The 56,320-nt window shown below is 56.0% G+C and carries 54 protein-coding genes (2 of these 54 only partly in view); 35 read left to right on the top strand and 19 right to left on the bottom strand.

Features of this window, described 5'->3' with window-relative positions; all coding sequences use genetic code 11:
• Together ASD8599_RS13055 and secG are read right to left on the bottom strand one after the other, a co-directional pair.
• Nucleotides 1-31, bottom strand: the start of a protein-coding gene (locus ASD8599_RS13055; RefSeq protein WP_108828937.1) for a CTP synthase. The gene continues 1,616 nt to the left of window position 1, outside the view; 31 of the gene's 1,647 nt are visible here — the first part of the coding sequence; it begins with the start codon at nucleotides 29-31; the stop codon falls past the left edge of the window.
• Between the two features lie 174 nt (nucleotides 32-205).
• On the bottom strand, nucleotides 206-568 hold the full coding sequence (gene secG / locus ASD8599_RS13050) for a preprotein translocase subunit SecG (protein WP_108828936.1): 363 nt from the start codon (nucleotides 566-568) through the stop codon (nucleotides 206-208).
• A 140-nt stretch (nucleotides 569-708) separates the two neighbouring features.
• Here secG and nthA point away from each other — a divergent pair, with 140 nt between their 5' ends.
• Genes nthA through ASD8599_RS13035 form a run of 3 tightly spaced genes read left to right on the top strand, consistent with a single transcriptional unit; the run spans nucleotide 709 to nucleotide 2,317 of the window.
• Entirely contained in the window at nucleotides 709-1,326 is a 618-nt protein-coding gene (gene nthA / locus ASD8599_RS13045; RefSeq protein WP_108830177.1) for a nitrile hydratase subunit alpha, read from the top strand.
• Entirely contained in the window at nucleotides 1,323-2,000 is a 678-nt protein-coding gene (nthB, locus tag ASD8599_RS13040; RefSeq protein ID WP_108828935.1) for a nitrile hydratase subunit beta, read from the top strand. The genes nthA and nthB overlap by 4 nt, the downstream gene beginning before the upstream one ends.
• Entirely contained in the window at nucleotides 1,997-2,317 is a 321-nt protein-coding gene (locus ASD8599_RS13035; protein WP_108828934.1) for a nitrile hydratase accessory protein, read from the top strand. The genes nthB and ASD8599_RS13035 overlap by 4 nt, the downstream gene beginning before the upstream one ends.
• Before the next feature lie 278 nt (nucleotides 2,318-2,595).
• On the opposite strand, the gene ASD8599_RS13025 is transcribed toward ASD8599_RS13035, so the two are convergent.
• Entirely contained in the window at nucleotides 2,596-2,991 is a 396-nt protein-coding gene (locus ASD8599_RS13025) for a DUF6524 family protein (protein WP_108828932.1), read from the bottom strand.
• A 167-nt stretch (nucleotides 2,992-3,158) separates the two neighbouring features.
• Here ASD8599_RS13025 and ASD8599_RS13020 point away from each other — a divergent pair, with 167 nt between their 5' ends.
• Both ASD8599_RS13020 and ASD8599_RS13015 read left to right on the top strand, forming a co-directional pair.
• Nucleotides 3,159-4,454: an adenylosuccinate synthase gene (locus tag ASD8599_RS13020; protein ID WP_108830176.1), complete on the top strand. Its 1,296-nt coding sequence runs from the start codon at nucleotides 3,159-3,161 to the stop codon at nucleotides 4,452-4,454.
• A gap of 12 nt (nucleotides 4,455-4,466) precedes the next feature.
• Nucleotides 4,467-4,703 (top strand): DUF2842 domain-containing protein, encoded by a 237-nt coding sequence (locus ASD8599_RS13015; RefSeq protein ID WP_108828931.1) that lies wholly within the window; start codon nucleotides 4,467-4,469, stop codon nucleotides 4,701-4,703.
• Here the strand turns inward: ASD8599_RS13015 and ASD8599_RS13010 are convergent.
• Entirely contained in the window at nucleotides 4,663-5,970 is a 1,308-nt protein-coding gene (locus ASD8599_RS13010; RefSeq protein ID WP_108828930.1) for an MFS transporter, read from the bottom strand. The genes ASD8599_RS13015 and ASD8599_RS13010 overlap by 41 nt on opposite strands.
• Nucleotides 5,971-6,181: 211 nt before the next feature.
• Entirely contained in the window at nucleotides 6,182-8,500 is a 2,319-nt protein-coding gene (locus ASD8599_RS13005) for a hypothetical protein (RefSeq protein ID WP_108828929.1), read from the bottom strand.
• Nucleotides 8,501-8,675: 175 nt separating this feature from the next.
• On the opposite strand from ASD8599_RS13005, the gene ASD8599_RS13000 reads away from it, so the two are divergent.
• Nucleotides 8,676-9,359 (top strand): thiamine diphosphokinase, encoded by a 684-nt coding sequence (locus ASD8599_RS13000; protein ID WP_245926036.1) that lies wholly within the window; start codon nucleotides 8,676-8,678, stop codon nucleotides 9,357-9,359.
• On the opposite strand, the gene ASD8599_RS12995 is transcribed toward ASD8599_RS13000, so the two are convergent.
• The 4 genes from ASD8599_RS12995 to ASD8599_RS12980 form a co-directional block, all read right to left on the bottom strand.
• On the bottom strand, nucleotides 9,277-10,194 hold the full coding sequence (locus ASD8599_RS12995) for a DMT family transporter (RefSeq protein WP_108828927.1): 918 nt from the start codon (nucleotides 10,192-10,194) through the stop codon (nucleotides 9,277-9,279). The genes ASD8599_RS13000 and ASD8599_RS12995 overlap by 83 nt on opposite strands.
• Before the next feature lie 336 nt (nucleotides 10,195-10,530).
• Nucleotides 10,531-11,214 (bottom strand): FkbM family methyltransferase, encoded by a 684-nt coding sequence (locus ASD8599_RS12990; RefSeq protein ID WP_108828926.1) that lies wholly within the window; start codon nucleotides 11,212-11,214, stop codon nucleotides 10,531-10,533.
• A 126-nt stretch (nucleotides 11,215-11,340) separates the two neighbouring features.
• On the bottom strand, nucleotides 11,341-12,714 hold the full coding sequence (locus tag ASD8599_RS12985; RefSeq protein ID WP_108828925.1) for an L-serine ammonia-lyase: 1,374 nt from the start codon (nucleotides 12,712-12,714) through the stop codon (nucleotides 11,341-11,343).
• Nucleotide 12,715: 1 nt separating this feature from the next.
• On the bottom strand, nucleotides 12,716-13,414 hold the full coding sequence (locus ASD8599_RS12980) for a glutathione S-transferase family protein (RefSeq protein ID WP_108828924.1): 699 nt from the start codon (nucleotides 13,412-13,414) through the stop codon (nucleotides 12,716-12,718).
• A 223-nt stretch (nucleotides 13,415-13,637) separates the two neighbouring features.
• Between ASD8599_RS12980 and rpiA the strand changes: the two genes are divergently transcribed.
• The 6 genes from rpiA to ASD8599_RS12950 all read left to right on the top strand — a co-directional run bounded on the left by rpiA (nucleotide 13,638) and on the right by ASD8599_RS12950 (nucleotide 20,059).
• Nucleotides 13,638-14,426, top strand: a complete 789-nt coding sequence (gene rpiA, locus ASD8599_RS12975) for a ribose-5-phosphate isomerase RpiA (RefSeq protein ID WP_108828923.1) — start codon at nucleotides 13,638-13,640, stop codon at nucleotides 14,424-14,426.
• Nucleotides 14,427-14,515: 89 nt separating this feature from the next.
• Nucleotides 14,516-15,877, top strand: coding sequence for a glutathione-disulfide reductase (gene gor / locus ASD8599_RS12970; protein WP_108828922.1), 1,362 nt, complete (start codon nucleotides 14,516-14,518; stop codon nucleotides 15,875-15,877).
• A gap of 127 nt (nucleotides 15,878-16,004) precedes the next feature.
• Nucleotides 16,005-17,225, top strand: a complete 1,221-nt coding sequence (hflK, locus tag ASD8599_RS12965) for an FtsH protease activity modulator HflK (RefSeq protein ID WP_181364482.1) — start codon at nucleotides 16,005-16,007, stop codon at nucleotides 17,223-17,225.
• Nucleotides 17,225-18,109, top strand: a complete 885-nt coding sequence (gene hflC / locus ASD8599_RS12960) for a protease modulator HflC (protein WP_108828921.1) — start codon at nucleotides 17,225-17,227, stop codon at nucleotides 18,107-18,109. The genes hflK and hflC overlap by 1 nt, the downstream gene beginning before the upstream one ends.
• Complete coding sequence (locus ASD8599_RS12955) at nucleotides 18,106-18,309, top strand: DUF2065 family protein (protein ID WP_108828920.1); 204 nt, start codon at nucleotides 18,106-18,108, stop codon at nucleotides 18,307-18,309. Before hflC ends, ASD8599_RS12955 begins: the two co-directional genes overlap by 4 nt.
• A 274-nt stretch (nucleotides 18,310-18,583) precedes the next feature.
• The gene (locus ASD8599_RS12950; RefSeq protein ID WP_108828919.1) at nucleotides 18,584-20,059 is read left to right on the top strand and encodes a DegQ family serine endoprotease; all 1,476 of its coding nucleotides are present in this window, start codon (nucleotides 18,584-18,586) and stop codon (nucleotides 20,057-20,059) included.
• 114 nt (nucleotides 20,060-20,173) lie between these two features.
• On the opposite strand, the gene ASD8599_RS12945 is transcribed toward ASD8599_RS12950, so the two are convergent.
• Nucleotides 20,174-20,695, bottom strand: a complete 522-nt coding sequence (locus ASD8599_RS12945) for a peptidoglycan-binding domain-containing protein (RefSeq protein WP_245926034.1) — start codon at nucleotides 20,693-20,695, stop codon at nucleotides 20,174-20,176.
• Nucleotides 20,696-20,723: 28 nt separating this feature from the next.
• Entirely contained in the window at nucleotides 20,724-21,125 is a 402-nt protein-coding gene (locus tag ASD8599_RS12940) for an OB-fold nucleic acid binding domain-containing protein (protein WP_108828918.1), read from the bottom strand.
• Nucleotides 21,126-21,247: 122 nt separating this feature from the next.
• Between ASD8599_RS12940 and ASD8599_RS12935 the strand changes: the two genes are divergently transcribed.
• Together ASD8599_RS12935 and ASD8599_RS12930 are read left to right on the top strand one after the other, a co-directional pair.
• A complete protein-coding gene (locus ASD8599_RS12935) occupies nucleotides 21,248-21,571 on the top strand; it encodes a 2Fe-2S iron-sulfur cluster-binding protein (RefSeq protein ID WP_108830173.1) in 324 nt (107 codons plus the stop codon).
• On the top strand, nucleotides 21,571-22,314 hold the full coding sequence (locus ASD8599_RS12930; RefSeq protein WP_108828917.1) for an FG-GAP repeat domain-containing protein: 744 nt from the start codon (nucleotides 21,571-21,573) through the stop codon (nucleotides 22,312-22,314). Before ASD8599_RS12935 ends, ASD8599_RS12930 begins: the two co-directional genes overlap by 1 nt.
• Before the next feature lie 160 nt (nucleotides 22,315-22,474).
• Here ASD8599_RS12930 and purD read toward each other — a convergent pair whose 3' ends face one another.
• A complete protein-coding gene (gene purD, locus ASD8599_RS12925) occupies nucleotides 22,475-23,740 on the bottom strand; it encodes a phosphoribosylamine--glycine ligase (protein WP_108828916.1) in 1,266 nt (421 codons plus the stop codon).
• 106 nt (nucleotides 23,741-23,846) lie between these two features.
• Here purD and xseA point away from each other — a divergent pair, with 106 nt between their 5' ends.
• Nucleotides 23,847-25,391, top strand: coding sequence for an exodeoxyribonuclease VII large subunit (gene xseA, locus ASD8599_RS12920; protein ID WP_108828915.1), 1,545 nt, complete (start codon nucleotides 23,847-23,849; stop codon nucleotides 25,389-25,391).
• A gap of 120 nt (nucleotides 25,392-25,511) precedes the next feature.
• On the opposite strand, the gene ASD8599_RS12915 is transcribed toward xseA, so the two are convergent.
• The gene (locus ASD8599_RS12915; protein WP_306418882.1) at nucleotides 25,512-25,847 is read right to left on the bottom strand and encodes a hypothetical protein; all 336 of its coding nucleotides are present in this window, start codon (nucleotides 25,845-25,847) and stop codon (nucleotides 25,512-25,514) included.
• Nucleotides 25,834-27,036 (bottom strand): alkane 1-monooxygenase, encoded by a 1,203-nt coding sequence (locus ASD8599_RS12910; protein WP_108828913.1) that lies wholly within the window; start codon nucleotides 27,034-27,036, stop codon nucleotides 25,834-25,836. The genes ASD8599_RS12915 and ASD8599_RS12910 overlap by 14 nt, the downstream gene beginning before the upstream one ends.
• A gap of 217 nt (nucleotides 27,037-27,253) precedes the next feature.
• On the opposite strand from ASD8599_RS12910, the gene ASD8599_RS12905 reads away from it, so the two are divergent.
• Entirely contained in the window at nucleotides 27,254-28,945 is a 1,692-nt protein-coding gene (locus tag ASD8599_RS12905) for an NAD(P)H-dependent oxidoreductase subunit E (protein WP_108828912.1), read from the top strand.
• A 48-nt stretch (nucleotides 28,946-28,993) separates the two neighbouring features.
• On the opposite strand, the gene ASD8599_RS12900 is transcribed toward ASD8599_RS12905, so the two are convergent.
• A complete protein-coding gene (locus ASD8599_RS12900) occupies nucleotides 28,994-29,896 on the bottom strand; it encodes a lytic transglycosylase domain-containing protein (protein WP_108828911.1) in 903 nt (300 codons plus the stop codon).
• A 47-nt stretch (nucleotides 29,897-29,943) separates the two neighbouring features.
• On the opposite strand from ASD8599_RS12900, the gene ftsY reads away from it, so the two are divergent.
• The 3 genes from ftsY (at nucleotide 29,944) to ASD8599_RS12885 (ending at nucleotide 32,796) form a co-directional block, all read left to right on the top strand.
• Nucleotides 29,944-31,125 carry a signal recognition particle-docking protein FtsY gene (ftsY, locus tag ASD8599_RS12895; RefSeq protein WP_108828910.1) on the top strand — a complete coding sequence of 394 codons (1,182 nt, stop codon included), beginning with the start codon at nucleotides 29,944-29,946 and terminating at the stop codon, nucleotides 31,123-31,125.
• A 112-nt stretch (nucleotides 31,126-31,237) separates the two neighbouring features.
• Nucleotides 31,238-32,140, top strand: coding sequence for an EamA family transporter (locus ASD8599_RS12890; protein WP_108830172.1), 903 nt, complete (start codon nucleotides 31,238-31,240; stop codon nucleotides 32,138-32,140).
• Nucleotides 32,141-32,154: 14 nt separating this feature from the next.
• Nucleotides 32,155-32,796 carry an inner membrane-spanning protein YciB gene (locus tag ASD8599_RS12885; RefSeq protein WP_108828909.1) on the top strand — a complete coding sequence of 214 codons (642 nt, stop codon included), beginning with the start codon at nucleotides 32,155-32,157 and terminating at the stop codon, nucleotides 32,794-32,796.
• Nucleotides 32,797-33,042: 246 nt separating this feature from the next.
• On the opposite strand, the gene ASD8599_RS12880 is transcribed toward ASD8599_RS12885, so the two are convergent.
• Nucleotides 33,043-33,963, bottom strand: coding sequence for an alpha/beta hydrolase (locus tag ASD8599_RS12880; protein ID WP_108828908.1), 921 nt, complete (start codon nucleotides 33,961-33,963; stop codon nucleotides 33,043-33,045).
• A 293-nt stretch (nucleotides 33,964-34,256) separates the two neighbouring features.
• Between ASD8599_RS12880 and metZ the strand changes: the two genes are divergently transcribed.
• The 5 genes from metZ (at nucleotide 34,257) to ASD8599_RS12855 (ending at nucleotide 40,262) form a co-directional block, all read left to right on the top strand.
• Entirely contained in the window at nucleotides 34,257-35,444 is a 1,188-nt protein-coding gene (gene metZ / locus ASD8599_RS12875; protein WP_108830171.1) for an O-succinylhomoserine sulfhydrylase, read from the top strand.
• Nucleotides 35,445-35,597: 153 nt separating this feature from the next.
• The gene (folE2, locus tag ASD8599_RS12870) at nucleotides 35,598-36,701 is read left to right on the top strand and encodes a GTP cyclohydrolase FolE2 (protein WP_108828907.1); all 1,104 of its coding nucleotides are present in this window, start codon (nucleotides 35,598-35,600) and stop codon (nucleotides 36,699-36,701) included.
• A gap of 187 nt (nucleotides 36,702-36,888) precedes the next feature.
• Complete coding sequence (locus tag ASD8599_RS12865; protein WP_108828906.1) at nucleotides 36,889-37,116, top strand: hypothetical protein; 228 nt, start codon at nucleotides 36,889-36,891, stop codon at nucleotides 37,114-37,116.
• Between the two features lie 92 nt (nucleotides 37,117-37,208).
• The gene (locus ASD8599_RS12860; protein ID WP_108828905.1) at nucleotides 37,209-38,657 is read left to right on the top strand and encodes a TrkH family potassium uptake protein; all 1,449 of its coding nucleotides are present in this window, start codon (nucleotides 37,209-37,211) and stop codon (nucleotides 38,655-38,657) included.
• Nucleotides 38,658-40,262, top strand: coding sequence for a 5-guanidino-2-oxopentanoate decarboxylase (locus tag ASD8599_RS12855; protein ID WP_108828904.1), 1,605 nt, complete (start codon nucleotides 38,658-38,660; stop codon nucleotides 40,260-40,262).
• Between the two features lie 118 nt (nucleotides 40,263-40,380).
• Here ASD8599_RS12855 and ASD8599_RS12850 read toward each other — a convergent pair whose 3' ends face one another.
• Nucleotides 40,381-42,138: a serine protease gene (locus ASD8599_RS12850; protein ID WP_245926033.1), complete on the bottom strand. Its 1,758-nt coding sequence runs from the start codon at nucleotides 42,136-42,138 to the stop codon at nucleotides 40,381-40,383.
• 179 nt (nucleotides 42,139-42,317) lie between these two features.
• On the opposite strand from ASD8599_RS12850, the gene ASD8599_RS12845 reads away from it, so the two are divergent.
• From ASD8599_RS12845 to ASD8599_RS12805, 9 genes are all read left to right on the top strand, one after another.
• Entirely contained in the window at nucleotides 42,318-43,250 is a 933-nt protein-coding gene (locus ASD8599_RS12845) for a glycine--tRNA ligase subunit alpha (RefSeq protein ID WP_108828903.1), read from the top strand.
• The gene (locus ASD8599_RS12840) at nucleotides 43,247-43,762 is read left to right on the top strand and encodes a DUF6446 family protein (protein WP_108828902.1); all 516 of its coding nucleotides are present in this window, start codon (nucleotides 43,247-43,249) and stop codon (nucleotides 43,760-43,762) included. The genes ASD8599_RS12845 and ASD8599_RS12840 overlap by 4 nt, the downstream gene beginning before the upstream one ends.
• Nucleotides 43,762-46,053 (top strand): glycine--tRNA ligase subunit beta, encoded by a 2,292-nt coding sequence (gene glyS / locus ASD8599_RS12835; RefSeq protein ID WP_108828901.1) that lies wholly within the window; start codon nucleotides 43,762-43,764, stop codon nucleotides 46,051-46,053. Before ASD8599_RS12840 ends, glyS begins: the two co-directional genes overlap by 1 nt.
• Nucleotides 46,054-46,194: 141 nt before the next feature.
• Complete coding sequence (locus tag ASD8599_RS12830; RefSeq protein WP_108828900.1) at nucleotides 46,195-48,732, top strand: putative PEP-binding protein; 2,538 nt, start codon at nucleotides 46,195-46,197, stop codon at nucleotides 48,730-48,732.
• 151 nt (nucleotides 48,733-48,883) lie between these two features.
• Entirely contained in the window at nucleotides 48,884-49,513 is a 630-nt protein-coding gene (locus ASD8599_RS12825; protein WP_108828899.1) for a cell wall hydrolase, read from the top strand.
• Between the two features lie 135 nt (nucleotides 49,514-49,648).
• Nucleotides 49,649-50,575 (top strand): dihydroneopterin aldolase, encoded by a 927-nt coding sequence (locus tag ASD8599_RS12820; protein ID WP_108828898.1) that lies wholly within the window; start codon nucleotides 49,649-49,651, stop codon nucleotides 50,573-50,575.
• 5 nt (nucleotides 50,576-50,580) lie between these two features.
• Nucleotides 50,581-51,585: a dihydropteroate synthase gene (folP, locus tag ASD8599_RS12815; protein WP_108828897.1), complete on the top strand. Its 1,005-nt coding sequence runs from the start codon at nucleotides 50,581-50,583 to the stop codon at nucleotides 51,583-51,585.
• 1 nt (nucleotide 51,586) lies between these two features.
• Nucleotides 51,587-52,933 carry a phosphoglucosamine mutase gene (glmM, locus tag ASD8599_RS12810; RefSeq protein WP_108828896.1) on the top strand — a complete coding sequence of 449 codons (1,347 nt, stop codon included), beginning with the start codon at nucleotides 51,587-51,589 and terminating at the stop codon, nucleotides 52,931-52,933.
• 119 nt (nucleotides 52,934-53,052) lie between these two features.
• Entirely contained in the window at nucleotides 53,053-53,652 is a 600-nt protein-coding gene (locus ASD8599_RS12805) for a hypothetical protein (RefSeq protein WP_108828895.1), read from the top strand.
• Between the two features lie 58 nt (nucleotides 53,653-53,710).
• Here ASD8599_RS12805 and ASD8599_RS12800 read toward each other — a convergent pair whose 3' ends face one another.
• The gene (locus ASD8599_RS12800; protein WP_108828894.1) at nucleotides 53,711-54,625 is read right to left on the bottom strand and encodes a DMT family transporter; all 915 of its coding nucleotides are present in this window, start codon (nucleotides 54,623-54,625) and stop codon (nucleotides 53,711-53,713) included.
• Between the two features lie 126 nt (nucleotides 54,626-54,751).
• Here ASD8599_RS12800 and ASD8599_RS20295 point away from each other — a divergent pair, with 126 nt between their 5' ends.
• Entirely contained in the window at nucleotides 54,752-54,922 is a 171-nt protein-coding gene (locus ASD8599_RS20295; protein WP_181364481.1) for a hypothetical protein, read from the top strand.
• Nucleotides 54,923-55,010: 88 nt separating this feature from the next.
• Here ASD8599_RS20295 and ilvC read toward each other — a convergent pair whose 3' ends face one another.
• Nucleotides 55,011-56,033: a ketol-acid reductoisomerase gene (ilvC, locus tag ASD8599_RS12795; protein WP_108828893.1), complete on the bottom strand. Its 1,023-nt coding sequence runs from the start codon at nucleotides 56,031-56,033 to the stop codon at nucleotides 55,011-55,013.
• A 131-nt stretch (nucleotides 56,034-56,164) separates the two neighbouring features.
• Here ilvC and ASD8599_RS12790 point away from each other — a divergent pair, with 131 nt between their 5' ends.
• Nucleotides 56,165-56,320, top strand: partial view of an Lrp/AsnC family transcriptional regulator gene (locus tag ASD8599_RS12790; RefSeq protein ID WP_108830169.1) — the 5' end (the start) only. The gene runs 300 nt beyond the window's last position; only the first 156 of its 456 coding nucleotides appear in the window; it begins with the start codon at nucleotides 56,165-56,167; the stop codon falls past the right edge of the window.

Here is a 56,320-nt window from a genome sequence, read left to right as displayed (position 1 = left end):
CACCACCGGTGATGAAAATATATCGTGCCATATGCAGGGTCGCTCCCGTGTGCGTCAAACGTAAGATGTGGGCTGAATAGGCAGCCGCAATCCACTGCGAAATTCGCAGTATCACGGGATTTAAGCCTAACAGGATTCGGATGGGCGAGGCAAGGCAAACCGCAACATCGTGTTACAGGTTTTTGCCTGACCTCAAGGTATAGGTTTAGTCAGCGGATGGCACCAAAGGTGCGTTTTCGCCTTCTGAGGGTGGAAGCAGATCATCGACACCGGGAAGGGCGGGTGCTTCTGCACCGGCTTGTGAAGGTGTGACCCCCAAGCGGTCTACAACAGACGATCCAGACGCATTTTGCGCAGCAATGATCGTCAGGGTGACGGATGTGATAATAAATCCGACTGCCAAGATCCATGTGAACTTTGCCATCGGTGACGCAGGTGGGCGTCCCGACATATTGCCACCGCCGCCGCCGCCCATGCCAAGCCCGCCGCCTTCAGAGCGTTGAACCAGCACGATGCCGACCAACCCCAAGGATAGGATAAGATGGATGATAAGGACGACGTTTTCCATAAGGAACCTGACTTCGGTTAAGCGCTTCGCGGGGTATCTATGCAAGTTTGCGCGATGGGGCAAGTGGGCGATTGCCAAAGGGTGCTTCTTTTGTGTGGCTTGGGCTGGACAGCGTGCCCGCACCGCGCCATGGTCGCGGCATGCCACATGACCATTCTGACCACGATCACCCGCATGCATTGTTGCCCTCTGACCCCGCTTTGCGCGTTAAGGCACTGGAAACGATCTTGACTCAAAAGGGTCTGATTGATCCTGCGGCGCTGGATGAGATCATCGAAACCTACGAAACCAAGATCGGCCCGCGCAACGGTGCCGAAGTTGTGGCACGGGCTTGGACCGATCCCGCCTTTCGGGAAGCCTTGCTTGAAGATGCCACAAAAGTGGTTTCCGAATTGGGGTTTTACGGTCGGCAAGGTGAACACATGGTCGCTGTCGAGAACACCAAAGATGTGCATAATATGGTCGTTTGCACTTTGTGTTCTTGCTACCCGTGGCCGCTGCTGGGCATTCCGCCGGGGTGGTACAAATCAGACGCTTACCGCGCGCGCGCGGTGCGCGAACCGCGCAAGGTTCTGGCAGAATTCGGAGTTACCTTACCGGAAGACACATCCATACGTGTTTGGGATTCCACAGCCGAAGTCCGGTATCTGGTTGTTCCGATGCGTCCCACAAACACCGAAGATTTGACGCAATCAGAGCTTGTTGAGCTGATCAGTCGCGACAGCATGATCGGCACTGGATTGGCAGGCCAGCCATGACCCGTGTTCATGATATGGGGGGGCGCTTCGGGGATGGGGCCATTGTCCCAGAGACCGAGAACGCCCCAGTTTTCCACGAAGACTGGCATGCCCGTGCGTTGGCACTGACGCTGGCAGCGGGTGGATTGGGGCAATGGAATATCGACATCAGCAGACACGCCCGCGAATGTTTGCCACCCATAGATTATGCGCGGTTTTCCTACTATGAAAAGTGGATGGCCGGACTTGCAGGCTTGCTTGTCGATACAGGCGTCGTGACCCGGGCTGAACTCGCTGAAGGGATCGGCCAAGGCGAAAGCGTGCTGACTGACAAACGGCTGAAAGCGGAAAACGTGGCGGGTGTTCTTGCGTCTGGCGGGCCCGCCGACAGACCAAGCGACATTCCGGTGGCTTTCAAACCCGCGGACCAAGTGAGAACGCGCAAGATAACCGGCAACCGGCTTGTCGACGGCGGTCACACACGGTTGCCGCTGTATGCCGCTGGGGCAGTAGGGCGAATTGTGCGGATACATGGGACACATATCTTGCCTGACAGCAGCGCCCATCGCTTGGGCGACGGGGCAGAGTCGCTGTATGCCGTGGCCTTCGCCGCATCAGAGCTTTGGGCAAACCCCGAACACCCCAAAGATGAAGTGGTCTTGGATCTTTGGCAAAGCTATCTGGAGCCGGCATGACGCAACCGGAACCCGTATTTGAAACCCCATGGCATGCCCAGCTGTTTGCACTGACAGTGCATCTGAACGAAGCAGGGCATTTTGTCTGGGCCGATTGGGCAGACCGGTTCGGGGCCACGTTAAAACGGCATGGGGTGAACAAGAACCTGAACGGCGGGGATGACTATTTCAAAGCGTGGCTTGAAACGCTTGAAACATATCTCGACCAGACCGGGGCGGCAGCATCGGCTGAGGTGGAAACGACGCGGAACGCTTGGGCACAGGCCTATCAAACCACGGCCCACGGGGCGCCGGTCAAGTTACCCGCCGAGTCTTAGGGGACTAGGAACGGCCCCTTGTTCATCTCGCCAATAAAACCTCGGGGTTTGGGGCAGAGCCCCAATCGGGCAGTCATTCGCGCGAAAACAGACCCGCTTTAAACAAAAAACGTTGCCAAGCGCCCTTTTGTGGCCACAAGCGGCGCTTGCGCCGCGCCGTGCCCGCCAGCCTATTGAATTCATGTACGTCGATGATTTTTTCCGCGCACCCACAACCCTCGGCGTTCGCGACTTGGGTATAGTAAAATTTTGTGAAATCTTCAGGGCGTTTCGCAATTCTACTCATCGACGTCGTCCATATCAGCTTGACCAGACAGGGCGCGGCGCACATGGCTCCAACTCAGGCCGATTCCTAAAACCACGGACAGGGCAACCAGACCCAGCCAGGTGTTCAATCCCGGATTCTCCAGATTGAGCAGCCCAAAATCATAAAGCACCCATAAAATTGCACCAACCAGCGCCAGAACCAACCCCATGCCAAAAGCCCCGATCGATCGAAGTGTGGCGCGCAGGTATATGATGTAGCCGACCAACAAAAGCAGTCCGGCCAAGACGGCCACGGACAATTGGGCGCTGCCGTTCTCGGACACCCACGCAATATAGTTGTACGGGGTCGGGTTATATGTGGCAGCCAGCAACACAAAGGCGCAAACCCAACGCAAAAGAAAACCCATAAAACACTCCATTCGTCTGTCTGCTGAACCTGCCTGTTCTGGCGCCGTGTGTCCAGATGGTGCGACCAATGTGGGTTTCGGGCATATTTCTGGTTTCGCCCTGCGCCTTGCGTGGGTATACCGACGCGGGTTTGATCAAAGACTCAGCGAATGAAGGACGAAAAGCCATGGCGAATGTTGTTGTTGTCGGTGCCCAATGGGGTGACGAAGGAAAAGGCAAAATTGTCGATTGGCTGTCAGAGCGCGCCGATGTGATTGCGCGGTTCCAAGGGGGACACAACGCGGGTCACACGCTGGTCATTGATGGCAAGGTTTATAAGCTGAACGCGCTGCCGTCCGGTGTCGTGCGCGGTGGGAAACTGTCGGTCATCGGCAACGGCGTTGTCCTTGATCCGTGGCATTTGCTGAATGAAATCAAAACGATTCGCGAACAGGGCGTTGAAATTACGCCCCAAACTCTGATGATTGCGGAAAACACGCCATTGATCTTGCCGATCCACGGCGAATTGGACCGTGCCCGCGAAGAGGCGTCGTCGAAGGGCACCAAAATCGGCACGACAGGGCGCGGCATCGGGCCGGCCTATGAGGATAAAGTGGGCCGTCGGTCTGTGCGCGTCGCTGATCTTGCCGACGCAGCCACGCTGGAAGCCCGCGTGGACCGCGCTTTGCAGCACCATGACCCTCTGCGTAAGGGCCTTGGCATTGATCCTATCGACCGCGATGCGCTTGTGGCGCAGTTGAAAGAAATTGCACCAGCCATTTTGGAATATGCAGCACCGGTTTGGAAGGTTCTTGGCGAAAAGCGTAAAGCTGGAAAACGTATCTTGTTTGAAGGCGCACAAGGCGCATTGCTGGACATTGATTTCGGCACCTACCCGTTTGTGACATCGTCTAACGTCATCGCAGGTCAGGCCGCCACAGGCGTCGGTCTTGGACCAACATCAATCGATTTTGTTCTGGGTATCGTCAAAGCCTACACAACCCGCGTCGGTGAAGGCCCATTCCCAACAGAACTGGACGATGCCGATGGTCAACGTCTGGGCGAACGCGGACATGAATTTGGCACAGTGACAGGCCGCAAACGCCGGTGTGGCTGGTTCGATGCCTGCCTTGTGCGACAAACATGCGCGACGTCAGGTGTATCGGGTATCTCTCTGACCAAATTAGATGTTTTGGATGGCTTCGATACATTGAAAATCTGCACGGGCTACATGCTGGACGGCAAGGCATTGGATTACCTACCCACAGCCGCGGACGAACAGGCCCGTTGCACACCAGTCTATGAAGAAATCTCCGGCTGGTCGGAAAGCACCGAGGGTGCGCGGTCCTGGGCGGACCTGCCTGCGCAAGCTATCAAATATGTACGTCGCATCGAAGAGTTGATTGAATGTCCTGTGGCCCTAGTTTCCACTTCACCGGAACGCGAAGACACAATCCTTGTGACGGATCCGTTCGCCGATTGAAAAGGGAACTCTATGGCGTTGTCATATAAAGCACGCAGGCGCTGGGCGCTGGTCGTTCTGTTGGTTGGTCTGCCGGTTTACATCATTATGTGTACGGTCGTGATGGCATGGTTGACCGGTGAAGGCGACGCACCGTTGCCATTTTTGGTGCAATTGTTGATCTATATCGGGTTGGGTGTGGTCTGGGCTGTGCCTTTGCGCAAGATTTTCAAAGGCGTGGGGCAGGCGGACCCTGATCAGCAAGGCTGATCCTTCGGCTTTGCGAAAACCCGCGACCCAGCGCACGCCACCCCAAAATACCAACAAGGACTGCGCCTGAAGAGGCCGCGTAGAATGGCAAAACCAAAGCGGCATCGCGTGAAAAAACGGTTTCACCCCACCGCACGATCAAACCCGACAAGATCAGACCGACGGGCATCAAGCCCCACGCCAACATGCGGTACAAACTGTTGACCCGCCCCAGCAAAACATCCGGAATACTACGCTGGCGATAGCTGACAGAGACTGTGTTCCACGTTAGGCCGGAAAATTCGAATACCATGATCATCGCAGCAAGGCTCAGCCAATTTGGTGCAAATGCGAACCCAAAAAAGCAGGGCGCTGACACCACCAAACAGACCTGCGCAGTGCGCATCGGCCCGTACCGTTTTATGATGGTTTCTGCGACAAAACCCGCGGCAATGCCGCCAACAGCGCCAGCGGCCAACAAAAGACCGTAAGCTGTCGCGCCTAAATTCAGGTTTTCCTGAACATGTAGAACAAGCGCTATCGCAGACATCTGAAAAAGCAGGTTCCACGCCCCGGTGATCCACGCCATAGACCGCAACAACGGTGACCTCCGCAGAAAATCGAACCCTTCTTTCAGTTCTGATCGCCAGTTCGGGGCGGACTGCATTTCCGGCTTGAACGCGCCTTTTATCGGCCACACCAGCCACAACGCAGCCAGATAGGCCATTGTGTTCAAAGCAAATGGCATTGGGACAATCGTCGCAATCAAAAATGCACCCAAGGCCGGGCCGATCAGTGAATTCCCGACCAATTCGACACTCCACAGCCTGCCATTTGCAGCCTCTAGGCGTTCATGGGGAACAAGGCTTGGCAGCATGGTTTGGGCGGCATTGTCACGGAAAACTTCTGCGCTGCCCACCAAAACGGCCGACAACAAAAGCATGTAGAAAAGGCCGGGTTGCGCCAAACCGGTCTGAGGGGCAGTCGCTAGTGGCATCGCAAGAACCACCGCAACAGTGGCCGCTGCAAAGCCAAATGCGCGTAACACATCCATAGCTACAATCAGCCGGTGTCGATCCACGCGGTCGGTTATGACCCCTGCTGGCAATGCGAAAATGAACCACGGCAAGCGCAACGCGACTGGCATTAACGCGATCAGAAATGCATCGCGTGTCAGCAAAGTGGCCATCCAGGCCCAAACGACAGTGGCAACGCCGTCTGCCAGATTGGTTAATCCTGCAGCCGCGACAAATCGCGAAAACGGAGAAAGCGGGAGAATATGTTTCATACATGCCCAGTTGGGGGATGAAGCATGGTTGAGGTCAAGGGCAAACGTGTTTCTGCGTGTGCATCGTTTGATGGAACGGGTATGTGTCGCCCCTTCGTGCAACTGCACATTTGTGGCTTTGCATGAAAGGCGTCACACGCGTTCAGCATTAAAAAAGGGTGACGCCCGAGCAGAAGCGTCACCCTTTTGGGTCAGATGCTGATGGCCGGCGTTAGCCTGCCGCGCGCGCATCCGGTCGGTAGCCAATGTCGCCTGTCACAGCAAAGCGGCCACCTTTGATCTTTTCGATCTTACCGGCACGCAAAAGCTGGCCGAAAGAACGCAGACCGTCTTCGCGGCTGAACTCTTCCTTTTCCACCTGACGCACTTTGTTCATCAACTGCGGGCGCGAAAATTGGTCGCGGCCTTCGATGAAGGACATATAAGATGCCGCGGCTTCCAAAAGATCGGGCAGTTTCACAGCACCCAATTCGGAAGCGTAGTCAGCAAAGCTATCTGCATCACCGCTGGCGATTTCGGGAGTTGACGCAACCCGGCGTGGACGCACAGGCCCGCGCAGGTCGGTTTGCGGGGTGTCGACACGTTGCTCTGCCACCAGTTTCAAAGGGGCAGGGCGCGGTGTTGTGTCGGGACGTTCCGACCGGGACCCACCATTGGCAGAAGGGCGGCGCGGTTTGACGGCTTCGGCCAGATCAGTGCGATACGCCACTTCCTGTTTTTCGCTGTCTTCGGCCACAAGCCCGCCGTCAGCTTTTTGGGCGGCAACCGCAGCACGCAAATGCGCAAAGGCTTCGCGATTTTGTGCCCCTTCTGCATCGTCCATCTCGGCGTCTGTTTGGGCCATAAGGCGCGACACATCTTCGTCAGGATTGCTTTCTGCGGCGATGTCAGCCTGCGGTTCGACAGGTGCGTCCGGTGCAATGTCCAAGTCTGACACAACATCCTCGGACGGCGCAGTTTCCGCTTCGACCTGTGCCAGTTCACGCATCAGGTCGTCTTCGTCTTCGGGTGACAATGAACTTGGGCCAAGGTCCTCTTCGACTTCTTCCAGTTCACCTTCCGCAATTGCCTTTTCAAGATCGGCACGCTTTACCTTGATAACGCGGGCAACCCGGCGTGGTTGGGCGGCTTCATTCGGGGCTTGAACGATCTCATCTTGTGCCTGTGTGCCATCTTCAGACTCCGCGTCAAAGATGTTGTCGGATGCATCTGTAACCGCACCCATGGTGTCGTTAAGCATCGCATCCAGATCATCATCGTCATCCGCGTCGGTTTCGGCAACTTCGTTTGCGTCAAAGCTGCTTTCCAACCCGGCCAGAATGGCCGAAATGTCATCATCGCCGTCTAGATCATCGCTGGCTGTTTGCGTGGTTTCGGTTTTTGTTTCTGCAACCTGATCAAACGCGTCTTCCGCCTGTGTATCTGGCATCTGAGCGTCGGGCGCGCTTACCGCAGCCATTTCATCGGCAGCTAAAGCAGCTTCAATATCTGCCAATGCGTCACCTACGATGTCGTCATCTTCAGAGGCTGTCGCGTCTACCTGAATGTCATCATCGTCTGCCCCGTCATATTCCAAACCGCCATCCACGTCCGCGGCTTCGGGTGTATCCGACACAACGCCGGCTTCTGCGTGTTCATCTTCGGAATAGTCATCATCATCGTCAGAGCTGGTTTCCGCGCTAGAGACAACGGCGCGAATGCGTTCCAGTTTGGCCGCGATGCTGTCTGCGTGTGGCACGATGCCAGCGACAACCGGTGCTTTATCAATGCCCGCATCGCCCAGATCTTCAAAGTTCGCGTCATCAGCGTCTTCAACATTGCTTTGGGCGAAGAAGGCGTCTGCTTCAGGCAATTCCGCAGCGAGATCGCGGGCGGGAGGTGTGGTGTCGTCTTCAGCTTCATCGGCGGACACGTCGATTTGTGTCGCAGCCAGAACTTCAGCATCGTGAGCTGTGCGTGCAGCTTCATCATCAATCTGATCTTGTTCTGCCTGCCGCGCTACAGCTTCTGCTTCCACGCGTGCTGTTTCTGCATCCGCTTCAGCCTGTGCATCGGCGGCACGTTGTGCTTCTGCAGCGGCGCTTTCGTCAGCCAGACGTTTTGCTTCAATCTGTGCTTGAACTGCGTCGGCCTGTGCACGCATTTCTTGTGCACGCATTTCGTCGGCACGCAATTCCTGCGCCTGTTCTTCTGCGGCTTGCACTGCGTCTGCATCTGCTGTGCTATCGTGTGGTGCGTGCGTGGACGACGTATCGCTGTCTGCGATCGCTACGGGGTCCGTGGCGCTTAGAACAATCTTTCCCTTGTCCTCGCGGGCTTCCACCCGTCGCGAAATTTCTTTTTCGGCAATACGCGCCAGCATTTCTGCATCGGGAATTGGGGGTTCAGCCCCGAAATAGCGATCATCAGACGCCAGATCGCGAAAATACTCCGCGATTGCTTTCATAGTGCCAAATGAATCATCAAATCCTTCCAACGTGCACGAAAAGGTGCCGTAGGAAACTGTCAAAATTTTATTGTTACTCATCATAGGATGCTCGTCCTCTGCGGTGGTGCAGTCATTCGTTTACCCTGTTTGGTCGGGCGAAAGCGGCCCGAATCTGTGCCTAGGACGGTATCATTTCTAGGCGACAATGTGGCCAGTTTCCTAATTTGTGTTTAATACACTCCAAATGGATAGAATTGTTCACAGTTTAGAGCCAGTCATGCTGGTCGGAGGCGGTCCGGTCGGCGCAAGCGATCTTTCGCAGGTGTTAACCATTGCGCCTACGATTGTGGCCGCGGACGGCGGCGCGGTGCCGGTTATTAAGGCGGGATTGATGCCCTACGCTGTGACAGGTGACTTTGATTCTTTGCCAAAAACCCTGCGCGACACGCTGCCAGATGGGCTGTTACACCATACACCTGACCAGAACTACACCGATTTTGACAAGGCGCTTCGCTTGATTGACGCCCCTGTTGTTGTGGCGGTCGGTTGCATGGGCGGGCGCGTGGATCATCAGCTTGCGGCTTTTCACACCCTTGTGGCGCGCTGCAATCATCGCTGCGTTTTGGTGGGCCCAGAGGAAGTCGTTTTCCACTGCCCCAAACACATAGATCTTCCGACACAGGTGGGGGACGTGGTGTCGTTGTTTCCGATGGCTCGGGTCACGGGGCGTTCAGATGGATTGAAATGGCCGATTGAGGGGCTTGATTTCGCACCGGATGTTTTTGTGGGCACTTCTAACAGGGCTACAGGCCCAAGTGCACTGCATATGGACGTGCCGGGGATGTTGGTGATTTTGCCCCGCCGCATGTTAGCACAAGTCACACAGGGGCTGGCTGATTTGCCAAAGCCCGCGCAGTGGCCCGCTCGCGCAGCACAATATACAGACCCGCCCCAATCGTAATCACAATGCCGATGCTGGCGAGACTGTTGGGCAGGTCCTTGAACACCAGGAAACCGATCAAGGTCGCAATTGGAATTTCCAGATACTGCATCGGCGCCAGTGTGGCGGATGGCGCATAGCGTAAAGACCATGTCATCAACAGATGTGCCAAAGTGCCCAATGCACCGATCGCAAAAAGAAGGCTCGTTTCACGCGTGTCCGGCGAAATGAGCGACAACGCAGGCACATCAAAGGACTGCGTTAGAAACAACACTGGTCCCACTATGCAAACAGCCATCACACCGCTGACGGCTTGCAGTCCAATCGGGTCCGTCTGTTTGGCGATCTTTCGCGTAACCAACATGAAGACTGCGAAATTCACCGCAACCCCCATAGGCAAAAGCGCCGGCCATCCGACCTCTGCAAAGCTGGGCTGCACAACAAACAAAGTGCCTACAAAGCCCACAAGACATGCAATGACCCGACGGCGTCCGACTTCTTCGCCCAAGTAGTATTTACCCAAAAGCAGCATCAAAAAGGGCATAATGAATGCGATAGCCACCGCATCGGCCAAAGGCAGATAATGTAAGGCGCGAAACATCATACCTATGCCCGCAATGTGCAGTAAAGTGCGCAAGAATGTCAGTTTCAGGACCATTCCGGACATGCGCCACGCGCGTTTGGTCGCCAACACAAGCGGAATAAGAAGAACGGCCTGAACGGCAAATCGCACCAGAATAAGCTGCCCCAAAGGTACGGTTTCCCCCAATAGCTTCGCCACGGCGTCACCAACCGGTGCGACGATGCAAAAGCCGAGCATTAGGATCACGCCTAATAGGGGTTTGTCTTGGGTCATGCTGCGGACCCTAGTTCGCGGGTTTGGGTAAGGCAACGCAGCACTTGCAACGCACGGTGGTATGTTTTGGTGAGGGTGTGACGCTATATGGCGTCAATTTGCTATCGGCTTTGTCTGAATACGGGTGTGTGGACCCGCGCAGCGCGGTCCGCGCCTGTACCGGCTGAAGCGACAACAACTGACGATATGGGGGTTAAACATGGAAATATGCTATGCGAAAAGGCGATGGCGTTAGGGCTATACTTGACGCATCGCCCAGAACTTCCCGATTGCGGTCTGTCTTTTCCAACATCAATACAATCGGCTGCGCGTTGCGAAAACACACAGCCGCGTTGGTTAATCCTGTGGCAGGTAAAACCCGTTACGTTCCATTGCGCCCATAAGGGTGTAGTTCAAATCGGGAAACGTTTCGCGGAGCTTTTCTTCGTAAGCGCGGTGTTGCCAGTCTTTGGTGGCTTCCAGCACCAGCAAGGGCGTGTTTTTCGCGATAATGCGCTGCGCCCCCAAAACCGCTGGCCATTCATGTCCTTCTACATCCAGATGCAGCACGGACACTTTCCGGGTTTTTGGCACCAAATCATCCAATGGTGTCACCGCGACTTCGATTGTTTGGCCCTCGGCGGCTTCTTCAACGATTGTGGACATGCCACCCAGAATGCGCCCCTTAAACGAGGCAATCTGCAGGTGCAATGTGTCTGCTTTTTCGCCCACTGCAACTGGGTGCAGTTTAACATTCTGGATGTTGTTCATCTTCAGTGTCGTGGTCGAGGCGTCAAAGCTGTCGGGGTTTGGTTCAAACGAATGCACCTGACGCTTGCCTGCTGCTTGGGCTAACGCAGGCATGAAATCCCCGATAAAGCACCCGCCTGAAATGATGTCACCGTCGCCAGCGAACTTGCTGATCAGGGCGATCGTGTTGGGTTCATTCACTTCGCCCTTCAGCAAAATACGCGAAACTTCACGTTTTTTGTATTGCTCAGGAATACAGTAGAACCCGTATTGATTGACGGCTCTTAGCATGATGCTCTCCCACTCTGCCTTGGCTGTGCGCTTTTGGATGGTCTGCGCAGTTCTTTTGCGCAAACTCTAGGGCGTGTTTTCATCGCAAACCAGTGGGGACGTCACTTTAGAAGCGTGCGTTGCAAATCAGCAATTGGGGACGTTGACGGCAAGCCCCCCAAGGGAGGTTTCTTTGTACTTCTCTGACATGTCCATGCCGGTCTGGCGCATTGTTTCGATGCAGGCATCGAGCGGCACGAGGTGGGTGCCGTCGCCGCGCAGGGCCAAAGACGCCGCAGACACGGCTTTGATCGCACCCAGCCCGTTGCGTTCGATGCACGGCACTTGCACAAGGCCGCGCACCGGGTCGCACGTCATGCCCAGATGGTGTTCCAACGCGATCTCAGCTGCATTTTCCACTTGTTCGGGTGTGCCACCCATGGCCGCACACAGGCCAGCCGCGGACATTGCGGCTGCACTTCCCACTTCTGCCTGACAGCCCGCTTCTGCCCCAGAAATCGAGGCGTTGAACTTGACCAGCCCGCCAATCGCGGCAGCGGTTAACAAGAAGTCTTCCACATGGGCCTCGGATGCGCCGGGCACATGGTCAAGGTAGTAGCGCAATGTGGCGGGCAAAACGCCAGCGGCCCCATTTGTCGGGGCAGTGACCACTTGTCCACCCGCCGCGTTTTCTTCGTTCACGGCCATGGCGTAAACGCTCATCCAGTCGTTGATGGTGTGGGGGGCTTGTTGGTTCAGTCCGCGTTCAGCTTGCAAAGCGTCATGGATGCCTTTGGCGCGACGTTTGACCGACAGACCACCGGGCAGAATGCCATCGGTCTCCAACCCGCGATTGATGCAATCGTTCATCACTTGCCACAGACGGGCAGTGCCCTTTTTCAACGTGTCGGCGCCGCCCCGCGACACTTCGTTGGCGCGTTTCATTGCGGCGATGGATTTGCCGGACTGGGCCGCCATGTCCAGCATTTCTGCAGCGGATTTGAAAGGGAAGGGCACAGGCGATCCTTCGTCGGTGTCTTTGCCTGCTGCCAATTCGCTTTCGGTCATCACAAACCCGCCGCCAATGGAATAGAACACTTCGCGCAAGGTCACATCGCCTTGGGCGTCGGTGGCCATCAGGATCATGCCGTTGGCATGGCCATCAAGTTTGGTGTCGTAGTCAAAAATCATGTCTTTTGCCGGATCAAAAGCCAACGGCGGCAGATCAGGCGGGGTTAAAGTGTGGGTGTCGCCCAAAGCCGTCAGGGCAGCTTCGGCGCGGTCATTGTCATATGTGTCGGGCAAAAAGCCTGCCAGACCCAGGATCGTGGCGCGGTCAGTGGCGTGGCCCACACCTGTAAAGGCCAAGGATCCGTGCAGCGATGCGCGCACACCGGAGAACTCAAAGGGCGACGCCCGCATCATATCCAAAAACCGTGCGGCGGCGACCATCGGACCCATGGTATGTGACGAGGACGGGCCAATACCCACTTTGAACATCTCGAAGACAGATAGAAACATATTAAAGGGCGCTTCCGTGTTTTGGTGTGGCGGGACGAGGTGCAGTAAAGGGCTGAGACCCCAAACCTTCGGTGTCCTGCAGAATGCGCACTTCGGGTCGCTGTTCAAGGCGGGCGCACAGCGCGTTCAGGTTCGGATAGTCTGCCAGACGAAACCACGACCGGTCTGTGTCATTCGGATACAACGCAGGCCAGCGCAGCAGGGCGCCAAGATAGTAATCAAGTGCTCCGGGGGGGTCTTGTCCCAGCCAGTTGTGCGGCGTGTCCGCAACCGTATTTAACGTCTGGAACTGCGCCACAAGTGCCCTTTGCAGCCCGAGACGCAAAGCGGATTGGCCTGCCGCGCCCTCGATGTATTTTTCAGGGTAGAACGTCATGCGCAGGGCAGGGTGCACCGTGTTCGACAAATAGAACAGCCATTTCAGGAACGCGCCGCGCGCCGGATCATCGGGGGCGGGGCCGATGGTGCCGTGTGTGTCGGTCAACCACAACAAGATCGCACCCGTTTCAAAAATGGGCCCCTGCGGGGTTTCAAGCGTTGGAATAAGCCCGTTTGGGTTGATCTTCAGATAGGCATCACTGCGTTGCGCTGCTGTGCTGCGGTCCACCAATACGGTGTCGTAATCGACACCCAACCGTTCAAGGGCCATGCGGATGATCAGTGACGCATTGTCGGGGGCATAGTGTAAGATGTAGCTCATGAGGTATGCATAAAGTGATTGTGCCTGTGTTATTGGACGCTTTGCGACGGGGTGTGCCTTGATTAAGACGTTTGCAGCGCGTGTTAGGGTTCGTTTGAGTATTTGGGATTAGAAAGACGCATCTCGTCGCGCAAAGGCTGTGACGCGCAGGGTGGTCTTTACCCTCGCCAGCAGGGGCGCGGTTTTCTATAAGGTTTTCAAATACACTCAGGGGAGTCGGCACATGTCCGGAGAACTATCGCCCATCGACAAGGCCAAATTTGTCGCTGCCAAACGCGCGGCCGACTATGTTGAAGATGGTATGCGGGTGGGGCTTGGAACCGGATCAACAGCGGCCTGGCTGGTGCGTTGTCTGGGCGATCAGGTCAAAAACGATGGCCTCAAGATCAAAGGCGTACCCACCTCTACCCGTACCGCCCAATTGGCCCGTGAAGTTGGTATCGAGGTTATTTCGTTGGATGAAGCCAAATGGCTGGACCTGACCATTGATGGTGCGGATGAATTTGATGGCGACCTGAATTTGATCAAGGGCGGCGGCGGTGCGTTGCTGCAAGAGAAGATCGTAGCCACGGCATCCGATCAAATGGTCGTGATCGCCGACGTCGGAAAAGAAGTCGAAACTTTGGGGGCGTTTCCCCTGCCCATAGAGGTCATCCCGTTCGGCTGGCAGACCACGCAGGCCCTGATCGAAGAAACTCTTATTTCCATGGATGTTTTGGGCCGACAAGCGACCCTGCGAATGAACGGCGACAGGCCCTTTATCACCGACGAAGGCAACCACATTCTGGACCTGCATCTGAACCGCATTGGCAACGCCCGTCAGCTCTCTATGGTGATCAACCAGATGCCGGGGGTGGTTGAAAACGGATTGTTTATCGATATCTGTGACGCCGTTGTCATCGGCTATGGTGACGGACGCGTGGAAGTGCGCGACATCAATGAAGGTACTGTGGAAACGGATCGGCTCGACTTTGTAGAAAGCGACAATCTGTTTTCCGATTTGGCGGACTGATTTATGGAACGCAATCGTTTTGCTGGCACGCCGGATGCACCTAAACGCCTTCCGTCAGCTTGAATTTATCTAGAAGTAGGACCCTGAACATGAACTTTGATTTTGATCTTTTCGTCATTGGTGGCGGATCAGGGGGCGTGCGTGCGGCCCGTGTGGCGGCCGGAGAAAATGGCGCAAAAGTCGGATTGGCGGAAGAAAGCAGGTATGGCGGCACCTGTGTTATTCGCGGCTGTGTGCCCAAAAAGCTCATGGTGTTCGCGTCCGGCTATGCCGGGATCGAAGCGGAAGCAGGCGCTTATGGTTGGGATGTCACTTTGGGCGATTTCAACTGGGACCGATTCAAGGTCAAACTGCACGCGGAACTGGACCGTCTGGAAGGCATCTACCGCCGTTTGCTGGCCAATTCCGGCGTGGAAACGTTTGATCAACGCGCCACAGTCAAAGACGCGCATACTGTTGTACTGGCCGATGGAACCGAAAAAACTGCCAAACACATTCTGGTCGCAGTAGGTGGGCGCCCAACACGTCCCGATATGCCGGGTGCGGACCTTGGTATCGTGTCTGACGATTTGTTCGATCTTCCCGAATTGCCCAAGTCGATCCTGATTGTCGGCGGTGGATACATCGCATCCGAATTTGCAGGGGTGTTGAATGGGTTGGGCACAAAAGTGACCCAATTCTATCGTGGGGATCAGATTTTGCGCGGTTTTGACGATGAAGCCCGTGGGTTGGTTGCCGAGCAGATGATCGAAAAAGGCATTGATCTGCAAGTGAACACCAATGTCGCGGAAATGGAAAAGCGCGAGGGCGGCATTTGGGTCAAATCGACCAATGGTGACGAGGCTTTGTTTGACCAAGTGCTGTTTGCGACGGGCCGCGCACCCAACACGGATGGTCTGGGCCTAGAAGCGCTGGGCGTTGCTTTGGACAAAGGCGGTGCCGTTGAGGTGACGCCCTATTCACAAACGGCAGTGCCGTCGATCTACGCCATCGGTGACGTCACCAACCGCGTCAACCTGACGCCGGTTGCGATCCGCGAAGGCATGGCATTTGTCGAAACAGTCTTCAAAAGCAATCCGACCCCCGTTGACCATGATTTGATTCCGTCAGCCATCTTTACGCAGCCCGAAATGGGCACAGTTGGCATGGGCGAAGAAGAGGCCGCAGCCCTGGAACGTGTTGAAATCTATTCAACGACATTCAAGCCGATGCAATCGTCCTTTGCCGGACAACCGGACCGCGTGTTGATGAAACTGGTGGTGTCTCAGGCCACGCGTAAGGTCTTGGGTTGTCACATCGTCGCACCGGCGGCTGGTGAAATGATCCAACTGGCGGGGATCGCCGTCAAAATGGGCGCCACAAAAGAGGATTTTGACCGTACAGTGGCTGTTCACCCGACAATGTCGGAAGAAATTGTGACGATGAAGACCCCGACACGGGTTGTGGGATGAAAACCAAGGGGCGGGCGGCTTGATTTCTTGGCATGAAAGCACAGGTACTACGTAGCAATTCACTGGACGTCGGGGCCAGCGTGTATATCGTACGCAATCTCGGCAAAGTATGAGGGAAGAACAACATATGGCTGGCAATTCAGGCGGTCCTTGGGGCGGCGGCGGCAATTCAGGGGGCAACTCTGGCGGCAATCGCGGCAACAATGGTGGTGGTCGTAACAACGGCGGCAACAATGGCGGTGGCAACAACGGGGGCCGTGGGCCCGAAGGCGAGGGGCCGCAAATCCCTGAAATTGATGAGCTGATGAAAAAAGGCCAAGAACAGTTGCGCGTCCTGATGGGCGGCCGTGGCGGTGGCAATTCAGGTGGCGGTCGCGGTGCAGGTGGCGGCGGTGGTCCTGCTCTGACACGCGGCACGATTGGCCTTGGCGCTGTGGCAGCCGTCGTTCTTTGGGGGCTGTCCAGCTTCTATACTGTGCGTCCAGAACAGCAGTCGATCGAACTGTTTCTGGGTGAATTTTCCGCCATCGGCACAGAGGGTCTGAACTTTGCGCCTTGGCCACTGGTCAAAGCGGAAGTGTTCAATGTGACCACCAACCGCACCGAAACCATCGGCGTGGGCGGCAATCAGGGCTTGATGCTGACAACGGATGAAAACATCGTCGACATCGACTTTGAAGTTGTTTGGAACGTCAAGAACGCTAAAGATTTCAAATTCTCGTTGCGCGATCCGGAATCGTCGGTCGTCGCGATTGCCGAGGCCGCAATGCGCGAAGTGATTGCCCAATCCGAACTGGCGCCAATCCTGTCGCGTGATCGTGGTCAGGTGGAACAAAACGTTCAGGTTTTGATCCAAACGACCCTTGATAACCGCAAGACAGGCATCAACGTGCTGCGTGTGAACGTCAAAAAAGTCGACCCGCCAGAGCAATCGGTTCAGGTTCAGGACGTGGCAGGCAACACATCCGTGGTGTCCGTTGTGGACGCGTTCCGGGATGTTCAGGCCGCGGAACAGGAACGCGACCGTCTGGAACGTCAGGCGGATGCTTATGCAAACCGGCGCACCGCCGAAGCGCGTGGTGAATCCGCGCAGCTTTTGGAAGCCGCTGAAGGCTACCGCGCCCGTGTCGTCAACGACGCTGTGGGTGAAGCAAGCCGTTTTGTCGCTGTATTGCAGGAATACAAAGCCGCCCCCGAGGTCACACGCAAACGCTTGTACCTTGAAACCATGGAAAAAGTCCTTGGCGATGTGGACAAGATTATTCTTGAAGACACAGGTGGCGGCGGTGGCAGCGGGGTTGTGCCATACCTGCCATTGAATGAACTACGTCGTGGAGGGTCGAACTGATGCGCAACACTACATTTTTGCTACCGATTGTCGTGCTGATTGCTGTCGGTGTCTTGTCTTCCCTGTTCATCGTGGATGAACGCGAAAAAGTTCTGGTTTTGCGTTTTGGTCAAATCAAACAGGAAATCACCGAACCCGGTTTGGGCTTTAAAGTACCGCTTCTGGACGAAGTTGTACGCTACGAAGACCGAATTTTGTCCGTAGAAACGGATTTAATCGAAGTCACGCCTGCCGATGAACGCCGTTTGGAAGTTGACGCGTTTGTTTTGTACCGCATCGCCAACATTCGCCAGTTCCGCCAAGCTTTGGGTGCGGGTGGTGAACGCGAAGCCGCCGTTCAGTTGCAGGGTATTTTGAATTCGCAGATCCGGACCGTATTGGGTTCGCGTGGCGTGACATCCAATACAATCCTGTCTCCTGAGCGCTCTGCCTTGATGAACTTGATCCGAGATCAGGCCAACAGCCGTGCATCCGCTTTGGGTCTGAGCATTGTGGATGTGCGCTTGCGTCAAACAAACCTTCCTTTGCAGAACTTCGACGCGACGTTGCAGCGGATGATCGCGGAACGGGATCGCGAAGCCACGGACGAACGTGCCCGTGGACGTGAAGCGGCGCAGCGTGTGACGGCCCAAGCGGACCGGACCTACGAAGAAATTCTGTCCGAAGCCCGTCGTGATGCCCGCATCATCGAAGGTGAGGCCGATGCCGAACGGAACAGAATTTTTGCAGAAGCCTATGGCCAAGACGCTGAGTTCTTTGAATTCTACCGGTCTTTGACGGCTTATGAAAATTCTCTGAAAGGGGCCAATTCCACTATGGTCATGTCCCCTGACAGCGAGTTTTTCAACTACTTGCAAAGCGACACGGGCCGCGCCTCCGAATGATCGGGGTGGTTCTTCTGGCCCTCGGGCTGGTGCTGATTGTTGAGGGGCTGGCGTACGCGCTGGCCCCTTCGCTTATTGAGCGTGTGCTTGAAATGCTGCGAAGCCTGCCCATGTCGGCGCGGCGTCAAATGGGCGGCCTTGCCATGGTGTCTGGTGTGATACTTGTATGGGCGGCGTTTCAGATGGGCATATCGTGTTAAAAAAACCTGCCACGGGCTTGGGCACTATGGTTGTGTGACTGGAAAAAGGGGGGCGCCGGAGGGGGCACCATCTATCTTTCCGAAAGACCTCGCAGTTGCGCGGGCTGGCCTCACGCACGGTGCGTTCACACTTTGGTAACGTGTTCTTGAAAAGGATTAATTGCGTTTCATCTTTGATGTTGCAGTTGCGCCACCCTACATTCAGGATAAGCGTGCAAACGCATCATCGTGCGAAACGGCCAAAATGGCCCAGATTATCTACAGGAGACGACGAATGCAGCCCAAAGCGGTAGCCCAGTCGAAGAAACTTCCATCCATTCATTACATGCGGGCCTTGTGGCTTGGCGTTTTGGCATTGGCCTTTGTCATTGTGCAAGCCGTTGTTGCGCAAGCGCGCCCAGAAAGCCTTGCACCTCTGGCCGAGAAAATCAGCCCATCGGTGGTCAATATCACAACGTCTACCGTTGTGGCGGGGCGAACAGGCCCACAGGGCATTGTGCCTGAAGGGTCACCCTTCGAGGATTTTTTCCGAGATTTCAACGATCGCAATGGTCAGGGCGACCGTCCCCGCCGGTCGTCGGCACTTGGGTCCGGCTTTGTCATTTCCGAAGATGGTTACATCGTCACCAACAACCACGTCATCGAGGGCGCTGACGAGATCCTGATTGAATTTTTTTCGGGTGAAGAACTGCCTGCGAAACTGGTGGGGACAGACCCCAACACAGACATCGCATTGTTGAAAGTCGAAGCCGACGCGCCGTTGCCTTTCGTGCCATTTGGAGACAGCGACCTGTCCCGGGTGGGCGATTGGGTCATCGCGATGGGTAACCCGCTGGGACAAGGCTTTTCCGTGTCTGCGGGCATCGTATCCGCACGCAATCGTGCGCTGTCAGGCAGCTTCGACGACTACATTCAAACCGATGCCGCGATCAACCGCGGGAATTCGGGTGGTCCGTTGTTCAACATGAACGGTGAAGTCATCGGCGTGAATACGGCGATCCTGTCCCCGAATGGCGGCTCCATCGGTATCGGTTTTTCCATGGCATCGAACGTGGTCACGCGGGTTGTCGATCAATTGCAGGAATTTGGTGAAACCCGCCGCGGTTGGTTGGGGGTGCGCATTCAGGATGTCACGCCAGACATTGCTGAATCAATCGGCATGGAAACCGCAACGGGGGCAATGGTGACATCTGTTCAGGATGGCCCGTCCAAAGATGCAGGCATGGAAGACGGTGATGTTATCCTGAACTTCGCCGGTGTGGATGTCAAAGACACGCGCAGTCTTGTGCGTCAGGTGGCCAACAGCCCGGTGGGTGAAACGGTGCGTGTCTTGGTTTTCCGTGATGGCAAAACAGTAACGTTGAAAGTTACTTTGGGCCGTCGTGAAGAAGCGGAACGGGCCACACCTGTGGCGGCAGATGCGCCAGAGAGTGAAGACAAGGAACCGGCGACAAAATCCATGCTTGGCCTGACCCTAAGCCCGTTGACGGACGAACTGCGTGAGCAACTTGGTGTTGATGGCGATATGCAAGGGCTGGCTGTGACAGAGGTAGATGAAGCGGCAGAGGCTTATGAAAAGGGTCTGCGCGCTGGCGACATTATCACCGAGGCAGGGCAACAAAAGGTCAGCTCTATTGCAGATTTGGAAACGCGGTTGGCGGAAGTAAAAGAAGCAGGGCGTAAATCACTGCTGCTTCTGGTACGCCGTGCCGGTGATCCCCGATTTGTGGCATTGGGCTTGGGGGAATAAGGCCAAGCCGCCAGTTCTTAAAGTGTAAGGCGCCCCTTGGGGCGCCTTTTTCATACGGCTTTGCAGTGGCTGCCTCTTCATTTTCAAGTGTGTGAGGTGTGGCTTGCCGCACCGCTATTGTGTGCGTTCCACAGCAATAAGGCCCAGTTTTCGCGCTGTGGCCAGCGTCAAAACGGCTTCTTCAAAGCCGTCTTCGGATTGTAACTTGCGGATGGCTGTGCGTGTGCGGTTGTCCATTAGACCGCTTGCAGGGCCTTTGTAAAACCCGCGGGCTGCCAACGCCCGCTGCAAGCTGGCAACAAAATCATCGGTGAAGGCTGTCACGCAGACGATTTGCGTCCACACTTCGCGGCGTTCTTGCACGATCTCCTGGCGGCTCTCTTTGCGGTAGATGGCGGGCTGTTGGATGCGCCCGTCAGAGGACACTTGCGCGGGCTGCACCAGAATCTCGCGGTCTACTGTTTCGATGACTGCGGGACTGACACGGTTGCCCCAGCATGTGCCTGCTGCGGCATCTACTGGGGCTGTTTGGACGATCTGGAACTTGCTTAACTTGCCACCTGTTGAAGCCCCTGGAGGGGTGCATGCACCAAGAACAAGACACATGCCTATCAGGAAACGGGGGGCAGGGAACATCGGATTGGCCTGTTTGCTTTTGTTTCATTTAGACTAGGTCGTTTTCAGGCCGCTGCATAGAGGGCGAAACATGCACCAGCTGGTCCAGCATAAATGAGATATCTTCAATGTGCTCTGCCAGAATGTGGGTCACGCTGTGGGCACGTTGCAAACGGCCCGTCACCCGCAACATGCGCCCTGCAATAACAGCACGGCGAAACTGTTCGTATTTATTGCGCCAAACGATGACATTGACCACGCCGGTTTCGTCTTCCAACGTGACAAAGATCACGCCTTTTGCTGTGCCGGGGCGCTGACGTAAAATGACGAGACCGGCGACGGCCACACGCGCACCTTCAGGGGGTAAGTGTAATTGCTGAGTGGTCAAGCAAGACGGCGGGCGGGGCCAGAAATGCGGGAATTGGCGGAACTGAGGGGAAACGACTCGCATGGAACAAATATAGAACAAATGCCCTGAGCGGCAAGAACCAATATTGATGTGTCGCAAAAGGGGTGGCGTGTCTTAAAACCCACCGTTAGACAGTCTTGGAACAGTTTTTCAAGGGGGCAGAAATGGCCAAAATCACTTATATTGAGCACAGCGGCACCGAACATGTTGTGGACGTTGCAAATGGCATGACTGTCATGGAAGGCGCACGTGACAACAACATTCCAGGCATCGAGGCCGATTGCGGCGGTGCATGTGCATGTTCAACATGCCATGTCTACGTGGATCAGGCATGGGTGGAAAAACTGCCCGGCAAAGACGACATGGAAACCGACATGCTCGATTTTGCCTATGAACCAAATGATACGACATCGCGGCTCACGTGCCAGCTGAAGGTCACGGATGCATTGGACGGCTTGGTCGTGCGGATGCCCGAAAAACAAATCTGATGCTAAAGGGGGCGCGGCGTCTGCTGTTTCGTCTAAAGCAAACCTGCGCCCGCCACGCGGTGCTGACCCTGTGCCTTTGGCCAGCCTTGGCAGCGTCCGACACAATTCAGTCCGCTGAATACACAGACCCCACCACGCGCTACACGCATGGTGTGTTGGGGGATGCAATTGAACATGGCAGCTTGCGTCTAACGCTCCAGGACGGGCGCAAGGTCACCATAACCCTGCCGCAAAGCGATGTGTTTGAAGACACCCGGCCGCGTCTTGCCGATCTGGACGGTGACGGGGCTGTCGAAGTGATCACCGTGCAAAGCAACGCCCGGCTAGGGGCCAAGCTGGCCATCTATGACGCTGAGGGTGAGGTTGCAGCAACACCCAACATCGGCACGCGCAATCGCTGGTTGGCGCCACTTGGGGCGGCAGACCTTGATGGCGATGGCACACAAGACGTGGCCTTTGTAGATCGTCCGCATCTTGCCAAAACCCTGCGCATCTGGCGTTTTGAGAATGCAACGCTGACGCAAATTGCAGAGCTGCCCGGTTACACCAACCACAAGATCGGTGAACGTGACATCGCGGGGGGAATAAGGCATTGCAACGGTGCGCCCGAGATGGTGTTGGCGAATGCCAATTGGACACAGCTTGTTGCGATTACGTTTCAGCAAGAAAGGTTCGAGGTCAAAACGTTAGGCCGCGATACATCCCGCGACAGTTTTGCCAAAGCTATGGCTTGTCAGTTGTAGCCTTCGCCTTGTTTTCTTTTCGCCAAAAATATCCTGGGTGAGGGCCAAGGGCCCGAGGGCGAAGCCCTCAAAACGGTCCTGATGGGCGAGGCCCTCAAAATGGTTCTGATGGGCGAAGCCCTCAAAACGATGCGGTTAACCGAAGACCATCCAAGCGCTGCTAGCCCAAAGCACGCCAACCAATATCACGGCGACAGAAGCCCTCGGACCAATCTATCTGGTCAACCATAGCGTAGGCGCGTGCCTGCGCTTCGGCCAAGGACGCGCCGCGTGCCGTGACGTTCAGAACGCGGCCGCCTGCGGCAACAATCATTCCATCTTTCTTGGCTGTGCCCGCGTGAAAGACCATGTTCATGCTGTCTTCGGGCAAGGCATCCAATCCGCCAATGACAGAGCCTTTTTCGTAAGCGCCGGGATAACCCGAGGCAGCCAAAACCACTGTAACTGCGTGATCGTCCGCCCAATTGACGTGCGCCTCTGACAAACGGGATTCAGCGGCGGCGTGCATCAGATCAAACACCTGTGCGCCAAGACGCATCATCAAAACCTGACATTCCGGATCGCCGAAACGCACATTGTATTCAACCAAACGGGGGTGGCCGTCTTTGATCATAAGGCCTGCATAAAGCACGCCCTGATAGGGCGTGCCGCGCTTGGCCATTTCCGCCATGGTGGGGCGTATAATTTCAGCCAAAGCTTTTTCAGCAATGGCATCTGTTAGAACCGGGGCAGGGGAATAAGCGCCCATGCCACCTGTGTTGGGGCCGGTGTCGCCGTCGCCCACACGCTTGTGATCCTGTGCAGTGCCAATCGGCAAGACAGTTTCGCCGTCACATAAGATGAAATAGGACGCTTCTTCGCCGTCCATAAACTCCTCGATCACGACTTCTGCGCCTGCCGCACCAAAGGATCCGTCAAACATGTCATCGATGGCGGCTTCCGCCTGCGCTACGGTTTCTGCGATGATCACGCCTTTGCCGGCAGCCAAACCGTCGGCTTTCACGACAATCGGGGCGCCTTGCGCTTGCACATAGGCTTTCGCAGCTGTGGCATCCGTAAAATGACCATAGGCGGCGGTCGGGGCACCTGCCGCATCGCAAATTGCCTTGGTGAAGGCTTTGGACGCTTCCAGTTCTGCGGCCGCTTGGCTTGGTCCGAAAACCAGATATCCATCTGCCCGCAAGCGATCGGCAACACCAGCCGCCAATGGCGCCTCCGGGCCAATGATTACAAAATCAATAGCTTGAGCTTCGCAAAACCGGCTGACGACACCCGCGTCCTCAATGTCAAATGACGCACATTCCGCGATGGCTTCTATGCCGGCATTGCCGGGGGCTACGATCAGCTTGTCGCATTTCGGGTTCTGCATCACAGCCCAGGCCAGACTGTGTTCGCGTCCGCCGCTGCCAAGGATAAGAATGTTCATAATGGCGCTCCTGCGGATGCGTTGATGGTGGTGGCAAAGCATTGTGGCTTGGCCTTTGTTGCGGGCCGTTTTAAGCTGCGCGGACAGTGAGGTAAAGGCGAGACATATGGACCTGATCGACAGCCCCGAACCGGGCAGCAACACGCCTGAATTTACCGTCTCGGAAGTGGCAGGGTCGGTCAAGAAGCTGATCGAAACTGAACTGGGCTGGGTGCGCATCAAAGGCGAAGTGGGGCGGGTTGTGATCGCACGGTCGGGACATATGTATTTCGATCTCAAAGACGACCGGTCGGTGCTGTCGTGTATGACCTGGAAGGGGCAAGTTTCGGCCCTTGGCATGGTGCCCGAAGAAGGGATGGAAGTTGTTGCCGAAGGCAAAATGACCGCGTCCGGGTTTCAGTCTAAATTTGCTTTGAACGCACAACGCATCGCAGTCGCGGGTGAGGGGGCGTTGATGGCGCTTTTGGAAAAGCGCAAGAAACAGCTGGCCAGCGAAGGGTTGTTCGATGACACCCTAAAACAACCTTTGCCTTATCTGCCGGACGTGATCGGGGTCGTGACGTCTCTGCAAGGGGCGGTCATTCGTGATATTTTGCACCGTTTGCGGGATCGCTTTCCACGCAAAGTTCTGATCTGGCCTGTGGCTGTGCAGGGCGCGGCCTGCGCGCCCGAAGTGGCGCGCGCAATCGCAGGGTTCAACGCTTTGCGCCCCGGTGGGTCTATGCCGCGCCCCGATTTGCTGATTGTGGCGCGCGGGGGCGGGTCTGTCGAAGACCTGTGGGGGTTCAACGAAGAGATCGTGGCACGGGCCGCCGCCGCATCGGACATTCCGCTGATTTCCGCGGTGGGCCATGAAACGGACACGACTTTAATTGACTTCGTATCGGACAGGCGTGCGCCAACGCCAACGGCAGCGGCAGAATTGGCCGTGCCGGTCCGCCATGAACTGGCCGCTTGGGTGGATCAGGCAGAGGCGCGGATGACAACGGCCCTGTCGGGTGGGCTGACGCGTCGCGCACAACGATTGCGCGATGTCGCGCGGGCCTTGCCGCGCCCGACCGCCTTGGTGGAAACGCCGCGTCAGCGTCTGGACTTGATCGGGGACCGGTTGGGGCCCGCTTTGATGGCGGGGGTTCAAAGGCGTGCGGTTGCTTTGTCTCAAACCAGCGGCGGTTTGCGACCCTCGACGTTGCGGCGCATGATCGTGGACGGGCAACGGCGTTTGGATGGGTTGGCGGCGCGTTTGGCCCCGGCTTTGCAGCGAAATATTCATGTAACAACAGAACGTTACGTGTCCCGCACGGCGCGTTTTGATGTGGCGCGTTTGGGGCATGACCTGCAGCAACGCCAGCAAGACCTGAAACAGGTTGTGGCGCGTATTACTGACGCAGGATCGCGACGTCACACAGACCTGTCCCGCAAAGTTGAGGCGATGGACCGGTTGCGTATGACTTTGGGATATAAAGCCACACTGGCGCGGGGGTTTGCGATTGTGCGCAGCGATGGGGGTGTTGTGACCACCAAAAAGGACGCGAAAGCCGCGCAGTCGCTGGAGATCGAATTTGCCGATGGGGTTATCTCTGTGGGGGCTGGCACGACCAAGCCACGTAAGGCGGCAGCCAAGCCGCCAGAGCAAGGGTCGCTGTTTTGACACTGTTGTTGAACATTCGCGTCCGCCGACTAGGCGGAAATTTGGCACGAGATACCGAAGATTAAACAAACCGGCTTGTAAGGTGCGGCTTGCCGCACCGAGGCATCTGCCAGCTTCCGTTTAAACGCCAACTTTTGGCCCAAGGCAGATCATGTCTTCGTTGACGTCCTGCGCCTCGTATAGATCAAGGGATTCGGGGTTGGTCTTGAATTTCGCGATCAAACCGGACCCGCCGATTTCAAAGCTCCAGCATTGTGGGTCTGGGCGGTCCTCGTAGACAAAACAAATATTGCCGGGGCCATCCTCGTACCAGCGCCCGTCTTTGCAGTCGCCATCCAGAAATGACCATCGCACGCGCTTGTTGTCCAGATACACTTCGGCCCCATAGGCTTCGCCGCCACGGCCAAAATACAAGGTTTTGCCTTTTGTGTAAGCGTCGAATTCAGCCCCGCTCATCGGTTCGGCTTGCGCGGGAACCGTCGAGGTGATCGTCGTGAGGCTCAGGGCGAGGGCCATCAGGCTGCTGGTCTGTATCATCATACAAGCTTGGCACGCGAGCTGCGATAAGACCACCCTTGCGCGACAAGGCAGCCCCTTGGGGCGCGATTTGTCGCGCAGGACGGGGGGCCGTTTTACGGTCCCATTCCGCGACCCTTGCGTTCATAACCCGCATCCAAATCGGTGGAAACAATGCGATAACCGCCATGACAGGCAACGCATGGGGCAGCATTGGCATCGTGTCACTGTCCAGATCCAACTGCGGAAACGCACGGCCGGGGTGCAAATGGTGTTCCGAATGGCGCGGCGCGTTCAACATCATAGCGCTTGAATACCAATGTGGTGCATTCCAAGCATGCGCAGGCCCGATGGGTTCGTATTTGCCGTCTGCAAGGGTTTTGCGCCGCAATCCGTAGTGTTGCACGTAATCAGACAGCAGCAATTGTCCCACCGAATACAGGGCAAGCCCGATCAAAGTGACGACGCCGATAACACCGCCAATCGCAAAGGCCGCAGCCATCGTGCCCAAAGATAACATGCAATATAACACATAAGGATGCCGCCACATGGGCGTATCCCGGCTGGCCCGCGCCCGTGCCATGTTTTCTGCCTTAAGCCCCGCGGCATAGCTTTGTGTCCATGCGCGCCAGGCAAAGGCATAAAACCATTCGTTCAGCCGCGATGAATTGGGGTCTTTGTCTGTTGAGGCATGAACGTGATGCACACGTGGATGCGCACTGGCGTGATGTCCAAACAACAATGAGCTGTAAAGCGCCACACCCAACCTGCGGGGCCAACGCGATGTGCGATGGATCAATTCATGTGCATTGGAATTGGACACTTGCCCGAACCACAGGCTGGCGGCCGCCACAATCAGGTTTTTTTCCAGCGCTGTCAGGTGGTTGCCGCGGCTTACGGCCCAAATGACACAGCCCATCAACACAAAATGAACCAGCCCCAGTGTCACGGACAACGCATGGCCATCGCTTTCAAGTGGTGCTTGCCAGTCCTCTGGGGTCAATTTGTCCAGAAAAAACACGACCAGAGTGATTGATGCAACTGCCACACCTGTCCACAGGCCGCCGTAAAAGCAGGCCAACAGAATACACAACACAGGCGTTGTGCTGGCTATGGCAAAGCGTGACATCGGTAGAATCGCTCCTTTGGTGATTGAGATTATCACATGTCCGTCTCAACGCAGCGTAAATGGGAATTTCGCCGATTTGGTGACGCCTATGGGAAATCCTTGCGGCGCTTGTGCCCTGTGATGTTCTGAAATCCACTTTGATCTGTCGTTTTTGGGGTCATGCAGTCTGCGTGGCACTGATAGATTGTGCCAAACAGTGATGCGAAGGACGGCACCCATGGCCCTAGACAACAACGACAAATCCGGTGTTTGGAAATCAGGCAAAGGCAAGGGCCGTCGCCACACAAAAGGCCGTCAGCTGGATGATCTGGCGTGGTCACAGGTGCAAGATCTTTTGGGGGATGCGCCGCGTCGGCGCGACCTTCTGATTGAACACCTGCATAAAATTCAGGACGCCTTTGGTCATCTCAGCGCGGCGCACCTGCGTGCGTTGGCCGAAGAAATGCGCATGTCCATGGCCGAGGTCTACGAAGTCGCGACATTCTATGCCCATTTTGATGTTGTCAAAGAAGACGACACACCGCCCCCTGCACTGACCATTCGCGTGTGCGATTCCCTGTCTTGCGAACTGGCAGGGGCACAGGCGTTGAAAGCCGCCCTTGAAGACGGTTTGAACCCCGAAGAAGTGCGCGTGTTGCGCGCCCCTTGCATGGGACGGTGTGACACTGCACCTGTGTTGGAACTGGGACACAATCACGTCGATCATGCGACTGTGGAAAAGGTCGAAGCAGCCATCGCAGCAGGCGATACACATGCCCATGTGCCAGATTACCAAACATATGCCGATTACGTGGCTGATGGCGGGTACAGCGCCTTGACCGAACTGCGCAATTCCGGCGATTGGGAAGACGTTCAGGCCAAAATCAAAGAAAGCGGTTTGCGCGGCCTTGGGGGGGCAGGTTTTCCCTCTGGCACGAAATGGGGCTTTGTGCGTGCGAACGCAGGGCCAAGGTATCTGGCCGTGAACGGGGACGAAGGCGAACCAGGCACCTTCAAAGACCGGTACTATCTTGAACGCACCCCGCATCTGTTTCTCGAAGGTATGCTGATCGCAGCGTGGGCTGTCGAAGCAGACACGGCATTCATCTATATGCGTGACGAATACCCGGCAGTTCTGGAAATTCTTGCGCGTGAAATCAAAGCCTTGGAAGACGCAGGTGTTGTAGAACCGGGATATATCGACCTGCGACGTGGCGCAGGAGCCTACATCTGTGGCGAAGAATCCGCGATGATCGAAAGCATCGAAGGCAAACGCGGCATGCCCCGTCACCGCCCGCCGTTTGTGGCGCAGGTTGGTGTGTTCGGCCAACCGACCCTCGTGCACAACGTCGAGACCCTGCATTGGATCGCTCGGATCTGTCGTGAAGGCCCCGAATGCCTAAACGCAACCGAACACAATGGCCGCAAAGGTTTGCGCAGCTATTCTGTGTCCGGCCGCGTGGCCAATCCCGGGGTGTTCTTGTTGCCAGCCGGTTCCACCATCACTGACATCATTGACGCGGCAGGCGGGATGGCAGAGGGGCATAGTTTCAAAGCCTACCAACCGGGCGGCCCGTCTTCAGGGCTGTTGCCTGCGTCTATGAATGACATTCCACTGGATTTTGATACGTTGCAGCCCCACGGCACTTTCATCGGCTCTGCTGCGGTTGTCGTTCTGTCAGATGCAGACAAAGCCCGCGATGCAGCCCTTAACATGCTGCGGTTCTTCGAAGACGAAAGCTGTGGCCAATGTACGCCCTGCCGTGTTGGGTGTGAAAAGGCTGTCAAATTGATGCAAGCCGATACATGGGACCAAGGGTTGCTGACTGAGCTGTGCACCGCCATGAGCGACGCATCGATCTGCGGGTTGGGCCAAGCGGCACCCAATCCGATCAAATTGACGATGCAACACTTCGGCGACGAAATCTAAGGCGCGGCTGTCGCTAAGCGGGGTCGTTGGTGCAGACAAAGGCTGGTTTCAGCCTTTGTTGCTGTACACGCGGCAGATACATCCTTTGTCCCGGACGGATTTGCACAGCTGCGCTGCCGCTTTTTGACTGCTGCGCCCGACGCGGGCCATGACGTAGCTGCCTGTGCGTGCGGCGCGTGATTTTATAGTGAGGTAATCGATTTTCTCTTGTGCAACCAAGCTTTTGCACCGCGATGTAAGTCTGCGCAGGTTCTGTTTTGCTTCGCTTTTTGTCGCGCCAAAAGCCAGCTGCGCACCCCATTTCTTCAAAGCGGGCTCAGGTTGCTTGTATTTTGTGTATGTCCGGTTTTTGGCCATATTCACACATGCGGCCAGAAACGGTTGCGCCCCGTTCAGCCGAAAGTCATGCGTTTTTGGCGGCGTGTCGCGCCATGTCTCAGCGGTAAGTCCGGTGATGATTTGCACATAATTCACGGTCTCGCGTGCCAGCCCTTTGCCGTCTTGCGTAAACCCGTCTGCGCGGCGTTCTCCGCCATTGTATGCCACCGCCGCCAAACCTGCGTTGCCGTAGGTGCGTTGCAGAACACCCAAATATTGCGCTGACCTTTCAATGGCTTGTGCTGGGTTGTAGCTGTCTGGCAGATTGCGCTGTTTGGCCGTTCCGGGCATAAATTGCGCGATACCTTGTGCCCCCGCAGGACTTAGCGCATTGGGATCAAAGCGGCTTTCCTGCCAAAGCAGCCGTGCAAAAAAGCCCGCATCCAACCCGTAACGGCGTGCCGTGTTTTCAATCTGCTGGCAGGTATCAAAGGCAAAAAACGCGGGCCGGATACAATCTTGCGGTCCCGCTGCACGCAACGAACACATAGTACCATGTTCTTGGGCGTGCAATGGTGAACCCCATAAAACAAACCCCGTCAAAAGGGCGAAAATCATGTCTTGTCTTTTCATGTCTGCGCCCGCGTATTAGGTGATGGTCATACAATTATCGGGGCATCATGGCTTTTTTCAAGAAACTCAAGGACCGTTTGTTCAAATCCTCATCGAAAATCGATGAAGGTCTGGAGGCGATCGTCGAAGATGGTGGGGATGAAGAGCAGGTAGAAGCCGTGCAAATTGAACAGCAGGCCCTTGCAAACGAACCTGTAGAAATTAGTCCTGAGCCTGAGCCTGAGCCTGAGCCTGAGCCTGAGCCTGAGCCTGAGCCTGAGCCTGAGCCTGTTGTGCAGACTGCACGCGATCCTGAACCGAATGTGGCCGTTGCAGCCCCTGCCAGCGCATCTGAACAGCCTTCGAAACCGGGCCTTGTGGGACGACTCTTCGGGCGTAAGGACTCCAAGACAGTTGTGCGCCGCACCTTGGATGACGACATGCTTGAACAGCTCGAAGAGCTGTTGATTGCGGCGGATATGGGTGTGGATACAGCGCTGCGTGTGACGGCCAATATGGCCGAAGGGCGCATGGGCAAAAAGCTGTCAGTCGATGAAATCAAAACGCTGCTTGCTCAGGAAATTGCGCGCATCATGGAACCCGTGGCACGCCCGTTGCCGATCTACCCGAAAACGCCACAGGTGGTTTTGGTGGTCGGGGTGAATGGGTCGGGCAAAACCACGACGATTGGTAAATTGGCCAGCCAGTTTCAAGCCGCAGGCAAAAAGGTGGTGATCGCAGCGGGTGATACGTTCCGCGCGGCGGCCGTTGAACAATTGCAGGTTTGGGGGGAACGGGCCGGTGTGCCGGTGCTCACAGCCCCCGAAGGCAGCGATCCCGCAAGTTTGGCCTTTGATGCGATGACGAAGGCCGAAGAAGACGGCGCTGACCTGTTGATGATCGACACCGCCGGACGTTTGCAGAATCGATCCGATTTGATGGAGGAACTTGCAAAGATCGTGCGGGTGATCCGCAAGAAAGATGAGACAGCACCGCACAACACACTTTTGGTGCTGGACGCGACAACGGGTCAAAACGCCGTCAATCAGGTCAAAATCTTCCAAGAGGTGTCTGATGTCTCGGGGCTTGTTATGACAAAACTGGATGGCACCGCAAAAGGCGGTGTGCTGGTGGCGCTTGCAGACAAATTTGGTCTGCCCATACACGCGATCGGGGTCGGGGAACAAATCGATGATCTTGCAGCTTTTGATCCTGATGATTTCGCAAAGGCATTAAGCGGGGCAGAATGATGCCGCGTCTTTTTTCGAAAAAAATCCTCGGGGGGGAGGTGCGCAGCGCTGATGGGGGCAGACGGCCCCCTGCAATGCCAAGGACATCACCACCTTGTTGGACGATCTTGCGGTGACCGACTGGTTGATCTCGATCGAAGGCACGGCCACGGGGCATCAGGTGGCTCTGATGTTGGCGATTATGGCGGCTTTTTTACATGCGGTCTTTGGTGCGCTGCAAAAAGGACGGCACGACCCTTGGCTGACGCGCGGCGCGATTGATGCAAGCTATGGGCTGATGGCCGCGCCGTTTGCGCTGTTTGTCGTGCCGTGGCCTGAACCCCACATGTGGCCGATCTTTGCGGCTGTCTGGGTCATCCATGTCATCTACAAGGTTCTTCAGGCCATGGCATACACACGGGGCGCCTACACTGTCGTTTACCCTGTGGTACGCGGCACAGGGCCGCTCTTTGCGGTGATCGGCGCCTACCTGATCTTCGACGAGACGTTTTCGGGGGTGCAATGGTTCGGCGTAGCGGTGTTGCTGTCGGGGATTTTTGGGCTGGCGATTTACAACCTGCTTTATTTGGAAGCTGAACGCGACACGCTGAATGTGGCATTGGCACTTGCTGTGCTGACGGGGTTGTTCGTGGCACTTTACACCACATATGACGCATATGGGATACGGGCCACGGCGAACCCGTTTACGTTTCTTGCGTGGTTTTTCATGATCGATGGTACAGCGATGCCGCCGGTTGCATTGCGGCGGTGGCTAAAAATGGAAAACCGGCCTGCGTTGGGACCTTTGATGGTGCGGGGTGTCATCGGGGGTATTGTCGCTTTCCTAAGCTTTGGCGCTATTATGATGGCCACGCGGCTTGATAAGGTGGGCGAGGCGGCAGTGTTGCGCGAAACCTCAACGGTGTTTGCAGCTTTGATCGGTTGGTTGGTGTTGAAAGAAACAGTGGGCCCGCGGCGCATCGCTTTGATGGCGTTGATAGCGCTTGGCGCAGTGATTGTGGAAATGGGCGGCTAGGCCGCCCGGATAGGATGACAAACGTGACAGGCGATACTTCGAACAAACCCTCGGACAGAAAAGACATCAATCCGTTTTTGAAAACGGCGCTGGAACTTGGCCCGGTCATTTTGTTTTTCATCGCGTACCTGCGCATGAAGAATGATGTTTTTACCATAGGGGGCACGGACTATGATGGATTTATCGTTGTTACAGCAGCCTTTATCCCACTTTTGATTGCAAGCACCGGTGCGCTTTGGTGGTTGACTGGCAAACTGTCCAAGATGCAGGTGGCCACGCTGGTTTTGGTTGTTGTCTTTGGTGGCCTGTCTGTGTGGTTGAACGATGACCGCTTTTTTAAAATGAAACCAACGATGATTTATGTGCTTTTTGGCGGCGTTTTGGGGTTTGGACTGCTGCGGGGCCAATCCTATCTGAAGTACGTGATGGAAGAAATGATGCCGCTGAAGGACGAAGGCTGGATGATTTTGACCAAACGCGTGGCACTGTTCTTTCTGGCACTTGCTGTGGCCAATGAAATTGTGTGGCGCTCCATGAGCACCGAAACATGGGTTTATTTCAAAACCTTTGGCCTAAGTGCTGCACTTTTTGCGTTCTTCATGACGCAAGGGCGCTTGTTTCAAACCTACAGCTCCGAGCCCGAAGAAGAGGCCTGACGCAACGGGTCAGCTGTCCGAAAAGCGGTCGCTGCGCGGGGCGACGGCGAACGCGACCTTGGCGGTAAGATCGCGGGTGAACATCGCAATCTGCACCAGAAGTGCGGCGTCCATAGAAATGGATGACACAGAAAAACGCGGTAAATGTTAAATGCAGCTCCAGCAAAGCAGACCTTGAATGGCGAAATTTCGCCAAGCTCTGCCGCAATCCGTCTCGTTTGCAAATTGTTCTCTGGCTGGGCGTACCTAAAGCGGGGCAGGTAGCCCTGCTTGGGGTTTGTGCATGAAGGGCAAAAGCCGTGCGAAACGCTGCGAGCCGACAAGGGGCAAGGCGTGTCGCAATGCGGCCAAAGGCGTTTCGCTGGGGCGCCGCAGAAGGGAATTGTAAAACGGCATGAGGCCTGGGCGCATATAGGCGGACCAATGGCTGATCCGTCGCGCTGCAGGTGCTATGTCAGCACCCGTCAGTCGCAGCCGTTGCAGGGTAAGATCGCAATCAATTTCGATGGTGACCGCGTTGGGTGCACAGAGGCCAGCCCCGACGGCTCGGTCACTTGGGGTTGCGGCTTTGATCAGAGTTTCAAAGCCCGCGTCGAACAGATCATTTTCGCGGCTTGTGATGTTGAACAACTCCAATGTCTGCCCCGCATCTGTGTGTAGGGCCGCTGATGCACGGCTTTGATAACTGGCGGCGGTCAGGATTATAGCGCGTTGAATGCTGTGCGCGGGAAGATGGTGCAATGCCTCAAACAACACCTCTGACCCCATAGAATGGCAGATGACATGCACAGCTCGCGCCGGTGCTGTGCGTTTCACGATTGCGATCACTTGCGCCAGATTTTGCCCTGCCTGCGCCGCTGTGCGCAATGCGTGCCACAAGGTGCCACGCGCACGCCATGCAAAAGCGATGGCAAGACCTTCGTTCGGGTCACGACCCGCAAACCCCAGCGCTGCGGGCCAACTGTCGCGTTTCCGCCCCGAAGGCGCATCAAAAATTGAGATATGCGGGCAAAAACGCGGGGTTTCAGGATCGTATTTGAAGCCGTGGACCATAATAATCACCGGACCCTTGGACCGCGCCGCAGTCTGGATGACCCGGCGGGCCGGAACAGGGCTGCCATGCAATTGCGGGCCTTCGGATGTGGCATTTATACGCAGCAATGGCATCTGGTGCTTTCCTTTGGGGGCACCAAAACGGGGTGCCACTGCGATGAAGGCCTAAGGCTTGGGCGTGAAACTCCGGTTACGGGTGCGTCACGGTGTTGACGGGCTTCACGCAACGGCGTAGGTGATGTTCGTGGCGATTTGTTACCGGATTGCGGGCCACGTGCGGCTTGGGGGCGACCCCAAAGACCACGCAAAAACTGCTAAAAGGTCAGGATGAAGCCCCCCTTCGCTTGACTTTGCGTTCGGGGGTTTTTTTCGTGGTTGGCCCTTTTTGCAACCCGTGGAGAGAAGATATGACCGACACTTGGAATCCACGCACCAAAGCGGTGCATTCCGGCACACGACGCAGCCAATACGGCGAAGTTTCTGAGGCGATTTTTCTGACACAAGGCTTTGTGTACGCCAGCGCCGAAGACGCAGCCGCCCGTTTTGAAGAATGCGGACCGGATGAATTCATCTATGCGCGTTACGGCAACCCAACAGTCAAAATGTTCGAAGATCGGATGGCCGCTTTGGAAGGGGCAGAGGATGCCTTCGCCACGGCCTCTGGGATGGCGGCTGTGTCTGGTGCGCTCATGTCCATGCTGAAGGCTGGTGACCATGTGGTGTCATCACGTGCGCTTTTCGGGTCGTGTCTGTATGTGTTGGAGGACATTCTAACACGCTATGGCGTCGAGGTGACATTTGTAGATGGGACCGATCTGGATCAATGGCGCGATGCAGTTCGGTCCGACACCAAAGCCGTGTTCTTTGAAAGCATGTCGAACCCGACGCTCGAAGTGATCGACATCACCGCCGTTTCCGAAATTGCCCATGCCGTGGGTGCGCTGGTGGTGATTGATAACGTCTTTGCAACGCCGGTCTATTCCAAGGCATTCGCGCAAGGCGCTGATATCGTTGTGTATTCCACAACCAAACACGTAGACGGGCAGGGCCGTGCGCTGGGCGGTATCGTGCTGGGGTCGAAGCAGTTTATTCGAAAAACGCTTGAACCGTACATGAAGCACACAGGGGGCTCTATGTCTCCGTTTACGGCTTGGACGCACCTGAAGGGCTTGGAAACCATGGACCTGCGTGTGCGTGCCCAAACCACAAGCGCACAGGCAATTGCAGAGGCACTGCAGGGGCAAAGCGGGTTGAAACGCGTTGTTTACCCTGGCCTGAAGGATCATCCGCAACACGATCTGGTTGCGCACCAAATGGGCAAGGGCGGCACGATGTTGGCTCTTGATCTGGCAGGCGGGCGCGAGGCGGCGTTCAGGTTTCTAAATGCCGTCAAGATTGGCATTATCTCAAACAATCTGGGCGATGCCAAAACCATCATGACGCATCCATCAACAACGACTCATCAACGCCTAAGTGACACGCAAAAAGACACGTTGGGCATCACTGACGGTTTGGTGCGTATTTCGGTAGGGATCGAAGACACGGATGATCTGATTGCAGACCTGCAACAGGCGGTGAATGCGGCACGGTTATAAGACTGCGACTGCCGAATGGAAAAGAAATGAAGCAAAACCTGCGCCTTGCGTGATCCAAGCGTCGGTTTTGCCCGTACTTCTAGTCGTAATTGGCAATTAGATCACACACACACTATGTAAGGTGTCGAAACGATCAAACAGGGGGGCCACTTAATGAATATTCATTCGCCCGATATCACAGCAATACCCGAACGCGACGAAGCCGAAGCCGCACTTGATGTGCTGCGCCGCTGGGCTGAAACCGCAACGACGACAGAGATTTTGGAACTTGACCCGTCAGTGGCCAAGTTGGTCCCGGGAAAGACGTCTGTCGACTATCCCGCGCTGTCGCGAAAATTTCCCGACGGATTTGTAGTGGACGACGCCTACAAATCGACACTGCCTGACTTGCAAAATGGTCCGTCCAGCCTGATCAAAGGCGCAAAGCAGCAAATCCAGCATGTGGGTATCTCAAATTTCCGCTTGCCGTTGCGCTTTAAAACCCGCGATGCGGGCGAGCTGATGCTTGAGACCTCTGTGACGGGGTCTGTCAGCCTTGAAGCGGATAAAAAGGGCATCAACATGTCCCGCATCATGCGGTCCTTCTACAAACACGCAGAAAAGGCATTCAGCTTTGATGTGATCGATGCGGCACTGAACGACTACATTGCCGATCTGGAAAGTTTTGATGCGCGCATTCAAATGCGGTTTAGCTTTCCCATGAAGGTGCAAAGCCTGCGCTCGGGGCTGTCGGGGTACCAATACTACGACATCGCGTTGGAGCTGGTTGAAAAAGACGGCCTGCGCCAGAAAATGGTGCATCTGGACTATGTCTATTCGTCCACATGCCCCTGTTCGCTTGAATTGTCCGAACACGCCCGCGCGACACGTGGGCAATTGGCGACGCCACACTCGCAACGCTCTGTGGCGCGTGTGTCGGTGGTGTTGGACAATGACGCAGGCCCCCTTTGGTTCGAGGACCTGATCGAGGCTTGCCGCCGCGCTGTGCCAACCGAAACACAAGTGATGGTGAAACGCGAAGACGAACAGGCCTTTGCGGAATTGAACGCGGCCAATCCGATCTTTGTGGAAGACGCCGCACGTTTGTTCAGTGAACAGCTTTTGGCGGACGTCCGCATCGGCGATTTCCGTGTCATTGCCAGCCATCAGGAAAGCTTGCACAGCCATGATGCCGTGTCCGTACTGACCGAGGGCCAAACATTTGCGCAAGACAGTTTCGACCCGCGCCTGTTCGAGACCCTGTTTCACACTGGCTGAAAAGCGATTGGTTTGTGTCAAAACGCCCGCCCTGCGCCTGCAGTGGCGGGCGTTTTGCGGTTTTTGAGCCCCTTGGTACGGACATGCGTCAGAAGCGGTTCGGCTATGCAAAACTGTAGGTGGTGACTTTCTGCGTTGCAGCATAAGTTTGAGGAACTTCAAACACCCCCCTTCAGGAGACCCGAAAATGGCCCTTTCAGATATGCACCGCCCCTCTGCAATCCATGCAATCGGTTCTTTTTTCACAAGCATCTTTAATGCTTTGATTGATGCGCGGATGCTGCGGATTTCTGCGGAAGCGCGCGCACAGAAAATCGAAATTTTGAACTCAAAATCCGATGCAGAGCTGGCTGAAATGCACCTGAGACGGGATGACATTCCGGCATATGTGTTCCGCGATCTGATGTATTCGTAACGACGCGCGACGCGGCTTGGTACAGGGCAGTGCGCCCGCTATGGCTTGCATCTGCTTGACATAACCGCTCTGTCGCGCCAACGCTTGGCCTTATGTTGGATCTGCGTCCTGTCGGATATGTGATTGGCCTATTGGTCACTGTTTTGGGCGTAGCGATGCTACTGCCTTTTCTGGTGGCTATTGCCGAAGGGGATGGGTATTGGACCACCTTCGCCCAAAGCGCCGTCATCACGATCATCGCAGGCGGGCTTATCGCACTGAGCTGTTCGAACGGCGTAAAAGAAGGCCTGACCATCCAGCAGACGTTCTTGCTGACCACAGGCGTTTGGCTGGCACTGCCTGTCTTCGGGGCGTTGCCATTTGTTCTGGGCGCAACGGGTGCCAATTTCACCGATGCGTTCTTTGAGGCGATGTCAGGCCTGACGACAACCGGATCGACCGTCTTTTCCAATTTGGACACGTTGCCAAAAGGCCTGTTGTTGTGGCGCGGTATTTTGCAATGGTTGGGCGGCGTCGGCATTATCGTCGTCGCCATGGTATTTTTGCCCGAATTGCGCGTCGGCGGAATGCAAATCTTCCGCTCCGAAGGTTTTGACACGTTCGGGAAAATCCTGCCGCGGGCGACCGAAATCGCATCACGCATTTCCGTCATTTACCTTGGGCTGACTTTGACCTGTGCCTTGTCCTACATCGCCGCGGGCATGAATGCCTTTGATGCAACGGTGCATGCCATGACCACAATCGCCACAGGCGGTTTTGCGAACTACGACGCGTCTTTCGGGGCATTTGATCCTTCGGCAGAATATGTCGCGACTGTCTTTATGCTGCTGGCTGCTTTGCCTTTCGTGCGTTTTGTGCAGCTGACCGCAGGTACGGCGCGGCCGTTGCTGCAAGACACCCAAATCCATGCGTTTTTTGGCACCGCTGTGGTGATTGTGTTTCTGATTGCCGGTTGGACCTTATGGCAGTCTGACGCCGGCACTGAACTGACGCTGCGCAAGGCCTTGTTTAACACTGTATCGTTGTTGACAGGCACCGGGTACGCCAGCGCGGACTACATGCAATGGGGCAGTTTTGCCGTGGCGGTTCTATTCTTCACAGGGCTTATCGGCGGCTGTGCGGGGTCCACGGCATGTTCGATCAAAGTGTTCCGCTACCAACTGTTGTTTGCGTCGATCCGTGCTCAATTGCAAAAGACCCGCTCGCCCCATGGCATCTTCACCCCCCGTTACGCAGGGCGGACTGTGGGGGATGACGTCCTAAGTTCGGTGATGTCGTTCTTTATGTTCTTCACAGTGACTTTGGGGGTGCTTGCGGTGGCTTTGGGCATGACGGGGCTCGACTTCACCACATCCGTTTCAGGTGCTGCGGCAGCCCTTGCCAACATTGGTCCTGGGCTGGGCGCTGAGATTGGTCCTGCTGGCAATTTTGCCAACCTGAATGACACAGCCAAATGGCTGCTGGCCACAGCCATGCTGCTGGGGCGCCTCGAACTTCTGGCGGTCTATGCCATCCTCACCATTCAATTCTGGAGAGCTTAAATGCCCAACACCGAACAAAAGCCTTTGGGCGCTCAAATCTCGCATATGTTGAAAGACCGCGGTGTCGATGTGATCTTCGGGATTCCGGGCGTGCACAATCAGGAAATGTACCGTGGCATCGAAGAGGCAGGGATCACCCATGTTCTGGCGCGTCACGAACAAGGTGCGGGGTTTATGGCCGATGGCTATGCACGGGCCACAGGCAAGCCGGGGGTGGCTTACGTGATCACGGGGCCGGGGCTGTGCAACATCATGACGCCCATGGGGCAGGCGTATAGCGACTCCGTGCCAATGCTGGTGATCTCATCCTGTCTGGACGAAACAGCGGCCACCAAAGGGCAGTTGCACCAGATGAAAGACCAACGCGGCGCTGCGGCAACGGTCTGTAATTGGTCAGAAGAGGCGCGTTCAGCGGACGCAGCTTACACACTAATTGACCGCGCGTTGACGGAGTTTGAAACAAATCGCCCCCGTACAAAACACATTCAGGTGCCAATTGCGCAACTGGAGGCGCGTGCGCCCATGCCGCCAAAGCGAGTGGCCAGCGAATTCCTGGGAAAGGACGGCCGAGATGTTTATGCCGTCAATAAAATCGCCGATGCTTTAAAAACAGCGAAGCGCCCGATCATGATTTTAGGTGGAGGGGCCACGACCGGCTGCAGCATGTACGGTAAAATTGCGACACGATCGGGTGCGGCCGTGTTTTGTACATATGCGGGACGTGGCATTATCGACGGTCATCATCCGCTGTATTTGGGATCCACGCTTGGCCGCCCCGATTCAGTAGATGTTTTGGCTCAAGCCGATCTGCTTTTGGTGGTTGGTTCGGAATTGGCCCCCGTTGACTTGTGGCGGGATGAGTTGGGGCACAATTGTCCAATGATCCGAGTCGATATTGATGCCTCACAGATGCACGGTGAGCGTCAAGAGGGTGATATGCAAATCGTGGCAGACGCCTATGAGCTGATGGAAGCAGTCTATGATGCTCTAACAGATCACACCTCGCAAACAGAGTGGACCCCTGCGGAAATCACTGCCACCCGTAAACGCTGGCGCACCGAGATCGAAGCCGAACGCCCCGGTATCCCGGCTGTGGCCGACGCCCTCAAAGCCTGTTTGCAAGACGACACAATGATCTACTCCGACATGACGCAATTCGCCTATGCAGCCAAGGAAATCTGGGACATGGACCGCCCCAACCACTGGCACCACCCCACAGGCTTCGGCACCCTTGGCTACGCCACCCCTGCCGCAATCGGCGGGGCCGTCGCGCGACCCGACAAACCCACAATGGCGATCATTGGGGACTATGGCTTCCACTATACGATGGCCGAACTCGGGGTTGCAGTCGAACTAAAATTACCATTGCCAATCATCCTTTGGGACAACGGCAAACTCAAAGAAATCGAAGACAGCATGGTGCGTGCCCAGATCGCCCCCAACGCGGTTGTTGCTAAAAATCCCGACTTTTGCAAATTGGCGGAAGCGTTCGGCGCATATTCATCTGCTCCAACGTCGCTTTCACAGATGCAAGACGAAGTGGTCAAAGCATTTCAGGCAGACGGACCAACGCTGATTTACGTGACACCGGAAATCACCGGCTGAACCAGCTTCCTTTCGCGAAAATACTTTGGGGTCCGGGGCAATGCCCCGGTTCAACTGTGACACCACGCGCAACCTAAAAACTTGGGCGGTAAGGTGCACCTTGGTGCACCAACAAATATCAGTTCCAGCAGCTGACTAGAACGGTCATATTCACAGCAGATGCTGCGATGTCCTCGGGGGGCAAGGCGGCAGCGCCGGTCGCGCGATCCGCGGATCGGCCAGCCTGAGACAATAGATCCTGAATGACGGTGCGGTCCAGCGAAAAGCTGACATTCGCAGGCAGTTGCTGCCCTGTTTCGGGCGCAGGCAGCAGCATACCCAGAACAGCGCCGGACGCATCCAGAACAGGGCCGCCCACATCGCCGGGCAATGCGGACAAGGCCAAACGGTTCAATCCGGCTTCACCACGCAGACCACGTACGTCCGCCAGTGTTCCAAATGTGATCGAAGCTGCACCCAGAACACCCTCATAGCTGTATCCAGCAACTGCAACTTCGCTTTGAAGCCTCGGGGTGTTTGCGCTGAATGCGGCAACTGTCAAAGGGGCCAGCGCGTCTTTGGGTGAGAGCAGGGCGATGCCTCGATCTGTGTCGGACACCAGAACTTCGGCTTCGTATTCCTGATCCAAGGTGATGCGGGTGCATGATGCCACTGCGTCTGAACTTGTCACCACAGCGCCGCGTGCATCGACATAAAAACCGGACCGCGACAGCTTGGGCTTGCGCACCTCAAGGCCTGCGACCAGATCCACGGCTTGTTCATCGGCTGATCCCGCTGTCGGGTCCAACGCACCGTTCAGTCGGGCAAAGCTTTTGTCCATTTGGGCCAACAATCGCGTGCGACGGGCCTCATCCCCGGCAGGCCAAATCAAGGTAAATCCTTTGACTTCGCCGTTCTGCAGAGACACCCGTGTCTCGGACACGATCTGATCATTTTCACCAACCAGCACAAAGCTGTTTTTGCGACGCTCACGCGGTCCGTCCAGTGGTACAATCTCGAGGGTCTGCATGATGTCATACAAACCAAACAGCGTGGATTGATCACCCGCCTGGCTTATCAGGTACACTTGGGCGGCGATATCACCGGTGGACGTGTAGTGGGCAAAGGGGGATTCGTATTTGTCGAAGGCCACAACGGCTGTGGGCATCAGCATTTCGATACCAGCTTGCGTGTCTTGAACCATCTGCAGGCCAAGACCTTCCAGAACAGCGTTATACTGTCGCAACAATTCCGCGCGTTGCATGGTTGTCAGGATGCCTGTGATCTCCAGGCCCTGAGCCGCTTGCCACCCTGCCATGGAATTGCGGGTGCCGCGACCGTATGCACCGTCAATCGCGCCATCATAGACACCAGCCCATTTCAACGCCACCTGAAGCTCTTTACGCTCATCTGCTGTTAGCAATTGTTCGCTGCGACGTGCCTGATTTGGCGTTTCATCCGCGGGTTCGGGTTCTGCGACAACAACGGGTTCAGGATCGACTTCGTTGGATGCGGTTGTTTGGGTGTTTTCGGGGGCCGCAATCGCGCCATTTGCCAAAACATTGGCGCCCACGGGCCAGAATTGCTGCCGAAAGCCGCTGGAAAACGCGATATAGGCGTCACGCGGGATCAATCGATCACGACGATACGTGCGCAAGACGATTTCCGCGTCGCGGCGTGTGTATGGGCCAAGGGCGATGCCGTACCAGCCGCCGGGCAGGGCAAATCCGTTCACATCTTCCAGATTTGCGGCATAAGACCGCGCACTTTCCGTGGCTTGACGTAAACTTGGCTGCGCTTCCACTTGGACCCAAACCACATCATTTGCGGTTTGGGCCGCCATCGGCACCACCCATGCAAACAAAACCATTACCGCAGCAGCAACCCTGTGCATCATTTCGCCTTAACCCTATGTCCCTGTACCTGTTGCGCGCAAATAAGCAGGAAATTGCCATAAACACCATGGGGGAATACCGGTAAAAGAAAGCCACACGCGCAATTGACCCTTTTGGCCACACACCATAGGAAAGGCCGCAATTCACGGCATTTGCCAAACGTCAATCGGGACATGCAGACATGAGCACAATCGCACCGCGTTCGTTTCAGGAAATCATTCTGCGGCTTCAGTCTTATTGGGCTTCAAAAGGCTGTGCGATTTTGCAGCCCTACGACATGGAAGTCGGGGCAGGGACGTTCCATCCTGCCACAACGCTGCGGTCTTTGGGCACGAACCCCTGGGCTGCCGCTTATGTTCAGCCGTCGCGCCGCCCCACAGACGGGCGATATGGCGAAAACCCGAACCGTCTGCAGCACTATTACCAGTACCAAGTGCTCATCAAACCCAGCCCCCCCGATCTGCAAGAGCTGTATCTGGGGTCACTTGAAGCCATTGGCGTGGACATGGACCTGCACGACATCCGCTTTGTTGAAGACGACTGGGAAAGCCCAACACTCGGGGCTTGGGGCCTTGGTTGGGAAGTCTGGTGTGATGGCATGGAAGTCTCACAATTCACGTATTTCCAACAGGTTGGGGGGCATGATTGTCATCCGGTCTCAGGTGAGCTGACCTACGGGTTAGAGCGTTTGGCGATGTACATCCTTGGCGTCGATCACGTCATGGACATGCCATTCAACGACCCTCAAACGCCAATCGCACTGTCTTACGGCGACATCTTCAAACAAACCGAAGAAGAATATGCGCGCTGGAACTTTGATGTGGCCAACACCGATGTGCTTCTGCGCCACTTTGAAGAGGCGGAAGCGGAATGCAAAAGCATTCTGTCACAAGCGCATGACGACCCGAAAACCGGCAAACGCATCGTCATGGCGCACCCCGCCTATGACCAGGCGATCAAAGCGTCGCACATCTTCAACCTGCTCGACGCACGTGGCGTGATCTCGGTCACTGAACGCCAAGCCTACATCGGACGCGTGCGTACACTGTCCAAAGCCTGCGCAGACGCTTTTGTGCAAACGCGGGCCGGCGGGTTTGTCGAGGCCGCTGAATAATGGGGAAATTTTTAGCTGTGTTGTTAGTTGGCAGTGCCTTTGGGGCGGGAATTTTCATGTATTACCTGCAAGTCTACGGGTTCTACGACGAGGTCGTAGGCGGTGACGTGCAGCTTGTGTCGGTGGTTGACGACCTGCCCGAGACGATCAGCTTTGACAATCTGCAAGCCATCGACGCCGACAGCTCGCCCCTGCGGTACCGCGCGTGTTTTACCACAGACCTTAGCCTTTCATTGCTGTCCGAAACATACGTAGGCTTGGAAACAGCAACCCCGCGCAACGCGCCTGAATGGTTCGACTGCTTTGACGCCGCCACCATCGCCGCCGAACTCGAAGCTGGTACAGCCATTCCATTCCTTGGTGGGAAAAACGTCGAATTCGGCGTCGATCGTATCGTGGCAATCACCGAAGACGGGCGCGGCTACGTCTGGCACGACCTGAATGACTGCGGCGACAAGGCCTATGACGGCACCATCGTCGGCGAAGAATGCCCCAGAAGGGAAACCGAATAATGCCTGATCTTCTGATTGAACTGTTTTCCGAGGAAATCCCCGCGCGCATGCAAACCCGCGCCGCTGAGGACCTGAAAAAGCTCGTGACAAACGGCATGGTTGAGGCCGGGTTGACCTACGCCTCTGCCGCTGCCTTTTCCACACCGCGCCGCCTGACTTTGACTGTTGAGGGGATGCTGGACGCGTCCCCCACGACCGTGGAAGAACGCAAAGGCCCCAAAGCCGATGCGCCCGAAAAAGCCATCGAAGGGTTCCTGCGCGGCGCTGGCCTGACCCGCGACGATCTGGAAGAACGCGAAACACCCAAAGGCAATATCCTGTTCGCCAAGATCACCAAGCCGGGCCGCCCGGCGGCTGACATCGTGGCCGAAGTTCTGGAACATGCAATCCGCAACTTCCCATGGCCGAAATCCATGCGTTGGGGCAGTGGGTCGCTCAAATGGGTGCGCCCGCTGCACTCCATTCTGGCGATCACCGTTGCCGAGGACGGCGCTCAGGTCATCCCAATGGACGTCGACGGCATCACATCCTCCGACACCACCGAAGGCCACCGTTTTATGGCCCCGGGCCGTTTTTCGGTCACGTCTTTTGACGACTACACAACCAAGCTGAAACGCGCCCATGTGGTACTCGACGCGTCCGAGCGCGCCGACACCATCTGGCACGACGCCACGAACCAAGCCTTCGCAAACGGGCTGGAAGTCATTGAAGACGCGGGCCTTTTGGCCGAGGTCGCAGGGCTTGTTGAATGGCCCGTCGTCCTGATGGGCACCATTGATGACGATTTCCTTGGCCTGCCGCCAGAGGTGCTGAAACTCTCGATGAAAGAGCATCAAAAGTTCTTTTCCGTGAAGAACCCCAAAACCGGCCGGATTGAGCGTTTCATCACCGTCGCCAACCGCGAAACATCCGACACCGGGGCCACCATCCTTGCGGGCAACCAAAAGGTGCTGTCGGCGCGTCTGGCGGATGCGAAATTCTTCTGGGAAAACGATCTGCGTGTGGCCAAGGCGGGCATGACCGACTGGCTGGACGCGCTGAAAAACGTGACCTTCCACAACAAGCTTGGCACGCAAGCGGACCTTGTGGATCGCATGGCCGCGCTGGCCCGCGAAATTGCGCCTTCTGTCGGGGCCGATCCCGATATGGCTGAGAAAGCGGCGCGTTTGGCGAAGGCTGACCTTGGGTCCGAAATGGTCTATGAATTCCCCGAACTTCAAGGGCTTATGGGGCGCTATTACATCGAAGCTTCAGGTGAAGATGCAGCGATTGCGGCAGCTTCAGAGGAACACTACGCCCCATTAGGCCCGTCAGATGATGTGCCAACAGCGCCTGTGTCTGTGGCGACATCTTTGGCTGAGAAAATCGATAAGCTAGTTGGGTTCTGGGCGATTGATGAGAAGCCAACGGGGTCAAAAGACCCGTTTGCGCTGCGCCGCGCAGCTTTAGGGATTATCCGGATTGCTGTGGAACAAGATGTCTCGGCAAATCTGCTGCCAATAATTTCGGTCCATCTGGATTCGGTTAAAGCGTCAATATTCAATACTTGGTTCTTAAAGGCAGGTCAGGAAAAATCAGATGAACAGAAGGTATTTCAGGCTTGGGTGCTATCTTTACCAGAGTACGAAGAAGTGATCGATGGAGCAACAGCTGGATTGGCAATGGGTTCAGTCATTGAAAGCATGGTGAAGAATGAAGGTTCCCAAATTCAGGAGTTTGTTTTCGAAAAATCTGTTGGTGGAGAGCCTGATGTAAAAAGGATCCCGCCAGAACTCCTCGCCTTCATCCACGACCGCCTCAAAACCTACTTGCGTGACCAAGGCATCCGCCACGACATCATCGACGCCTGCATTGCGATGGATGGCAACGACGACATCAACCTGCTCGTCAAACGGGCCCGCGCCCTGTCGGAAACGCTCAAAACAGACGATGGTGAAAACCTCATCCAGGGGTTCAAACGCGCCAACAACATCCTCTCCCAAGCAGAAGAGGCGGACGGGGTCGAATATTCCTACGGCGCGGACGTGAAATTCGCCGAAACCGACGAAGAACGCGCACTTTTCGCAGCCCTCGACGGGGCCGAGGCCAAAATCACTCCGGCCATGGAACAACAAGACTTCCAAATCGCAATGGCTGCCATGGCAACCCTGCGCCAGCCCATCGACGCGTTCTTTGAAGCGGTGCAAATCAACGCAGACAACCCAACAGTGCGACGCAACAGGCTCAATCTGCTCAGCCGCATCCGCACAATCTGCTCAAGCGTGGCAGACCTGACCAAAATCGACGGCTAATCCCTTCATCTTGGTAAAAAATACCTCGGGGGAGGCCGCAGGCCGGGGGCTGGCCCCCCTTTGGCTGGCCCGTTAACCTTTCTTAACTCTTGTAACACCAAGTTTACATTCTATGCTGCACCCAACACATGAGGTGCTGCGGTGCAGAATAATCCGAACACAACACTGGTTACGCAAACAGCGCCGATCGCTACAGCGACACATGGCGGGCGGGCGAAATGCCTGCAACGGCTGGTGCGGCTTGATCTGCCGGTGCCGACAACTGTCGCCCTTAGCTTTGAGGCGGTGCACAAAATCGCCCAAGGGGAGCTGCCGGACATTGAAGCCGTATTGAAGCAGTTTCCTGATGATGCACTGCTTTGTGTGCGTCCGTCCTCTGAAGATCCTGATTGGGGTGGTCCGGGGGCCGTGTTGAATATCGGGATGAATGATTCCAGCCACGCGACACTGTGCCGTGATTTGGGATCAGATGCCGCTACAGCGCTATATATGCGATTTGTGCAATATTATGCGGTTCATGTGGCCAGGTTAGACCCCGATATGTTCGATAATGTAACGGGGAACGGGCCGGAAGGGTTGAAAGAAACCCTGCGTGCCTACGAGGACGAGACCGAAGAAAGCTTCCCCGGCAACCGTGCGACGCAGCTTGGAGCGGTGTTGCGATCAATGGCACGTGCATGGGATGGCACAACCGCCCGTTTGCTGCGCCAAGCCAAAGGTGCACCTGCCGAAGCCGGTTTGGGGTTGGTGGTTCAGCAAATGGCCTTTGGCGTTGGCATCAAGAAAAGCGGTGCAGGCGTTTTGCAGCTTGTCGACAGCAACACAGGGCTGCCGCAAATCACCGGACGCTATTTGCGTCAAAGTCAGGGGCGCGATGCGCTGCACGCCGAAGCAGAAGCATTGTACCTGACAAAAGACCCTCGTGGGCCGTCTTTGGAAGAAGAAGAACCTGTGCTGTTCAAACAGCTTCAGGACCATGCCGCATTGATGCGGGTGAAATTGCGCGAAGAAATGCAGGTGGAATTCACTGTAGATGATGGTGTTTTGCACATTCTGGACGGAGTGCGTGTGGCCCGCAGCCCGCGTGCTGCTGTGCGTATCGCTGTGCAGCTCGCAAAGGATAAGATTATCCCGCAACAAGAGGCCGTGATGCGTGTCGAGCCGAGCATGCTGAATGAATTACTTCACCGCCAAGTGGACAAAGATGCGGCGCGTGACGTCATCGGGCATGGAATCGCGGCCAGTCCCGGTGCGGCCACAGGTCGGATCGTGTTTACGGCTGCAGAAGCACAGGCAAGCGCGTCACGCAACGAAGACTGCGTTTTGGTCCGCCGTGAAACGTCGCCCGAAGATATTCGTGGCATGCACGCGGCCAAAGCCGTTTTGACAGAACGGGGCGGGATCACCAGCCACGCGGCCGTGATCGGGCGCGGCATTGGCCTGCCGTGCGTTGTGGGCGTGTCCGACATCCGGTTTCAGACCAATGACAAGCAGTTGATGCTAAAAGACGGCCGTATCATCAAACAAGGCGACGTGATCACCATTGATGGCACCAGCGGGGATGTGTTGTTGGGGGCGCCTGCGATGCAGGAAGCTGCACTAGACGACGCATTTCAAAACCTGATGGACTGGGCAGACGCCGAACGCGACATCGGCATTCGCGCCAATGCAGATACCCCAGCCGATGCTCAGACCGCACGCAATTTCAACGCGCAAGGTATCGGTTTGTGCCGCACGGAACATATGTTTTTCGACATCAACCGTCTGACGGTGATGCGCGAGATGATCTTTGCTGAGACAGGCGAGGACAGACGCGCTGTTCTAGAGCGCTTGTTGCCGATGCAGCGGGACGATTTTACGCAATTGTTCCGGATCATGGAAGGCCAGCCAGTCTGCATTCGACTGTTTGATCCACCCCTACATGAATTTTTGCCAACAAATCGCAGTGGACAGCGCGAGCTTGCCGAGGCTTTGGATTTGCCCTTGTCCGATGTGACGCGGCGCATTGAAGCCATGATGGAATACAACCCGATGCTTGGTTTGCGCGGTGTGCGCCTAGGCGTGACAGTGCCGGAAATTTACGAAATGCAGGCCCGGGCGATTTTTGAAGCCACCTTGGAGGCCAGCCGCGACGGCGACCCCGTTGTTCCTGAAATCATGATCCCGTTGGTCAGCGCCAAACGCGAAGTTGAATTGGTCAAAACCAACATTGATAGCGTTGCGGCGGCTGTCCACAACGAACGCGGTGAAAGCTTTGATTACAGATTGGGCGTTATGGTTGAAACGCCACGCGCCGCATTGCGCGCCGGTGACATTGCACAGCATTGCGCCTTCTTAAGTTTCGGAACCAACGATCTGACGCAAATGACATATGGTTTAAGCCGCGATGATGCAGGGCGTTTCATGTCCGACTATGTGCGTCAGGAGGTCTTCCCCGAAGACCCGTTCCACACGCTGGATCTGGACGGAGTGGGAGAGTTGCTGGAACTGGGTGCTACACGGGGCCGCAAAACGCAGCCCGATGTGACGTTGTCGATCTGTGGTGAGCATGGTGGCAACCCCGAATCAATCGCCTTCTGTCGCGCCCGTGGTTTTGACTATGTTTCATGCTCACCTTTCCGGGTGCCAGGTGCGCGTCTTGCCGCAGCCCAACTGGCCATCGCCCACAAGACGTTGTGATACACAGTGCAACACCCGCGAAATAAGGGGTTTTTTAGCTGGTGAACCAAGGCTGTGGCGCATGACGTCGGTGTGCTGAAAACGTGATAAACTGGACCTTAACCAATTTTCTGCGTATGTGGCCCCATCTGAAACGACACTAGGCTGCCGCATGCGTGTACTTTTTTCCTTTTTGATGGCTCTGGCCATGTCCATTCCCGTTTCGCTTTTGGCGGGGGATGAACAGGCGAAAAAGCTGTTGCGCAACGAGACGCGCGGCTTGAACAAAGTCTCCAAAGACAGGTTGAATGGGCTGGTTCAGGTCGTAGACCAAAGCGGCAGCGATGTTGTATTTTCGAAATCCTGGCTTGACGCGCAACCCAAAGCAAAAGGCAGCACCCAGTGGAAATGTCTGTCTGAAGCGTTATATTTTGAAGCACGTGGCGAGACCGTGAAAGGTCAATTCGCTGTTGCTGAGGTTATCTTGAATCGGGTCAAAAGCACACGGTTTCCGGGGTCTTTGTGTGGGGTGATCAACCAGGGCACCGGCAAGAAATACGGGTGCCAATTCACCTATACCTGCGACGGCAGACCGGAACGCATCAACGAACCAAAATCCTATGAGCGTGTTGCAAAAGTGGCCCGTGCGGTAATTGATGGTCGCGCCCCCGATTTGACCAATGGTGCCACGCACTATCATACAACAGCAGTTCGCCCGCGTTGGTCCAAGGTGTATACCAAAACCGCGCGGATTGGCGTCCATATCTTTTACCGCCACACGTACCGTACTGCATCCAACTAAAAGCGCCCATCCGCCAGTAGGCACCCTGCGCAATGGGATGCCGCATATGGGTGCTGCTCTGGCGTAAACGACGCTGTTCCCAAACTGCAAAACCGTCTATGCAGGCGCTGCTTGCCCTGTTGAAAGACCTGTCTCATGACCACTGAAGTCCGTCTCGCTTTTGCGCATCCCTCTGAGCGTGCTGATGCGACACCCCATGGCGACCAACCGCTTGATCGCATTTCTGTGCGCAATCATACGGTAGATGTCGAAATCGGCGCGTTTCAGGCAGAGCGCGGGGTGACGCAACGCATCAGCTTTAACATCGTTGTGGAAGTACAGCCGCTGACCGGCCCCATCGAAGATGATGTGGACCGTATTCTAAGCTACGACAAAGTCACCGAAGCGATCGCGTTTGAGCTGGCCGATGAGCGGCTTAACTTGTTGGAAACACTCGCAGAACGTGTTGCGGATCGCATTTTGCTTGAACCACAAGCAAAGCGCGTCTTTGTGCGCATCGAAAAGCTGGATCGCGGACCGGGCGCATTGGGTGTTGAAATCGTTCGCGCACGCGCAGCCAGTGATGTGGCAGGCGTCGAAGAAGAAACCCCATTGCACCCAGAACTGGTGTTTTTGTCGAACGCAGCGCTGGGATCGCCCCATTTGGGAGGCTGGATCGATCAGTTGCAGGCGGGCGGGCGGCCTTTGATCGTATGCGTCGAAGCGTCTGATGTGCCAGCCCCGCAAACAGGCCACAAAATGACCCAACGCCGCGTTGATCTGCTGGCAATCGAGCAAAACGCATGGGTATTGGCTGCAACGGACGAACGCTGTGTTGTCGTGGAAACACGTACTGAACTGGACTGGGGGATGCGCAATGGCCAGATTTGTGTCTGGGCGCCTTCCAAGATTGTGTTGGATGCGGTTGATGGGCCCTCTGCTGGCCCAAAAGACGCTGTGGCACTGGCTGCGTGGTTCGCCCAAACCTGTGATGCTCAAGAGCTGCTGGTGATCGGTGCAGACGCGCCTGAGGACAGTGCTGTGACCGTGCGCACCATGTCTGCGGACAGCGACCGGATTTAAGCGTCATGCGCTATGTTCGTCCTTTGGTCCAAGTTGGCAACACCCGCCCTGATGACGCCTTGCCCCTTGCAAGCGGTTGGGGTTGGTTCACCCATATCGAGATTTTGTCGCGGCGCCATACGTCCCGCGTGGCATCTGTATCCGAATTGACAAGCGCAGAAAGCGCGGCCCTGACAGCGCCACGCGGCCTGATTTCTGGCATGACGTTTGATGTCCCCCGATTGATGGGCATTGTGAATGTTACGCCTGACAGTTTTTCGGATGGGGGTGAAAACGCGGCCCCTGAGATGGCCTGCCAAACGGCATTGCAGATGATCGGGCAGGGTGCGGATATATTGGACATCGGGGGTGAATCTACACGACCAGGGGCCCGAACGGTTGCGGTAGATGATGAAATTGCACGCGTAGCACCAGCGATTTCGGCCATTCGGGCCAAAACCACGCATCCTATTTCGATCGACACCCGCAAAGCGCCAGTGGCAAAAGCTGCTTTGGATGCAGGTGCCAGTTTGGTGAATGACGTCGCAGGGTTTACGTTTGATGCAGCACTGGCCCCTTTGTGCGCAAAACGTGACGTGCCAGTGTGTGTTATGCATGCGCAAGGCGATCCTGCGACAATGCAAAAAGACCCGCACTACGAAAATGTTCTTTTGGATGTGTATGATTTTTTGGCAGAACGGATTGAAACCCTGACCCGTCAAGGTTTGCCGCGTGGCCAGATTATTGTCGATCCGGGGATCGGGTTCGGGAAAAACATGACGCATAATCTGGCGTTACTCGAAAAAATCAGCCTGTTTCATTCTCTTGGCGCCCCCATCTTGCTGGGCGCATCGCGCAAACGCTTTATCGGTACCCTTGGTGGCGCATCAGAACCACAAGGTCGCGACGCAGGGTCAATTGGCGTTGCTTTGGCAGCACTGGGGCAAGGGGTGCAAATTGTACGGGCCCATGATGTGGCCGGACATGCACAAGCCATTGCGCTATGGCGGGCAGGCATGGCACATGAGTAACATGACAAAGCTTTTTGGTACCGACGGCGTGCGTGGCACGGCCAATATTCACCCTATGACAGCCGAAATGGCGTTGCGCATCGGCGCGGCGGTAGGGCGGTATTTCCGCCGCGACGGAAATAGTGCCCACCGCGTTGTGATCGGCAAAGACACACGGCTGTCCGGCTATATGTTCGAAAATGCGCTGACGGCAGGGCTGACATCGACAGGGATGAACGTGCTGTTGTTGGGGCCTGTGCCGACGCCCGCCGTGGGGCTGCTGACGCGGTCCATGCGTGCGGACCTCGGGGTGATGATCTCGGCCAGCCACAATCCGGCACAAGACAACGGTATCAAGTTTTTTGGGCCAGATGGCTTCAAGCTTTCTGACGCGGTTGAGGCCGAAATCGAAGCGCTGGTCGCGGCAGGGGTCGAACCCACCGAGGCCCCCAACATTGGGCGTGCCAAACGGATCGACGACAGCCGGTTTCGCTATATTGAGCGGGTGAAATCGTCCTTTCCACGGCAGATGCGGCTGGATGGTATGAAGATCGTGATCGATTGTGCCAATGGGGCCGCGCACCACGTCGCCCCCATGACGCTTTGGGAATTGGGCGCGACGGTGATCCCTGTGGGCACCGCGCCTAACGGGCACAACATCAACGAACAATGCGGTTCAACCCACCCCCAGACAGCCGCCGAGGCCGTTGTCGCCCATGGCGCTGATGTGGGGATTTGTCTGGATGGCGATGCGGACCGTGTGATCCTGCTGGATGAGAACGGCAAAGTCGGGGACGGCGATCAATTCATGGCGCTGATGGCGTCGCGGTGGGCGGCTGATGAGCGGCTCAAAGGCGGGGCTTTGGTGGCGACGGTCATGTCTAATCTGGGGCTTGAGCGGTTCTTGGAAGACAAAGGGCTACGGCTGGAACGCACATCAGTCGGCGACCGCTACGTGGTCGAGCGGATGCGGCAAGGCGGGTTCAATCTGGGCGGTGAGCAATCGGGTCATATTGTGATGACGGATTATGCCACAACAGGTGACGGGCTAATGGCCGGTTTGCAGTTTTTGGCCGAAATGGTGCGTAGCGAAAAGCGGGCGTCCGAATTGATGCATAACTTTAACCCCGTCCCGCAACTTCTTAAGAATGTGCGATATTCCGTAGATCAAAAGCCTCTTGAAGACGCCCATGTCCAAGCCGCAATCACCCAAGCCGAAGCGGACCTCGTCGGCAACGGCCGCCTGCTAATCCGCAAATCCGGCACCGAACCGCTGATCCGCGTGATGGCGGAAAGCGAAGACGAAGGTATTTTGAATGCCTCTGTGGATGGGATTGTTAGGGCTGTTGAGGAAGCGGTTGGGGGGTAGGGCGTTGGGTTGCAATTGGTGAAGGTCTACTTAGAGCCCTTGGAACAGTACCTGCAGCAGGGCCAATAGATGACCTATCAATAGCGTTTTAGAAGTCTGCCAAGAGGAGGCCGCAGCTGGTGAAGCTAACACTTGATTGGAATTGCGTAATCGAAGTTGAAGATGATCGCCCTCAAGCCGCTTGTGTGGTCGAGTTGATCGACTGCCATAGGCAGGGGCAATTTGAAGTCGCGCTTTTGGCCGCTTCAGCGTCTGAAAATTCGAGGTCGAAATTGTTTCCGGGAAGCGCCATTCTTTTTAAGAACAGAGTCTCAGCGCTCGGCTGGCAAGACTTACCCATAGTGCAAATGCCGGGGATATTCGGGCTAAGTTATCAGGACTTTTGCTATTCTGTCGATGACGGTGAGAAGTTCGAACGTGATAGGGAAGCGCTCTGGAATGTAATCGCTCCCAATGTTCCAAGAAAGCCATCCGAACATGTTCCTTCTGGGGTCCCAATAACTGACGATGTTATTCAGTCCGCATCACTGTCAAAGTGGAGAAATACTTGGTGTGATGTAATCTCCGCATACTCGCACATCTACAATGGTCGGGACGTTTTTGTGACCAATAACACAAAAGATTTCCAAAAGAATTCTGAAGCACTTTCGAAACTTGGGATGAAGCACATTTATACACCTGCAGAAACACTTGCGGGCTTGGCAAGTTTTTCCGGCTAGAGACAACCAAGGTCTGAATGCCCGCACATCGGACATTCGAAACGCTGAACCAACCCAATCACCGCTCAAACAATCTCCTAAACGCCCCATACTGGCTCAACCCAACCCCCGCCAAGATCAACACCATTGCCCACAGCAGCGACGCGGGCAGCGGCTCGTTCAGCAGCCATGCGCCCAGCAGGACGGACCACAAAGGCACTTGATAGTTGGTGAGTGACATGAACACCGGCCCCGCTGTGCGCACGACATAGGTGCGCAGGAAGTTGGCGGCGGCGGTGGGGATCAGGCCGAGGAAGGCGATGACCAGCAGCGTGTCGGTTTCGGGCAGGGGTGGTGGCCCTTCCACCATCAGCGCCACAGGGATCGTGATGCAGGCGGCAATCAGCAGCAGAACTGTGGCCAGCCCAATGGTGTCCACGGCGGGCAACCGGCGCATCAGGATGGAACTGAACCCGTAGCACATCGCCGCCGACAGACAGGCAATGCGCCCCGGTGTTTCCAGCGACGCCCCTGTGCTTTCAAAGGCTTGTGCGCCGATCAGAATGACGACGCCAGCAAAGCCGATCAGAAACCCAAGCGATTTGCGCCTCGTCAGGCGTTCACCTGGCACCAGAAAATGCGCCAAAGGCAGTACCATCAGCGCAACAGCAGCCATGGACACACCGGCAAAACCGCCCGTGACGTATTGTTGCCCCCAAGCCAACAGCATGAAGGGCACAGCCGAGCTGAGGGCGCCAATCACGCCCAGCGTGGTCAGGGTGCCGGTTGTGGGGGGGGCGGAGAATAGTTTTGCCCCGGTAAACGTCCAGATTGCGGTCATCAGTACTGCACCAAAGCCGATGCGACCTGCGGCCAACCAGAAAGGGGTAATGCCCTTAAGTGCCACTTCGGTCACAAGAAACGTACCCCCCCAAGTCAAACCCAAAATCGCGACGAACAGCCAACTGCGGCCTGTGATGTCTGGTGTTTGCATGGTTCGGGCCTTTTTGTCGCGGTCTGGGAACCGCGTTAGGGGACTGTGGGTTGATCCGTAATTCCTGCAGCGCACCAAAGCGCTGTGCAGTTCGCCTTACAATCGCAGATGCAAAGGACTAATACTATGGATGCTTCTTATATTATCGTTATTTTAGCGCTGGTTACTATGCTGGCTTTGATTGTCTTCGCCCTTGCCAGCAAAGCCAAACTTGAGCGCCGCATGGACGATCCCAACAGTAAGAAATCGACGCTCGCCGCTGACAAATCCAGCTCAGGCAGCCCTGCCGACGTTTGACGGCGACGAGGCCAAAAGCAACATAAGTGCTAAAACGAAAGGCCCGGACGTTTCCGACCGGGCCCCTCTGGGTCAAATCGACCTTGTCTTAGTTCTTGGCTTTGTCGACCATTTTGCCAGCAGAGATCCACGGCATCATGTCGCGCAATTTGCCGCCAACAACTTCGATCTGGTGCTCGTCGTTGGACCGGCGCGAAGATTTGATTGTCGGCTGGCCAACTGCGTTTTCCAGCATGAAGTCACGCACGAATTTGCCGGATTGGATGTCGGACAGAACGGCTTTCATACGCGCTTTTGTCTCGTCGTAAGGCAAAATGCGTGGGCCGGAGACATACTGGCCGTATTCGGCTGTGTTCGAGATGGAATAGTCCATGTTGGCGATGCCGCCTTCATAGATCAGGTCCACGATCAGCTTGGTTTCGTGCAGGCACTCGAAGTATGCCATTTCAGGCTCGTAACCCGCTTCGACCAGTGTTTCAAAGCCCATGCGGATCAGTTCAACGATACCGCCACACAGAACGGCCTGCTCGCCGAACAGGTCGGTTTCGCACTCTTCGCGGAAGTCTGTTTCGATGATGCCGGAACGCCCGCCACCGATGGCCGAGCAGTAGGACAGGCCGATTTCCAGCGCTTTGCCGGATGCGTCTTTGTCCACAGCAACAAGGCAAGGCACGCCGCCGCCTTTGGTGTATTCGCCGCGCACCGTGTGGCCTGGGCCTTTTGGCGCCATCATGACAACGTCGATGCCTTCTTTTGGCTCAATCAGGCCGAAGTGCACGTTCAGGCCGTGTGCGAATGCGATTGCGGCGCCTTCACGGATGTTGTCGTGGACATATTTTTTGTACGTTTCTGCCTGCAATTCGTCGGGCATTGTGAACATGATCAGGTCGGCCCAAGCTGCGGCTTCGGCGATTTCCATTGTCTTCAGGCCTTCACCTTCGGCTTTGGCAATCGAAGGGGAGCCTGCGCGCAAGGCAACAACCACGTTCTTCGCGCCGGAATCGCGCAGGTTCAACGCGTGGGCGTGGCCTTGGGAACCGTAGCCCAAGATCGCCACGTTCATGTCTTTGATAAGGTTCACATCGCAATCGCGATCATAGTATACACGCATTGTGTTTTCTCCGAGTTGATATCTGAACGCTTTATACGCAGCCTTTTTTCCAGATGCAGCGTTGCATTTTGGGTTTATTTAACTACAAACGTGAAAAACAATTCGCCGAAACTATAGATTGCGAAATTTTCATGCTTGATGATCTGGATCGGCGCATTTTGCGACAATGGCAGGCTGACCCGTCCCTTTCGCCGTCCGAACTTGCACAGAAGTGTGGGGTAAGCATGGCCAAACTGGCGCGTCGTCAGGGGCGGTTGCAAGACGCAGGTATCGTCAAAGGGGTTCAG

Origin of the sequence: Ascidiaceihabitans donghaensis (assembly GCF_900302465.1) — a bacterium.
In the GTDB taxonomy this organism is placed as follows: domain Bacteria; phylum Pseudomonadota; class Alphaproteobacteria; order Rhodobacterales; family Rhodobacteraceae; genus Ascidiaceihabitans; species Ascidiaceihabitans donghaensis.
Note: the sequence above shows the minus strand (reverse complement) of the source record. Positions and strands in the feature narration are given on the sequence as shown.

What these genes read in the sequence shown, in the direction of transcription:
- secG (WP_108828936.1), bottom strand. Translation starts at nt 568, where the DNA reads ATGGAAAACGTCGTCCTTATCATCCATCTTATCCTATCCTTGGGGTTG.
- nthA (WP_108830177.1), top strand. Translation starts at nt 709, where the DNA reads ATGCCACATGACCATTCTGACCACGATCACCCGCATGCATTGTTGCCC.
- nthB (WP_108828935.1), top strand. Translation starts at nt 1,323, where the DNA reads ATGACCCGTGTTCATGATATGGGGGGGCGCTTCGGGGATGGGGCCATT.
- ASD8599_RS13035 (WP_108828934.1), top strand. Translation starts at nt 1,997, where the DNA reads ATGACGCAACCGGAACCCGTATTTGAAACCCCATGGCATGCCCAGCTG.
- ASD8599_RS13025 (WP_108828932.1), bottom strand. Translation starts at nt 2,991, where the DNA reads ATGGGTTTTCTTTTGCGTTGGGTTTGCGCCTTTGTGTTGCTGGCTGCC.
- ASD8599_RS13020 (WP_108830176.1), top strand. Translation starts at nt 3,159, where the DNA reads ATGGCGAATGTTGTTGTTGTCGGTGCCCAATGGGGTGACGAAGGAAAA.
- ASD8599_RS13015 (WP_108828931.1), top strand. Translation starts at nt 4,467, where the DNA reads ATGGCGTTGTCATATAAAGCACGCAGGCGCTGGGCGCTGGTCGTTCTG.
- ASD8599_RS13010 (WP_108828930.1), bottom strand. Translation starts at nt 5,970, where the DNA reads ATGAAACATATTCTCCCGCTTTCTCCGTTTTCGCGATTTGTCGCGGCT.
- ASD8599_RS13005 (WP_108828929.1), bottom strand. Translation starts at nt 8,500, where the DNA reads ATGATGAGTAACAATAAAATTTTGACAGTTTCCTACGGCACCTTTTCG.
- ASD8599_RS13000 (WP_245926036.1), top strand. Translation starts at nt 8,676, where the DNA reads ATGCTGGTCGGAGGCGGTCCGGTCGGCGCAAGCGATCTTTCGCAGGTG.
- ASD8599_RS12995 (WP_108828927.1), bottom strand. Translation starts at nt 10,194, where the DNA reads ATGACCCAAGACAAACCCCTATTAGGCGTGATCCTAATGCTCGGCTTT.
- ASD8599_RS12990 (WP_108828926.1), bottom strand. Translation starts at nt 11,214, where the DNA reads ATGCTAAGAGCCGTCAATCAATACGGGTTCTACTGTATTCCTGAGCAA.
- ASD8599_RS12985 (WP_108828925.1), bottom strand. Translation starts at nt 12,714, where the DNA reads ATGTTTCTATCTGTCTTCGAGATGTTCAAAGTGGGTATTGGCCCGTCC.
- ASD8599_RS12980 (WP_108828924.1), bottom strand. Translation starts at nt 13,414, where the DNA reads ATGAGCTACATCTTACACTATGCCCCCGACAATGCGTCACTGATCATC.
- rpiA (WP_108828923.1), top strand. Translation starts at nt 13,638, where the DNA reads ATGTCCGGAGAACTATCGCCCATCGACAAGGCCAAATTTGTCGCTGCC.
- gor (WP_108828922.1), top strand. Translation starts at nt 14,516, where the DNA reads ATGAACTTTGATTTTGATCTTTTCGTCATTGGTGGCGGATCAGGGGGC.
- hflK (WP_181364482.1), top strand. Translation starts at nt 16,005, where the DNA reads ATGGCTGGCAATTCAGGCGGTCCTTGGGGCGGCGGCGGCAATTCAGGG.
- hflC (WP_108828921.1), top strand. Translation starts at nt 17,225, where the DNA reads ATGCGCAACACTACATTTTTGCTACCGATTGTCGTGCTGATTGCTGTC.
- ASD8599_RS12955 (WP_108828920.1), top strand. Translation starts at nt 18,106, where the DNA reads ATGATCGGGGTGGTTCTTCTGGCCCTCGGGCTGGTGCTGATTGTTGAG.
- ASD8599_RS12950 (WP_108828919.1), top strand. Translation starts at nt 18,584, where the DNA reads ATGCAGCCCAAAGCGGTAGCCCAGTCGAAGAAACTTCCATCCATTCAT.
- ASD8599_RS12945 (WP_245926034.1), bottom strand. Translation starts at nt 20,695, where the DNA reads ATGTTCCCTGCCCCCCGTTTCCTGATAGGCATGTGTCTTGTTCTTGGT.
- ASD8599_RS12940 (WP_108828918.1), bottom strand. Translation starts at nt 21,125, where the DNA reads ATGCGAGTCGTTTCCCCTCAGTTCCGCCAATTCCCGCATTTCTGGCCC.
- ASD8599_RS12935 (WP_108830173.1), top strand. Translation starts at nt 21,248, where the DNA reads ATGGCCAAAATCACTTATATTGAGCACAGCGGCACCGAACATGTTGTG.
- ASD8599_RS12930 (WP_108828917.1), top strand. Translation starts at nt 21,571, where the DNA reads ATGCTAAAGGGGGCGCGGCGTCTGCTGTTTCGTCTAAAGCAAACCTGC.
- purD (WP_108828916.1), bottom strand. Translation starts at nt 23,740, where the DNA reads ATGAACATTCTTATCCTTGGCAGCGGCGGACGCGAACACAGTCTGGCC.
- xseA (WP_108828915.1), top strand. Translation starts at nt 23,847, where the DNA reads ATGGACCTGATCGACAGCCCCGAACCGGGCAGCAACACGCCTGAATTT.
- ASD8599_RS12915 (WP_306418882.1), bottom strand. Translation starts at nt 25,847, where the DNA reads ATGAGCGGGGCTGAATTCGACGCTTACACAAAAGGCAAAACCTTGTAT.
- ASD8599_RS12910 (WP_108828913.1), bottom strand. Translation starts at nt 27,036, where the DNA reads ATGTCACGCTTTGCCATAGCCAGCACAACGCCTGTGTTGTGTATTCTG.
- ASD8599_RS12905 (WP_108828912.1), top strand. Translation starts at nt 27,254, where the DNA reads ATGGCCCTAGACAACAACGACAAATCCGGTGTTTGGAAATCAGGCAAA.
- ASD8599_RS12900 (WP_108828911.1), bottom strand. Translation starts at nt 29,896, where the DNA reads ATGAAAAGACAAGACATGATTTTCGCCCTTTTGACGGGGTTTGTTTTA.
- ftsY (WP_108828910.1), top strand. Translation starts at nt 29,944, where the DNA reads ATGGCTTTTTTCAAGAAACTCAAGGACCGTTTGTTCAAATCCTCATCG.
- ASD8599_RS12885 (WP_108828909.1), top strand. Translation starts at nt 32,155, where the DNA reads ATGACAAACGTGACAGGCGATACTTCGAACAAACCCTCGGACAGAAAA.
- ASD8599_RS12880 (WP_108828908.1), bottom strand. Translation starts at nt 33,963, where the DNA reads ATGCCATTGCTGCGTATAAATGCCACATCCGAAGGCCCGCAATTGCAT.
- metZ (WP_108830171.1), top strand. Translation starts at nt 34,257, where the DNA reads ATGACCGACACTTGGAATCCACGCACCAAAGCGGTGCATTCCGGCACA.
- folE2 (WP_108828907.1), top strand. Translation starts at nt 35,598, where the DNA reads ATGAATATTCATTCGCCCGATATCACAGCAATACCCGAACGCGACGAA.
- ASD8599_RS12865 (WP_108828906.1), top strand. Translation starts at nt 36,889, where the DNA reads ATGGCCCTTTCAGATATGCACCGCCCCTCTGCAATCCATGCAATCGGT.
- ASD8599_RS12860 (WP_108828905.1), top strand. Translation starts at nt 37,209, where the DNA reads ATGTTGGATCTGCGTCCTGTCGGATATGTGATTGGCCTATTGGTCACT.
- ASD8599_RS12855 (WP_108828904.1), top strand. Translation starts at nt 38,658, where the DNA reads ATGCCCAACACCGAACAAAAGCCTTTGGGCGCTCAAATCTCGCATATG.
- ASD8599_RS12850 (WP_245926033.1), bottom strand. Translation starts at nt 42,138, where the DNA reads ATGATGCACAGGGTTGCTGCTGCGGTAATGGTTTTGTTTGCATGGGTG.
- ASD8599_RS12845 (WP_108828903.1), top strand. Translation starts at nt 42,318, where the DNA reads ATGAGCACAATCGCACCGCGTTCGTTTCAGGAAATCATTCTGCGGCTT.
- glyS (WP_108828901.1), top strand. Translation starts at nt 43,762, where the DNA reads ATGCCTGATCTTCTGATTGAACTGTTTTCCGAGGAAATCCCCGCGCGC.
- ASD8599_RS12825 (WP_108828899.1), top strand. Translation starts at nt 48,884, where the DNA reads ATGCGTGTACTTTTTTCCTTTTTGATGGCTCTGGCCATGTCCATTCCC.
- ASD8599_RS12820 (WP_108828898.1), top strand. Translation starts at nt 49,649, where the DNA reads ATGACCACTGAAGTCCGTCTCGCTTTTGCGCATCCCTCTGAGCGTGCT.
- folP (WP_108828897.1), top strand. Translation starts at nt 50,581, where the DNA reads ATGCGCTATGTTCGTCCTTTGGTCCAAGTTGGCAACACCCGCCCTGAT.
- glmM (WP_108828896.1), top strand. Translation starts at nt 51,587, where the DNA reads ATGACAAAGCTTTTTGGTACCGACGGCGTGCGTGGCACGGCCAATATT.
- ASD8599_RS12800 (WP_108828894.1), bottom strand. Translation starts at nt 54,625, where the DNA reads ATGCAAACACCAGACATCACAGGCCGCAGTTGGCTGTTCGTCGCGATT.
- ASD8599_RS20295 (WP_181364481.1), top strand. Translation starts at nt 54,752, where the DNA reads ATGGATGCTTCTTATATTATCGTTATTTTAGCGCTGGTTACTATGCTG.
- ilvC (WP_108828893.1), bottom strand. Translation starts at nt 56,033, where the DNA reads ATGCGTGTATACTATGATCGCGATTGCGATGTGAACCTTATCAAAGAC.